This window comes from Arthrobacter sp. HLT1-20, from assembly GCF_054510895.1.
The window spans coordinates 55,630-99,162 of sequence record NZ_JBTNDR010000015.1 but is presented as its reverse complement, the minus strand read 5'-3'; the positions used below and the strand labels follow the sequence as shown (position 1 = coordinate 99,162).

General features: G+C 61.5%; 38 protein-coding genes and 1 riboswitch (1 of these 39 only partly in view). Of the genes, 14 read left to right on the top strand and 24 right to left on the bottom strand.

Translation table 11 applies throughout. From position 1 onward, the window contains the following. Window positions 1-96: 96 nt before the first annotated feature. The 3 genes from ACX80Q_RS10290 to ACX80Q_RS10280 all read left to right on the top strand — a co-directional run bounded on the left by ACX80Q_RS10290 (window position 97) and on the right by ACX80Q_RS10280 (window position 3,133). Entirely contained in the window at window positions 97-330 is a 234-nt protein-coding gene (locus tag ACX80Q_RS10290; protein ID WP_459330438.1) for a hypothetical protein, read from the top strand. Between the two features lie 1,216 nt (window positions 331-1,546). Then, window positions 1,547-1,720, top strand: a riboswitch (cyclic di-AMP (ydaO/yuaA leader). A 143-nt stretch (window positions 1,721-1,863) separates the two neighbouring features. Further along, window positions 1,864-2,556, top strand: a complete 693-nt coding sequence (locus ACX80Q_RS10285) for a M23 family metallopeptidase (protein WP_459330437.1) — start codon at window positions 1,864-1,866, stop codon at window positions 2,554-2,556. Window positions 2,557-2,887: 331 nt separating this feature from the next. Then, window positions 2,888-3,133, top strand: coding sequence for a hypothetical protein (locus ACX80Q_RS10280; protein ID WP_459330436.1), 246 nt, complete (start codon window positions 2,888-2,890; stop codon window positions 3,131-3,133). A 133-nt stretch (window positions 3,134-3,266) separates the two neighbouring features. Here the strand turns inward: ACX80Q_RS10280 and ACX80Q_RS10275 are convergent, their stop codons facing one another. The 9 genes from ACX80Q_RS10275 to ACX80Q_RS10235 form a co-directional block, all read right to left on the bottom strand. Next, window positions 3,267-3,902 (bottom strand): DUF3105 domain-containing protein, encoded by a 636-nt coding sequence (locus ACX80Q_RS10275; RefSeq protein ID WP_459330435.1) that lies wholly within the window; start codon window positions 3,900-3,902, stop codon window positions 3,267-3,269. Beyond that, window positions 3,899-4,813: a prolipoprotein diacylglyceryl transferase gene (lgt, locus tag ACX80Q_RS10270; protein WP_459330434.1), complete on the bottom strand. Its 915-nt coding sequence runs from the start codon at window positions 4,811-4,813 to the stop codon at window positions 3,899-3,901. Before lgt ends, ACX80Q_RS10275 begins: the two co-directional genes overlap by 4 nt. 10 nt (window positions 4,814-4,823) lie before the next feature. Next, window positions 4,824-6,350, bottom strand: coding sequence for a multicopper oxidase family protein (locus ACX80Q_RS10265; RefSeq protein WP_459330433.1), 1,527 nt, complete (start codon window positions 6,348-6,350; stop codon window positions 4,824-4,826). 26 nt (window positions 6,351-6,376) lie between these two features. After that, the gene (locus ACX80Q_RS10260) at window positions 6,377-7,126 is read right to left on the bottom strand and encodes a cytochrome c biogenesis CcdA family protein (RefSeq protein WP_459330432.1); all 750 of its coding nucleotides are present in this window, start codon (window positions 7,124-7,126) and stop codon (window positions 6,377-6,379) included. A 4-nt stretch (window positions 7,127-7,130) separates the two neighbouring features. After that, window positions 7,131-7,889, bottom strand: coding sequence for a F510_1955 family glycosylhydrolase (locus ACX80Q_RS10255; protein ID WP_459330440.1), 759 nt, complete (start codon window positions 7,887-7,889; stop codon window positions 7,131-7,133). 209 nt (window positions 7,890-8,098) lie between these two features. Next, the gene (locus ACX80Q_RS10250) at window positions 8,099-8,695 is read right to left on the bottom strand and encodes a DUF305 domain-containing protein (protein WP_459330431.1); all 597 of its coding nucleotides are present in this window, start codon (window positions 8,693-8,695) and stop codon (window positions 8,099-8,101) included. Between the two features lie 105 nt (window positions 8,696-8,800). Beyond that, entirely contained in the window at window positions 8,801-9,280 is a 480-nt protein-coding gene (locus ACX80Q_RS10245; protein WP_459330430.1) for a DUF6153 family protein, read from the bottom strand. Between the two features lie 87 nt (window positions 9,281-9,367). Further along, on the bottom strand, window positions 9,368-11,488 hold the full coding sequence (locus ACX80Q_RS10240; RefSeq protein WP_459330429.1) for a copper-translocating P-type ATPase: 2,121 nt from the start codon (window positions 11,486-11,488) through the stop codon (window positions 9,368-9,370). 34 nt (window positions 11,489-11,522) lie between these two features. Next, entirely contained in the window at window positions 11,523-11,837 is a 315-nt protein-coding gene (locus tag ACX80Q_RS10235; RefSeq protein WP_459330428.1) for a heavy-metal-associated domain-containing protein, read from the bottom strand. A 361-nt stretch (window positions 11,838-12,198) separates the two neighbouring features. On the opposite strand from ACX80Q_RS10235, the gene ACX80Q_RS10230 reads away from it, so the two are divergent. From ACX80Q_RS10230 to ACX80Q_RS10210, 5 genes are all read left to right on the top strand, one after another. Further along, window positions 12,199-12,561: an ArsR/SmtB family transcription factor gene (locus tag ACX80Q_RS10230; RefSeq protein WP_459330427.1), complete on the top strand. Its 363-nt coding sequence runs from the start codon at window positions 12,199-12,201 to the stop codon at window positions 12,559-12,561. Further along, window positions 12,558-13,670 carry a cation diffusion facilitator family transporter gene (locus tag ACX80Q_RS10225; RefSeq protein WP_459330426.1) on the top strand — a complete coding sequence of 371 codons (1,113 nt, stop codon included), beginning with the start codon at window positions 12,558-12,560 and terminating at the stop codon, window positions 13,668-13,670. Before ACX80Q_RS10230 ends, ACX80Q_RS10225 begins: the two co-directional genes overlap by 4 nt. Further along, complete coding sequence (locus ACX80Q_RS10220; protein WP_459330425.1) at window positions 13,663-14,154, top strand: peptidase; 492 nt, start codon at window positions 13,663-13,665, stop codon at window positions 14,152-14,154. The genes ACX80Q_RS10225 and ACX80Q_RS10220 overlap by 8 nt, the downstream gene beginning before the upstream one ends. An 844-nt stretch (window positions 14,155-14,998) precedes the next feature. Continuing rightward, window positions 14,999-15,448, top strand: coding sequence for a hypothetical protein (locus ACX80Q_RS10215; protein WP_459330424.1), 450 nt, complete (start codon window positions 14,999-15,001; stop codon window positions 15,446-15,448). A gap of 600 nt (window positions 15,449-16,048) precedes the next feature. Continuing rightward, window positions 16,049-16,549 (top strand): hypothetical protein, encoded by a 501-nt coding sequence (locus ACX80Q_RS10210; RefSeq protein ID WP_459330423.1) that lies wholly within the window; start codon window positions 16,049-16,051, stop codon window positions 16,547-16,549. Window positions 16,550-17,364: 815 nt separating this feature from the next. Here ACX80Q_RS10210 and ACX80Q_RS10205 read toward each other — a convergent pair. The 9 genes from ACX80Q_RS10205 to ACX80Q_RS10165 all read right to left on the bottom strand — a co-directional run bounded on the left by ACX80Q_RS10205 (window position 17,365) and on the right by ACX80Q_RS10165 (window position 24,929). Next, entirely contained in the window at window positions 17,365-17,784 is a 420-nt protein-coding gene (locus ACX80Q_RS10205; protein ID WP_459330422.1) for a COG4315 family predicted lipoprotein, read from the bottom strand. A 451-nt stretch (window positions 17,785-18,235) separates the two neighbouring features. Beyond that, the gene (locus ACX80Q_RS10200; RefSeq protein ID WP_459330421.1) at window positions 18,236-18,901 is read right to left on the bottom strand and encodes a GAP family protein; all 666 of its coding nucleotides are present in this window, start codon (window positions 18,899-18,901) and stop codon (window positions 18,236-18,238) included. Then, complete coding sequence (locus ACX80Q_RS10195; protein ID WP_459330420.1) at window positions 18,898-19,086, bottom strand: hypothetical protein; 189 nt, start codon at window positions 19,084-19,086, stop codon at window positions 18,898-18,900. Before ACX80Q_RS10195 ends, ACX80Q_RS10200 begins: the two co-directional genes overlap by 4 nt. A gap of 39 nt (window positions 19,087-19,125) precedes the next feature. After that, window positions 19,126-19,407, bottom strand: a complete 282-nt coding sequence (locus tag ACX80Q_RS10190; protein WP_459330419.1) for a TetR/AcrR family transcriptional regulator — start codon at window positions 19,405-19,407, stop codon at window positions 19,126-19,128. A 304-nt stretch (window positions 19,408-19,711) separates the two neighbouring features. Further along, a complete protein-coding gene (locus ACX80Q_RS10185; RefSeq protein ID WP_459330418.1) occupies window positions 19,712-19,873 on the bottom strand; it encodes a hypothetical protein in 162 nt (53 codons plus the stop codon). Next, a complete protein-coding gene (locus ACX80Q_RS10180; RefSeq protein ID WP_459330417.1) occupies window positions 19,870-20,049 on the bottom strand; it encodes a hypothetical protein in 180 nt (59 codons plus the stop codon). The genes ACX80Q_RS10185 and ACX80Q_RS10180 overlap by 4 nt, the downstream gene beginning before the upstream one ends. Before the next feature lie 13 nt (window positions 20,050-20,062). After that, window positions 20,063-20,773: a hypothetical protein gene (locus ACX80Q_RS10175; RefSeq protein WP_459330416.1), complete on the bottom strand. Its 711-nt coding sequence runs from the start codon at window positions 20,771-20,773 to the stop codon at window positions 20,063-20,065. Between the two features lie 814 nt (window positions 20,774-21,587). Continuing rightward, a complete protein-coding gene (ppsA, locus tag ACX80Q_RS10170) occupies window positions 21,588-23,972 on the bottom strand; it encodes a phosphoenolpyruvate synthase (protein WP_459330415.1) in 2,385 nt (794 codons plus the stop codon). A 141-nt stretch (window positions 23,973-24,113) separates the two neighbouring features. Then, window positions 24,114-24,929: a pyruvate, water dikinase regulatory protein gene (locus tag ACX80Q_RS10165; RefSeq protein ID WP_459330414.1), complete on the bottom strand. Its 816-nt coding sequence runs from the start codon at window positions 24,927-24,929 to the stop codon at window positions 24,114-24,116. 371 nt (window positions 24,930-25,300) lie between these two features. Here ACX80Q_RS10165 and ACX80Q_RS10160 point away from each other — a divergent pair, with 371 nt between their 5' ends. After that, window positions 25,301-26,497 (top strand): cation:proton antiporter, encoded by a 1,197-nt coding sequence (locus ACX80Q_RS10160; RefSeq protein ID WP_459330413.1) that lies wholly within the window; start codon window positions 25,301-25,303, stop codon window positions 26,495-26,497. Here the strand turns inward: ACX80Q_RS10160 and ACX80Q_RS10155 are convergent. Then, on the bottom strand, window positions 26,470-27,942 hold the full coding sequence (locus ACX80Q_RS10155) for a carboxylesterase/lipase family protein (RefSeq protein ID WP_459330412.1): 1,473 nt from the start codon (window positions 27,940-27,942) through the stop codon (window positions 26,470-26,472). The genes ACX80Q_RS10160 and ACX80Q_RS10155 overlap by 28 nt on opposite strands. After that, window positions 27,939-29,297: a glycoside hydrolase family 3 protein gene (locus ACX80Q_RS10150; RefSeq protein ID WP_459330411.1), complete on the bottom strand. Its 1,359-nt coding sequence runs from the start codon at window positions 29,295-29,297 to the stop codon at window positions 27,939-27,941. Before ACX80Q_RS10150 ends, ACX80Q_RS10155 begins: the two co-directional genes overlap by 4 nt. Before the next feature lie 96 nt (window positions 29,298-29,393). Here ACX80Q_RS10150 and ACX80Q_RS10145 point away from each other — a divergent pair, with 96 nt between their 5' ends. The 5 genes from ACX80Q_RS10145 (at window position 29,394) to ACX80Q_RS10125 (ending at window position 35,548) form a co-directional block, all read left to right on the top strand. Next, window positions 29,394-29,975: a TetR/AcrR family transcriptional regulator gene (locus ACX80Q_RS10145; RefSeq protein WP_459330410.1), complete on the top strand. Its 582-nt coding sequence runs from the start codon at window positions 29,394-29,396 to the stop codon at window positions 29,973-29,975. Window positions 29,976-30,430: 455 nt separating this feature from the next. Further along, window positions 30,431-31,702 (top strand): MFS transporter, encoded by a 1,272-nt coding sequence (locus ACX80Q_RS10140; RefSeq protein ID WP_459330409.1) that lies wholly within the window; start codon window positions 30,431-30,433, stop codon window positions 31,700-31,702. Between the two features lie 261 nt (window positions 31,703-31,963). Continuing rightward, window positions 31,964-32,320, top strand: coding sequence for a hypothetical protein (locus ACX80Q_RS10135; RefSeq protein WP_459330408.1), 357 nt, complete (start codon window positions 31,964-31,966; stop codon window positions 32,318-32,320). Continuing rightward, entirely contained in the window at window positions 32,253-34,190 is a 1,938-nt protein-coding gene (locus ACX80Q_RS10130; protein ID WP_459330407.1) for a glycoside hydrolase family 3 C-terminal domain-containing protein, read from the top strand. The genes ACX80Q_RS10135 and ACX80Q_RS10130 overlap by 68 nt, the downstream gene beginning before the upstream one ends. 80 nt (window positions 34,191-34,270) lie before the next feature. Then, entirely contained in the window at window positions 34,271-35,548 is a 1,278-nt protein-coding gene (locus tag ACX80Q_RS10125) for an ion channel protein (RefSeq protein WP_459330406.1), read from the top strand. A gap of 3 nt (window positions 35,549-35,551) precedes the next feature. Here the strand turns inward: ACX80Q_RS10125 and ACX80Q_RS10120 are convergent, their stop codons facing one another. The 4 genes from ACX80Q_RS10120 to ACX80Q_RS10105 all read right to left on the bottom strand — a co-directional run. After that, window positions 35,552-37,318: a BCCT family transporter gene (locus ACX80Q_RS10120; RefSeq protein ID WP_459330405.1), complete on the bottom strand. Its 1,767-nt coding sequence runs from the start codon at window positions 37,316-37,318 to the stop codon at window positions 35,552-35,554. A 217-nt stretch (window positions 37,319-37,535) separates the two neighbouring features. Beyond that, entirely contained in the window at window positions 37,536-38,219 is a 684-nt protein-coding gene (locus ACX80Q_RS10115) for a DUF998 domain-containing protein (protein ID WP_459330404.1), read from the bottom strand. A 62-nt stretch (window positions 38,220-38,281) separates the two neighbouring features. After that, window positions 38,282-42,007, bottom strand: a complete 3,726-nt coding sequence (locus tag ACX80Q_RS10110; protein WP_459330403.1) for a LamG-like jellyroll fold domain-containing protein — start codon at window positions 42,005-42,007, stop codon at window positions 38,282-38,284. 46 nt (window positions 42,008-42,053) lie between these two features. Continuing rightward, window positions 42,054-43,533: the 3' portion of an alkaline phosphatase family protein gene (locus ACX80Q_RS10105; protein WP_459330402.1), read on the bottom strand. It continues 692 nt past the right edge of the window; only the last 1,480 of its 2,172 coding nucleotides appear in the window; its start codon lies beyond the right edge, outside the window; the stop codon is at window positions 42,054-42,056.

The window sequence follows — 43,533 nt, the reverse complement described above, 5'->3', positions numbered from 1 at the left end:
ATCAAAGTCCTCAATCACGTCCGCAATATGTGCGCCCACCACGCTCGGGTCTGGAACCAGCCAGTGACCTTCCGGCTCCAACGAATACCAACCGGAATGTCACCTCTTCTAAACCCACTCAATAGGCTGACCGGAACGCCGAAGACCCGCATCTACTCAGTCCTGTATCTCTGCGCGTTCCTCCTTGACAGCCTTGGTGACAACAGCGATTGGACGAACAAGGCACAGGCTCTCCTGGCCTCCTTCCCTAACGTTCCCGGACCCACCATCAACGACATCGGCGCACCAGAGAACTGGCATACTCATGCAATCTGGGACACCCAAATCTGAGAACACCCGGCGGCGAGAATTCACAACTCAAGCTGGGGCCCGATCAAAGCGATGAGGAACCAGATTCGCACTTCATCGCGTCCGGCAGTCATTTTTATGTTCGCAATTTAACCCCGAGAAATGATCCCAATCCATACCGGAAAGGACGACAGATAAGACCCAAATTGCCCTTAAATCAGGGAAGTTGATGCTCCAATCGCCCAGTAAGAAGTCACCAAACCGTATCTCTGCAATGGCAATTAGCCATCTGTCGGACAGGAAGGAAACCGGGCCCTGAACAACACATGTCGTTGATGCACGACGGCCCGCTATCGACAACCGGTGACATGCCGTCGATGATGCCGATGAACCTGCAAACGGCCACCAAACAGCAGCTCCGGCGCTACGCTGCAGGACCTCATCACGTTTTACTCACGTTATTGAACGAAAACCCACGGCAATCCTTGGCATGTCAAAGGGGCCCTGTTGTTCCGCACTCCCCCGGAAACACACGGTTTTTGACGTGAAACGATCACTGTTGGCATGAGACTCCTGAGTTTCTCTTGGCCGCCGGTTCGAGTCCGGCCCGGGGCACCAAATGTGGCTCTGACCTGCGGTTTTACTTTTTTGGCCGGGTGCGTCGGGGGGCCGAATCACGTTTTACTCACGTTTTTGAACGAAAAGTTGGTCACGAAATTGGCTCCAACTCGGCCGATTCAGGTTCAATTTGCTCTCATATTTCCCGACCAGTGGACAGAAAATCCCCTAGATTCCGCGATTGTTCCTGGCTTGGACGATCGTGGAATGTGACTACCAAGAATTGGCCCTCCGTTCGCCGTAATCTCGGCATTGAGGACCGTCGCTTAGCCAAGAACTTCCCTTGAGACTGCAGCCAGCACGGCGCGGGAGATTCGATCTTCCGGCCCACGTAGTCGGGCAATTTTGCCGTGAACTACCAGCCCAACGGTGGGCTGCAGCAGGTCCATTCCATGACGATTGACTTCCAGCCAGCCGGACCCCCCAAATCGTCCCGAAAGGGGTTGCCGGGACGATTTGGAGGAGTGGCGTCTTGTGATCCGGATTGTCTGCAAATTGCGAAAGGTACTGACCTGAGGAGAGAAGGGCATCGGCATCCGAATGTAACGGAATTATAACTTTTGAAGCTTTTTGGTTAGGCTTGAATAAATACATGCCCCTTAAGGGTATGTTCGTGGCCGCTTCGCCAAACCCCGTCGGCGGATCACGACCGTTCATTTTCTAGACGGGGACGGAGGAACCACCGCCGGCGCCTTAGTGCGCCTTGGGGTGAAGCGCGCTCAACAATCCAAGCCTGTACGGCTATGCGTTGAGCGGGCCGGGCAGACCCCTCGCCCGAATCCGACAGCTAACTTCGTCGGCGTCGAGAGGACCTTATCTATGCCTGCCCGCCGCCAACACGGCCGCCGCCGTGCCACCGTCTCCAAGACTTCCCCGACCTTGCCTGGACGCCACTGGACGTCTCCAGTTGAAATCAAATCCAAACACGTCACGGGCCGAAAGCCACTGGCACTAGCTGTGGCAGCGGCAGGATTCATTGCCCTAACGGCACTTCCCGCCGCACATGCCGAAACCAACCACCTTTCCTCTGCGGTGACCGCCAGCGCCGCCACCTCGACAGCGCAACCGACAGTGACAGCGGACAAGGACGTCGTGCTGTCTTTCGCTCAGCCGTCTCTTGTCAGCAAACCGGCACCAACGACAGCCCCCGCAGGCGGACTGCAGCCAGCGGCTGCAGAAAAGACCCCTGTGCCGGTACAGGCCCCAACAGTACCCACACCACCCGCACCGGCACCAGAAGCTCCTACTGCTAACCCGTCCTCGGGACTGGTGCCTCCGTTGGCCTCACTGACGGTCACCTCACCCTTCGGGTATCGGACCAATCCGTTGAGCGGCGCTGGTGGAGAACTGCACAACGGGATCGATTTCGGGGCGGCTTGCGGCACTGCCGTCTTCGCTTCGGGGAGCGGGACCGTGACAGAGGCTGGCTGGAGCCAGTACGGAGGCGGAAACCGGATTGTGGTTGACCATGGTGGCGGGATCAAAACCACGTATAACCACCTAGACAGCATTGGCGTCAGCGTCGGCCAGCAAGTCAGTGCAGGCGCGCAGATTGCTGGGGTTGGGTCAACGGGTAATTCCACCGGATGCCACCTTCATTTCGAGGTCGTCGTCAATGGTCAAACGGTCGATCCGGCACCGTTCATCTGATCGAATCCCCTCCTTCTTGGAAGGCACCGGTGTAAAAAGTGACATGTGGGGGTCCTGGTGGCCTTCGGGCCACCGTGACCCCTCCCATTGGCCAGGCACGCAAGGGCGAATTCACTGATAAATCATTATTGAGCTCATCCAAGTAGCGTGCTGCATGCTAACGCCGGGTGGATAACGGGCTGCTCCGAGAGAACCTATGATCTCCTGTCCAAGACGATCGTGGTACCCAGAACCTGTAACAACAGAACAAACAATGGGTAGCCGGAGATCGGTGGAGCAACGCCCCAAGCAGACTATGACTGAAGGCTGAGGCGACTCTAGGATCAGGACCGTGAAACGTCGCGGTCCTCAATCGTTGAGCGCACTGGCGGGACCCATCAGGGGCAGTGTGGTTGCCTTCATGGGCCAGGTTCTCGCCTGCATGCCCAAGGGTGGCAAGTCAGCGCTTCTTGGGCGTGGCACGTCCAGCCACGATGGCACCTGCAAACAAGAGGGCGGTAGCTGTGGGGTATCCGATGAGGAGATCCTGCATGCCGGGCGGACCCCCGGTCACGGCGACGTGTGCGATCCAGTGTGAGAGTCCGACCAGAACACCCACGGCCATGATCACCTGGCCGCTCCTGACTAAAGGCGGTGACGACGGTAGCCCCTGTGGGCGTCATGACCGGGGAGACCATTATTCCTGTTCTGTCCTTTCTAGGGCGGGTTGCTTAGCCGTTAGTGCCACCAGAGCATGCAGCCCCGGGTTCTGGCGTCTGCGGGCCCATGGCGTAGGCCTTGACGAACACGGGAAGTCGGGAATCATCGGCATTCGGTACGGTGAGCTGAGTACCCCACGCGGAGGCAGTGATGGACGCTTGTTGGTCCGGATTGGGGCTGAGGAGGACGTAGGGTTTTCCCTTGACCAGGGCAGTCAAGGCACTGACGTCTTTCTGGGAAAGGTCTGGCTTGTAACTGATCCAGACCGCCCCGTGTTCGAGTGAGTGAACAGCCCGCTCCTCATCGACTGGGTCTGAATAGATACCGCAGTTCGTCCACGTTGCTGAATGGTCACCACCAACACCGGGGACGTGTGGGTAGCTCACGGGGGTTTGGACGTGGTTACGGGTAAGGTTCGGGTACGTCTGGACCCCAGTGATCGGGTTCTTGGCGGCCGCAGCCGTCTCCTCGCGGGCCTGCATAGACCCGGTAATGACGAATGCGACTATGGTGATGACGGCGACGGCCAGCAGGCCAAATCCGCCGTAGACGAAAAGGTTCCGTCGGCGTTGTTTCACTCGGTGCGTGGCGAACACGGCATCGATTTTTGCCTTGCGTTCGACTTGTCGGTCCTTGGCGTTACTCATTGCTGTCTCCTTGGAGTAGACGGGGTCGCGGATATATCGTCTGAGTTGGTGGTGCGTATGGGATCTACGGTTGAACGAGGTTTGCCTCGCCAAAACAGGAATGCGGTGGCACCGGCGAGCAGTAACAGGCCTGAAACCCAGGTATTCACCCGAAGTCCCAAGATGGTGTTGGCATAGTCGGAGCGCAGCAGCTCGAATACGAACCGACCTGAGGTGTACAAGACGACATAGAGGGCAAATACGGATCCGGCCCCGAGCCGGAATTTCTTGTCAAGGTAGAGCAACAATCCTGCGGCGGCTAGGCACCAGAGGGATTCGTAGAGGAACGTTGGTTGAAAATAGCCCAGAATGATAGGGGCTCCGTTGCTGTCCAGGTAGGCGCGGCCGGTGCTGAAGTCCATTTGGTGGATCTGTAGTTTCCAGGGCACTGTGGTCGTGTCGCCGTAGAGTTCGTTGTTGAACCAGTTCCCCCAACGTCCGAGGCCTTGGGCGATCAGTAGCCCGGGGGCTGCGGCGTCGATGAGGGCGGTGAAGGAGACTTGGTTGCGTCGGCACCCAATGTAGGCGCCGAGAAGTCCCAGTGTGACGGCACCCCAGATGCCCATTCCGCCATCCCATATCTTCAGGGCGTTCCAGGGATTCATCCCTGGCGCGAAGTACAGTTCTGGGCTGGTGATGACGTGGTAGATCCGTCCGCCGGCGATGCCGAAGGGGACGGCCCAGATTGTAATATCCAGGATTGTTCCGGGTTTGCCTCCGCGGGCGATTAATCGTCGTCCGGTAAGCCAGACGGCAATCACAATGCCTGCCAGGATGCACAGGGCGTAGAAACGGATGGCCAGTGGCCCCAGTTGCAGTGCACTGACCGTGGGTGAGGGGATGAGTAGGGGTGTGAGCGCGATTGGATTCATGGGGGCCGTCTTACTTGAGGTAGGAGAAGACGCCCATCATGCCGCGTTCGGCATGATAAGCGTTATGGCAGTGGAAGAGCCACTGCCCCGGATTATCGGCATCGAAATAGACGGTGACGGTCTCTTTGGGACGGACTATGACTGTGTCCTTGCGAGCCCCGGTGGCGCCGATTTGGAAGGTGTGACCGTGAATGTGCATGGGGTGCCACATTTCGGTGTCGTTGATGAACTTCACCTCCACCCGTTCCCCGACCTTGAGGTCAAAAGCCTTTTCGAAGGGTTTGGTCATGTCAAAGCGTTGGCCGTTGATACCCCAGTCGTAGTTCGCCATTCCGCCACTTAGGCGCAGCTCGTGGGTGCGATCCGGTGACTTGGACGGAAGGTTCAAAGCTGGGTCAGCGGTAAGCTGGCCACCGTCAACGACCTTGCCGCTCAGCGTTTTCGGGAGAGCCTCTTTCCCGGGTGCTGTTCCGCTTCCGGTGGTAACTAGGCCGTAAGTCATCTGGGCTTTCCCCTCGGCAAGGGCCAGCACGGGGGTGTAGCCGTCCTGGACGGTCAGGATCGCGTCGATGCGTTCGCCCATCCCCAGGACGACGGCGTCCACGTCGGTGTGCTGGACGGGGAATCCATCGGTGTGAGTCAGAGTCAGTTTCTGGCCCGGGACCCCAACCCGGTAGGCGGTGTCTCCTGCGGCATTGATGATACGTAGGCGTATCCTTTCCCCCGCCGTGGCCGTGAAAGTCTCCGGGTTCTCCGGCTCACGGCCGTTGAACAGGTGGAGTGGGAAGGCGACGTCCCCGGCGTCACCGCCGAGGAAGTCGCTGCTGGCGCCCATGAGCATGTGGCCCATCACCATTCCGCCGTCGCCTTCGCCGTGGTTCATGCCACCCATACCGGCCATACCCTTGGAGAGCTCTTTGATGACGTCCTCTGGGGTGCCGGTGACGCCGTCGAGCCAGTCATCCAGGATGATCACCCAGTCCTTGTCGTACTTCAAACTTTCTTGAGGGTCTTCGATGATCAAGGCACCGTAGAGAGCCCGTTCTCGTTGCATTTCCACGTGTGAGTGGTACCAGTAGGTTCCCGGGTGGGGCAGCTTGAAGCTGTAGGGGTAGTCCTTGCTGGCGCCAATCGCGGCCTGAGTGAGTCCAGGGACACCATCGGCATCATTACGTAGGGCGAGTCCGTGCCAGTGAATGCTGGTGGGCTCGCTGAGCTTATTGGTGACGGTGACCTTGAGTTGGTCACCGGCTGTGCCGCGCAGGGTCGGTGCGATGAGGGCGCCGTCATAACCCCATGTTGTGAGCGTCTTCCCCGCCAGGGTGGTGGAGAACAGGCCGGGGGTGAGGGCTTTGGTGACGGTCTTTTCGGTGGAATCCCGCCGAGTTTCATAGTCGTTGATGAGTGGGTCGGTAGGAAGGATTCGGTTGGTTTGTCCGGTTGCTGGCGGGGTGGGTGTGCAAGCTGCCAAGGCGGCCGCTGCGGTGGCCGCGACGGAGAGCCCCAGGAAGGAGCGTCGGTTTAATGTGTGGCTCATGAGGTGTTCCTTTGAAGAATGTGGGCCTAGACGACGGTGAGGTAGGTACCGGAGAGGTTTTGCAGCTGGTAGATCCACTGCATCCAGACTCCGGTGACCATCAAGACGCCGAGGACAATCAGCATGCTGGCTCCAGCGATGTTGACAATGCGGATGTGGCGACGGATGAAGCCCAGAATTTGGGTAACCCAGCCCAGGCCGAGGGCGACTAGGAGGAAGGGTATGCCCAAGCCGAGGCAGTAGATGAAAGCCAGTATTGCCCCGCGCCAGGCATTGCCGGAGGAGATGCTCAGGGTCAGAACGGCGCTAAGTGTCGGGCCCATGCAGGGTGTCCAGCCCAGGCCAAACACAATGCCCAGTAACGGTGCCCCGCCAAGTCCGGTGCGTCGAGTGAGCGTTAGTTTGCGGCTCTGTTGTAACCAAGAGAACTTCCCCAGCAACACCAGTCCCATGACGATCACGACAACGCCCAGGACGCGCATGAGAGGGTCCTGCCATCGGAAGAGCCAGGAGCCAACCATCCCGAAAGCAGCCCCGTAAAGGGTGAACACGGCACCGAATCCGAGGATAAACAGACCCACCCCTGCCACCACACGCCGGCGATTGCGCGCCTGGTTCGGATCGGTCAAACCAGAGACGTAGCCGAGGTAGCCAGGAACGAGGGGCCGAATGCATGGGGATAGAAACGAGACGATACCGGCAATCAGGGCCAGTCGTATGGCGACGAGGAGGGCGCCGGAGGTTACCGTCGTGGCGAAAAACTCTCCGGTACTCATGTTGCTAGGATGCAGCTGGCTGGAATGTTGCTCCGCCGTCGGTGGAAACTTGGACTCCATTGGTAGTGGCCGCCCAAATCCAGGGTTTGCCTGTGGTGCCGGCTAGGGCAGTGATGGCTTCGACTTGGCCCGTGATTTTTCCTCTCTCGGTCCATGTCAGTCCTGAATCGTTCGAGACGTAGACGCTCCCATCCGGAGCAACACCGACAGCTTCCGTCGGGGCTTTCATCTCTGAGTCAGCAAACGCGGCGAACTGAATGATGGGTCCCTTGGGTACGAGTTCCCAGGTTTGCCCGGCGTCGATTGAGCGTTGAATTCCCGCTTCGGTGGTCGCCAACACGACGGTCGAGGCGGGGTTTCCGGCCAAAACGGCAGGCGAGAACGTTGCGGGCGAGGTAGACCACGCTATTCCATCTGTGCTGGTGCGAAGTTGCCCGTCGAAAGCGACCAAGCTGCCGCCGCTAACGGTCAGGGCGTGGAAGTCTGACTGGCCGCCTCGGGAGACCTGTTGCCAGGTCTTTCCCTCATCAGTGGATTTCACCAGTCCGAGGGGGTTCGGCAATGAGGAATCCGGCCCGGGGTGACCGGACGCGTAGTAGGTTCCCGGCTCGGCAGAGGAGGTGAATCCCATGAGATCGATGGTATTTTCACTGATTTTTTTCCGCGTTGTCCCTGTTGCATCGAACAACCCATCGTGAGTGGCTAGAAGGACCTTGGTCGAGGAGGGGTCCACATAGATCCCGTGGACATGATCGCTGCCCACTGCCGCAACAGCTTGCGGATCCGGTGGTGTCGAACAACCAGCCAGCACGAGAAGCGTGAGCGTTGCCACGATCGCTGTAGTGCGGGCAGGCGAAAGGAAGAAGCGGGGTTTCACAAGAACTCCAAAACATGCTGATCGAAAAGATTGAAGGTGGTGGCGGTTCTAACGTCCACGAACCGCCACCGTTAGTTGTCAGCAGCAGTCAAGGACTACAGCGCCGCCAGTAAGTCCTTCATGTCTTTGATCTCGGATTCCTGTGAGGCGACGATGCTCTTCGCCAAAGTCACCGCGTTGGCGTTCTTGCCGCCGGTAACCTCGGACGTGGCCATTGCCACGGCGCCTTCATGATGGGCGATCATCTGGGTCAGAAACAGCTTGCTCGCCTCCGCCCCCTCGGCGGCCTTGAGCTTGTCCAAGTCGGCCGCCGACATCATGCCGCTCATGGAGTGATCGCCGGCCATGACCGTTGGCTCGGTCCAGCCGGTGAGCCAGGTGGTCATTTTTTTGATTTCCGGGTCCTGGGCGGCCTTGATGTCCGTGGCCAATGCGGTGATCTTCGCATCGAGGCCAGTCTTGGCGAGCATGATGTCGCTCATCTCCACCGCCTGGGTGTGGTGGGGGATCATCATTTGGGCAAACATTGTGTCTGCGGAATTGTGTTCGCCCACCGTAACCGGCGCTTGTGTCGTCGTGGAATCGCCATGGTTCATGCTTGGCATGGATCCGCCGTCGGTTCCGGTGGAGCATCCTGCCAGGGCGATCATGGCGGCAACAATGGTGGCTGAAACGGTCAATGATTTTTTCATAACAAACAGTCCTTCACTTAAACTTCTCGAATATCTAGCAGTTGCCCTAGCTTTAAGGGCACACGAATGAGGACCCGTGAGAGATACACGGGACTATTCATCGGTTTACGTTCTGCTGATCGAGAGTTGATTCAGTGACGGCGGATCGGGAACACGGCCAGAGGACTTGTGTCCAGCAAGCACCAGAAAAGCAGATTCGGTCGAAGGAAGCACAAGCGTTCCGGGCAGAGGCAAATTCACCACAGCTGTGGCGAGGCTTGGAATGCAACTCTGGTGCATGTCCATGGATGATTCACATCCAGTGGAGGAACAGCCGCAGCCCGTCAGCGCAGTCGATGGCGCATGAGCGGCGCTGCCAAGCATTGCGTGTCCTTCGGACACTGGGTGCTCCGACACCGGAGTGCTTTTGACACTGACTGTTTCGGTGGAGGCGTTCATCATACTGGGAGAAGCCATGGATGAAACGGCTGCTCCGCCCATAACATGCATCCCGAAGATCCCGCCGATGACAGCGAACGCAAGAGCGATCATCCCGCCCCAGCGCAGGAAGGATCCCAGCGTGGGCGTGTTACTTGGCAGGCCCATGGTGAAATCCTTTCTGTAGTTCCTCTGGAATCCAGCTAGTCGTTGTGAATTGTACTGACCCAAGCTGGGTGAGAGCTTCGAACAGTCCTATTGGACGTCGGTGGGGTTGAGTTTGAGGCGCCGGAGCAGTTGGGCGTTCAGTGCCACCACGATGGTGGATAGCGACATCAAAACTGCACCCGCGGCCGGTGAGAGGACGATGCCAGCAAAGGCCAACACACCGGCGGCCAAGGGGACCGAGATGACGTTGTAACCGGTGGCCCAGACCAGGTTCTGCCACATCTTGCGGTAGCTGGCATGGGAAAGGTCCACCATGGACAACACCGCCCGTGGGTCATTTCCGGCCAGGACTACTCCGGCGGATTCCATGGCGACGTCGGTGCCAGCGCCAATGGCAATGCCAACCTCGGCCCGGGCCAAGGCAGGGGCGTCGTTGACACCATCGCCGACCATCGCGACCTTCAACCCTCGAACCTGCAATTCGGCGACCTTCTGATCCTTATCCTGAGGCAGAACCTCAGCGAACACCTCATCGATATGCAGCTCAGTAGCCACGACTGTGGCGACTTGTCGGGCGTCTCCGGTGATCATGGCGACCTTGATGCCGCGGTTTTGCAGGGCTTGAATGGCTTGGCGGGACTCTTCGCGGATTTCATCTTCCAAGGCGACGGCACCAATGACGACGCCGTCCCGAATCACGTGCAGGATGGACGCACCACGATCCATCCATGCTGCGGTGGTGTCCGCGATGCCTGCGGGCTCAGATACTCCGAGTTCCGCGATCAGGGCGGGGCCACCCACTGCGGAACGAATCCCGTTGACGGTGGCTTGGACGCCGCGTCCGGTCAGGGACTGAAAATCCGACGCCGTCAAGGCTGGCATGCCGGTTTGTTTGGCGGCAGCGATGATCGCCCTGGCGACCGGGTGCTCGCTGTCCGATTCAACAGCGGCGGCGAGGGCCAGTAACTCTTCTGTTGTGACTCCGTCGGTCGCAACGACGCCCATGACAGAAGGTTCGCCCTTGGTGAGTGTGCCGGTCTTGTCGAAGAGGACGACGTCGATGGTACGCATCCGCTCCAATGCCATCCGGTTCTTAATCAGTACACCTGCCCGCGCGGCCCTTTCGGTGGAGATGGCGATCACCAAGGGGATGGCCAACCCCAAGGCGTGCGGGCAAGCAATAACCAACACTGTCACGGTGCGAGTCACCGCATCTGGAACACTGCCCAGCAGGGTCCAAACAATGAAGGTGATGACACCGGAACCGGCGGCGAAGTAAAACAGGAACGCTGCCGCCCGGTCAGCCAGCGCTTGGGCGCGGGAGGTTGACGCCTGTGCCTCGGCGACAAGCCGCTGAATCCCAGCCAAGGCAGTGTCGTTGCCGACTGCCGTGACTCTCACCCGTAGTGAGTTGTCGGTGGCGACGGTTCCGGCAACCACGGGGTCTCCGACAGTACGGGGGATGGCCTTGGACTCGCCCGTGATCATCGACTCATCGACGTCGGCGGATCCGTCGGTGATCACGCCGTCTGCTGGCATCCGAGCCCCGGAACGGACCAAAACAAGGTCGCCGGCACGTAGCTCGGAGACGCTGATGGTCTCCGATCCGCCCTCGAAGATGCGTTCTGCTTCGTCGGGGAGCAGGGCAGCCAGTGCGTCTAGGGCGCCGCGGGCTGAACCCAGGGCACGCATTTCAATCCAATGTCCCAGCAGCATGATGGCCACCAGCAAGGCCAGCTCCCACCAGAAGTCCAGGTCGAACCCACCCAAACCCAGGCTGGTCACCCAAGAGGCAATAAACGCCACAGTGATGGCCATAGAGATCAGAAGCATCATGCCCGGTTGCCGGGACTTGATTTCCTGCCACCCGCCCTTGAGGAATGGTTGGCCGCCGTAGAAAAAGATGAACGTGCCCAACACTGGCGGAATCCATGCCGCCCCAGGAAACTCCGGCGGGGTGTAGCCGAGCAGGTGTCCGAACATGGGGCTAAAGAACACGACCGGGATCGAGAGCACCAGGGTCAGCCAGAACCGGTTCTTGAACATTGCAGTGCTGTGACCGGCATGCTGGCCAGCGGAATGGACAGCATGATCGTCATGGTCCATGTCACTGTGCCCCATGGCTGCGTGATCCAAGTGAGGCCTCGGAGTATCATCGGCGCCGCTAATTATTGTCTGGTGACCGTGTCCGTTGTGGTGCTCTTTCATTCCTCGCTCCGTTCGGGTTGTTGAGGAGTGATTGCTAGCTTTCAGTAACGGTATATCCGGCAGTGGCTACGACAGAGCGAATGACCTCAGGGGCTGCAGGTCCTGAGACCGTCAGGGTAGAGATGCCGCCGGCGACAAGATCAACAGTGGCGGATTCCACGCCTTCAATCCCCTGGACGGCGGCCTCGACGCTTTGGACGCAGTGCCCGCAGGTCAGCCCTTCCAAGGAGTACGCGGTTCCGGACTCACCGGTCGACTTGGCCGCTGTTGTCTCGGTCGAGCAGCAGCGGCATGAGCTCTCGGTTGTCTGCGTCAGGTTGAGGTCTTTTAGAGTTTCAGTTCCGCACATTTGGGAAATTCCTTTGAAAAGGGGTCGGATGGTGTGCGTTGGGGTTGAATGGCCGTGGCATCCGCAAAGTTCAACGGTTGCGACAAACTAGTTCACTGACAACACCTCAAAGGATACCCCATAGGGGTATCCTTTTCAAGGAAAGTGTGTCACGATTCTCACGTCACCGGCGGGATATTCGTATTGGGGGGTGGCTTGTGAAACGTCAAATACTCGGCGCTATGGACAATCAAGCCCTGACGGACCACGGCTGGGATTGCTCCCGAATTCGCCTTTCGCATCCGCGGGAGTGAATCTGGTGCAGAAATGCTTTGCTCACAGTACCGAGCGGGGGGCAATGCTTTAATGACATAATGTGCGTATGAATGCAGATACTAGAGCTTGTTCATTGGATGTCGACAGCCAGTACGTGGAATTGGCAGTGGAGATCTTTTCCATGCTTGCCGATGCCACGCGGGTCCGGATCATCCTTGCCCTGCGTGAGGGCGAAATGGCGGTCGGTGCACTGGCTGAGGTGGCGGGCAAATCGCCGGCGGCGGTATCACAGCATCTGGCCAAGATGCGGCTGGCCCGGATGGTTTCCACGCGTCAGGACGGTACCAAGGTCATGTACCGGCTGGAGAATGAACACGCCCGGCAGCTGGTGGCCGACGCGATCTATCAGGCTGAACACGCACTCGGCGGGGTGCCCGCGCACCACCGAGCGGAACAGGCCCCGGCATGAGACTCATTGACCAGTCCGACCACCATCCCCACGGTGACCATGAGAATCACAGCCAACCCCACGAACCTCACTCGCCTGGTCATGACCATGACGAGCACCATGGCGGACACTCCCACAAGCACCACTCGGGCTTCAAAGTTTGGTTGTTTGAACTATTCGTCCCACACACCCACGACTCCTCCGATTCAATAGACAGTGCGCTGGAAGCGAGCAAGGAAGGCATCCGGGCACTGAAGATTAGCATGATAATCCTGCTGGCCACCACGGCGCTACAGGTCATCGTGGTGGCGATCAGCGGTTCCGTGGCACTGCTGGCAGATACCATTCACAACTTCTCCGATGCACTCACGGCCGTGCCGCTGTGGATTGCTTTTATTCTGGGCCGCAGGGTGGCCACGAAGCGTTACACCTACGGCTATGGGAGGGCCGAGGATCTAGCCGGGCTCTTCATCGTCGTGGTCATTGCCCTGTCTGCGGTCCTGGCCGCATGGCAGTCGATCGTGCGGCTGTTCAATCCGCAACCGCTCGAAAACCTGTGGTGGGTGCTCGCGGCCGGCGTGATCGGGTTCGCCGGCAATGAGATTGTGGCGGTGTACCGCATCCGGGTCGGACAAAAAATCGGTTCGGCCGCACTCGTCGCAGACGGCGTGCACGCCCGCACCGACGGATTCACCTCGCTCGCCGTGGTGTTCGGTGCTGTGGGCGTGATGCTCGGCTTCCCGCTGGCGGATCCGATTGTGGGCCTGCTGATCTCTGCCGCAATCATCGTCTTGTTGTGGGGCACAGTTAAGAGCATTGGCCGCCGACTCATGGACGGCATCGAACCTGACCTTGTATCCAGCGCACAAACCGCACTAGCTGGAACGCCCGGTGTTCTGGCCGTGCCACGGCTGCAATTGCGCTGGGTCGGGCACCGACTGCAAGGCGCAGCAACCGTCATAGTTGCTGACAACACCCTGTCAGCGGTCGAAGTGACCATCCGGGATGCCGAACATCGACTCGGGCATGCGCTCCCGAAACTCGACGACGTGGTGATCAAGGCCATCACTATCCCTGCGGACGAAAACAAGGCCGATGTCGAATTGTCCGCGCACGAGGCACATGGATGAGAAGGCCTGGCTGATGACGGACTCGACGGCCATCCAAAGCCTGTTGGCGAGCATCCCCGGTCATGGCAGCTTCACCGTGACCGGGGATGCGGTGGGCATGATCGAGGTGTTCGGCGGGCTGCTGCATTGCTATCAGGGAACCGGAGGCTGCCGCAAGCAGGGACTATACTTCTCGCGGACGGAACCAAAGAAACTCCTCCGATGCCTGCTCACTGACCCGGGACGGTCCGGGAGCGATTCGCTCGGCCAGTGGAACCGGCCGAACGCTGCAGGGGTCGCGATCAGCGTCAGCCATGAACTGGCAGTCAAACTCGACGGCGCAATCCTGGACTTCGGCGCGTACAACAAGATGCAACGCTTCGTGTGGCTGTCCATACCCGCCGTCAAAGGACCATCCTGCACCTGCCTGCGCTCCATCGGGCCAGCCGCAGGGAAACACTCGCCCTGCCTCGATGACCGCGGGATCGGCCTGAGCGACCGCTGAAGGTGACATCCGCCATGGCCACGAACGAGGTGGCAGGTGAAGTACGGGATGTGAAAGATTTTTTGGTGTCCGCGAACGATCGGTGGCGAGACACTCCGCGGACTGTTCAGTAGCTCGCGGAATCATGGACCGGATCAAGTAAGGCTTTCCTTGTACGCGCCAATGTAACGACTCCTTCCCTTTGCGTAACACCACGGGCCAAGAAGCAATGCCATCGCTTTGAGATGGGCCGTTGGGGAGACGGGGTCTGAGGATGATCGGTATGGAAATTCACGCTAATGAGTTTCACTGTGACCGAACCCACCCTGCTGCGAACATAGCCCGTGCCCATAGGCGGAACCATCGCTGGGGCGGTACAGGGGAGATAAAGAGCGCCGTCCAATTCCGGAGGGTCTTCCTACTGTCGGAGGCTAGTTGAGTTTTCCAAAGTGTCCGGCAGCGTCGGATGGAATCCGCTCTCGCCGTTCAGAAATGGACATGGCCAGAAGCACGATTCCAAAAGTCAGCACGAGAACAGCAACACCATGTAGGCCTTGATCATTTGGGGTGGCCGGGCAGCCCGCGGAGCTGTCATCAATCTCAGGTCAGCTCCTCCACGGCTGTACAAACATCGCAAAACCGCCTACTGCGCCTGTGAGAGTTAGTTGTATTCCCAACGTCGCGTCTACGGTCTTTCTGTACGCTCTCATGGTTCATCCGAACACGGCACCGCCACTCTCTTCATGCCCGTTACATAGGCGGAACCTGTAATGGACAGATCTTGGCGCATGCTCCTGAGTTTCATTTCAATTCCGATTTGACGAGTCTCCTCGACGGAGTTTTCGAGTAGGTGTAGGTTCATGACATGAGGGGAGATTCCCTGCTGGCACAAGCGTTCATCGTGTCCTCCGTACTCGTAACCGGCTGCAGCATTCTGCCAGGCAGCACTACCGAAACGTGTGTTGACTGGGTCCATTTTGAAACCCCTCAAGAACAATTTGATAACGCCGCCATGGTGCTCATTGGAAAACCAGCAGGTAGGGACGGGGAGACCAGTGCCTACGGGTACAAGGCACAGACCCATCTGGTCAACGTCGAGAAGATCCTCAAAGGCGATCCCGGCGTGGTTCCCGTCCGGATCTCCTCAATGCCTCAGACCTGCGGCAATGGCGAGTCTTACCCCCACGGCGATCCCCTTGACTCGAGTCGAAGAATGATCATCTTCGCCGCCAACCAAGGTGGTGAATGGTTCACCATGACGCCCGCCCAGGGCGTATTGCTCTATGACAAAGGCACTGAGCTTCCCTTTCACTAAGATTAGGTGCAGTGAAGGTGCCAACCCGAAAATTACACATGGACTCGGAAAGTATCCAAAGTCTGCATTCGGATACTCCCCGGCCCCGGCGGGGAATGATTGCCGCCGCAGGCCACTGTCTTGCCACAAGCTACCAAGACGCTTTCGGAAACCGTCCAACGTTCCATCACCGGCTTAGAAGGGCAATCTCTAGCCGGCGCTGATGATGTCGTTTTCGGGCGCTGACTCTACGCGTCGTATTCCACGTCAGCGAAGGCTCTGCCTTCTTCGCGAATTTGCTCGGCAATACTGGCACCCTCTACGTTCCAAGCAGTTTCTTTTTCAGGCGAACTCCAACAGCTGCCATAAATGTTCTCAACATCCCACGCGTCGTACGGGTCTCGGAATAAATGAGCGCCACGGTCGTTGAACTAGCCAGAAAGGCAACCACGCAGCACCCCGACGGCCTGCAATCCTAGAATTTGTCTCGTTCGTCGTTCCCCCGCGGGACGGATTCATGGGCTGGCTAATCCACGCCGCAGTCGATCGACACCTTGTGGCCCTCTAGCGATCCGCTGGGTTCCGGCATAGCGTGGCAGGATAACATCCCGAGAACGGTTCATGAAAGAAATCCCGCAGCCTGAAGCCATTGTTGACCTGGTTGAAGAGCTGACTCGGTACCCCTGGCCTAAGAGTAAGGCCGAACAGGAAGCCTTGTTCAAGCGTCTAGGTTGGAGCCGCGGCACACAGTCTCTGGGGCACGTTTCAGCCGATGCCGCGGTGCACTTTCGTATAGCAACGAGGGACGACGGCCCTCCAGTCATAGCCACTTCACGGGAAATTGACGGCGTCATAGAATCAGTCTTTTTAGATCTCCGACTGGATTCGGCATCGCCAGACCCCGAGGCAACTAAGTGCTTCGACGCCATTGTCAGTCAACTGACGAGCCTCCACGGCGAACCCATCATTCCATGGCACGGCCAGAGAGGCTCGCGGAAGATGTGGAACGTCAACGGCATAGACATTGATGTCACCTGGAATGACAGCCGCAGCTCCCTCACGATCGGAGTCCAGGACGAACGGGTTTTCGCTGAAGTAGAAGCATACGCCCGCGACAACTGAGGCGGCAGGGAATGTCGCATCCTCCAACTCCGCTCGCGCCCAGGTGCATGAAGTCGCCAACTGTCCCGCAACGGGTTCCGCTGCGGACACAAGAAGGCTGTGCAGGCGAGTAGTAAAATTTGTGCAGACGACTTCTGAAAACGACAGAAACATGCCGGGATTCCGCGTAACGTGACCATCCCAAAAGCTAGTGCCAAATACTGCTGCTGTCCGCGCGCAGGGCTAGATTTCGGTACGGTGCAAGCATGGATATTGGATGTGGACTTCGGCGCTCTATGTCGGCGTTCTGTGATCGCTCTGTGTCGTAGTTCTAGTTTCGCCTTCGTCCTGCATCTCATGCGCTGCGGATGGCTCATCAGATGCCACTCCCTCAGAAGTAATCCGCACGTCCCTCCTGTGCCCGTAAGGGGACCGGCCACGGCACGGTCCGCTAGGGGATCGGTCTACGGTGCGCCTCAGTCAGACACCAGCGACTCTGTCCATTCATTTGCTGGCAGCCTTTCTCGCAGCAAGGCGGATTAACCTGATCCAAGAATCATCTCGGTGTCGAGATGGGCTGGGTCGACTTGTCTGATGAGCTCGGGACAGCGTCCGCAGGGAGGTAAAAGCAGCGCAAGCCGTCACCGTCTCGCCAAACGGCGACGATCTTTGGCGAGCTGGCACTCGCCGCCGTGGGCTGGCCAAGTCTCACCCGCACCTGAACAGCCCTAGTGGCAGCACCGTCGAGTTTCACGAGGCGCCGACAGTCCCGGGTGGTGAGCTCACGCAGCGTAGCTGCAGGATGCGCCGTCGATTCGGCTCCGCCTGCACTGCAGCTATGGGGCTCGGATACCGTCCGGATCTAACACCCACCAGAGCCCCCCGTGAGTCGAGACGTTGTGGCACTTCACCTCGCCAGGCCCCTCGTGCGCGTAGAAGTAGAGCGGATGCCCGTTGTAGGTGACCTGGGTCGTGCCGTCCCGCCGCTTCGTCGTCCCCAGCAGCGCTGAGTCGACCTCGCCGCTAGCGGTCGGCGCTCCGTCGGTCAGTACGGGGGGCCACGCTTCAGCGCAGTCGTCGTAACACTCCGGCTTCATGTTCTCCTCACTCTCCCAGATATAGATGGCCTGCTTTTTGGCATCGAAGAGCATCTGGCCGAAGTCGCTCGCGGCTGTAGTGATCGTGGTGCCCGGCTCTCGCGCGCTGGATGGCTGACTCGGCGGGGGTTGCGGGCTCTCCGGTGTCACAGTGCTCACACTCGGAGGCGAAGTAGAGTCCGGGGCCTCGCTCGAGGTGCTGCTTGCGCAAGACGACGCGACGAGTGCAAGAACCACCGCAGCCGCTGCTCGCAGTCTGGGTCTGGACACGCTGTGCTCCTATCGGCAGGAGCGGGCGCCCCCGGCCAGGTCTTCGGGGTTGGTGCTGATGAGATGTGGGGCCGTTCGGTTCCCATTATCTCAGGCTTTGTCGAAAATCGACGGGCGGAAATGCGGATGGTGTAGTAGTCCGTTCCCGCACGGTTCATTAGCCGGAAGGTCCGGGTTTCCTTGCAGGCATCCGAAGTCGGGGGCACCTGGTGAACGGAAAAGATCATACGCTAAAGGTGATTTGAGCAAGGTAGCCACTGGACTACAGCTCGCCATTGGCAAGCTACCCACAGTCTGGCCGTAGCGGGATCCCGCGCCGCGCTCGTCTACCGCTGCGTGCTCAGGGCCAGAGAGCGATGGTGAGGACTGCGGTGGCGAGGGCGAGCATGGCTATAGCTGCTGGGATAGAGCGTTTGATGGTTCCCGTCGAGAACCGATCTAGCACCTTCCGTAAGCGCATCCTAACTTTGTCGCCGTGTGCCATGCCGAGGGCGAGCAGAAGAAGGCACGGGGTACAGTACACGAGAGCGTAGCCGGCAAGCACGAACAGGCCTATGGGGGTGTCGACATCCGCGGCGATCATCCGTTCGATGGCGATGAAGTAGGGGAACGCGTTCGGCAGATCAGCTCCGGTAATCAGGATGCCGAGCGGGAAAGCCGTCCATACCCCGAACCAGACCGGCAGTTCGATGCTTTTCCTTTCCCGGTCCTTGAAGCGGCGCATCCCGGCGACGGCGAGAGTGATGGCTGCGATGAGGAACACTCCCCGGCGAAGCCAGATGAGCCCTTCGCCTACGGCGTCCGCGGCAGCATTGGCTCCGAGGAAGATGACCATGCCGAGGGTGAAGACCGTGCTCATCGCACCCAGGACAAACATCAATGCTGAACCGACAGGCCGGTGGCTGACGGTGAGCAGGATCAAGGTAATGACGACGATGGTCGCTGGGTTCAGCGAATCAGCCAGGGCGAGGCCGGCGATGCCAGCGAGGAGGCCACCATCAATCACTTGGCGGGCCTGCGATCCAGCCACCTCAAGATCGAATCAACACTGGGTGCAGAGTCATCGTCCGTGATGCTGTTTAGCAGCATCCCATCACCGAGAAGCCGGATGACCAAGGCTGCCACCGGGTCTCCTGTTGCAACAGCGAAGAGCTTTTCCCACCGCTCGGTTGCCTCAGCTGCCTGCTGCACAAGCGTGTCGGTAATTGAGGTGTGATCGGTGAGCAGGATCTACATTGCCCGGTAGAGAGCAGCCTCTTCACGGGAAGTTGACATGCGCAACCAAGTCTCGACCACGCTACCGCGCCCAGCGGCCACGGTCAGTGCGTCATCCATATCCTGTATTGCCTGCACCGCCATGCCCTCCACCAGTGCAGCGCGTGACTTGAAGTGGTGCATCAGCCCACCCTTAGAGACCCCCGCCTGGTGAGCGATGGTATCCATCGACGGCACTGACCCGGTATCGATCGCTAGTCGTCGAACAGTCTGCAGAATGTGTTCCTTGGTGCCCATAAAATGACGATAACACAAAAACCAACCGACCGGTCGGGTTGGATCGAAAATTTGAAAGTCCTCTGCGCTGTCCCATACACCGGTCCACGACAGGTCCAACCACCATCAAAATTCCCCGGCACAACCATCCGCATGCCGCCGCGGTCACCGGATTCCCACATACACTGTTATCCCGATGTCGGCATAGACCCTGCCCGCAATTATGCCCGGTGATGCGGAGGGTATACGGGACGCCTCTTGACTTGGATTTCAGAAAAGTGGGCAGCGGTGCAAACTTATCCCGATCTACAGTGTTCAGCTACCGTCACCGTCTCGAGGAAGTCATCCCTTCGCCTTCGCGGTGATGTTTCTGTTCCCGCAGAAGGCAGCCACGATCCTCATCGAGCATGCGCTTCATATGCTCCTCCGCGGCCGCCGGGTCAACGGGGCGCTTCACCAACATCTCTTCAATAGCGGTTGCCATCATGAACCTCCCTCCATATCCTCAATCAGCGATAATTCCGTCACCATCCGAATCATTACCGAAAAATGTTCAAGTTCCACGAAGCCCTGACAACGCCCGCAAGCCAGCCCATCTTGCCTAATGTTGTTGACAAACTTGACGGGCTGCAAATCGAAGGTGGTGGACGTTGATTCAGTCACGATCGCCGTGCCATCAAGGTTTCGGGCGTGTCTTCAGGCTGGCGCCGATTTTCTCCACGGATGAGAACCAGGAGAGCAGGTCTTGGTCGATGGCGCCGATGACTGTCCTCATGTTGGCCAGCTGTGCAGCGATGCTGCTATTGATCAACGGTTCCAAATGCGCCACCCGATTTCTTAGCCGGTAGACGCCGTCGACTGCACGTTCAAGTTCGTGGACCGGTCGCCGAAGATGCGGAAATGCATGGTGGAGTGCTTCATCCCATGGCAGTTGCTTGCCCAGGTCCTTGCGCCCTGGGAGAAGGAAACGCCAGGTCCCCATGGACAAAGCGGCAAGAATGTCCGCATGCAGCGGGTCGCGTTGGGCTTTGGGCCTGGTCCTGGTTGAATGGCCGGCACGGTTCCTGGCCTCTGGTATGTCCCGGCCAACTATGCGTTCCAACAAGATCGAGGGATCCAGGAGCCAATCGCTGGAGTGCCGATCCCCCGTGGTTGGGTTGATTTGTCCCGCGTTCCAAACGCATAGTTGCTCGTCCAAGGCATTGCGCAAGACCACCTCGAAAATGTGTAGCGTCTCATATACCGCACCGGACAGCTCTACGTTCCACCGGTAGAGCCGCACAGCACCCTGCAGGCTCCCGGCCACATCCACGTACGGCGCCAACCTGGGTGGACTCAGCCGCCGGAGCAGCACCGCCTCCACACTTATTTGTTCGCGCCTGTTCACAGTAGTAAACTGTAGTAGAAGACAGGGGCAGGTTCCCTGTTATGGATTACTGAGGGTCCCGCAGCCAGGAGCTGCGGGGCCCTCAGCTTTTAACTTCGAGAATTCGCCCCCATCGTCATCACCCATACCCTCCCCGGCACGCCACCCGGGTATTCCATGACCTACCAACCGTTCGCAGTTCGGCTGACGAAATTGATCCAAATTCATGCCTGCCTGGACAGCAAAATCGGAAGCAAATGGCGTAAGGATTAGGGAAATTCATGCTCCACTTCCCCAACAAAAAATCATTAAATTGCATGTTTCGCACCGCAACTGGTCGCTTGGCCGGCCGGACCGAAACCACGCCCCGAACAACGAAGTACGTTGACACACGTCAGCCCTCCTTTCACAACCAGTGACATGTCGTCGACGATGTCGATGGACCTGCAAACGGCCATCAAACGGCAGCTCCGGCGCATGGCTGCAAAGCCTAGTCACGTTTTTGAAAGAAACCAACCACAAATAATGACATGCCAATGGACCCGCATTGACCCGCGCGCCCCCGGACACTAGCGGTTTTTGACTGTCGATGGAGGATGTTGGCATGAGAGTGGCGAGACTCTCTTGGCCGCCGGTTCAATTCCCGCCCGGGGCACAAAAGTGCCTCTGACCTGCGGTTTCATTCCGCGGGTCAGAGCCGTTTAGGGCCAAAAAGGGCCCAACTTACCATTCACTCCCCAACTCAGCAAAATCTTCTTCAGAAACTCCCTCCCAGCACGCCCAACACGACAGTGGCGGCCCCTACTTCAGAAAAGGGCCGCCGCTGTCAGGGAGTCTAGGACGCGGGCGCCATGGCGGCGAGCTGCAGCCAGGTATCCACCACGGTGTCAGGATTCAGTGAGATCGAATCGATTCCCTCGGCCACGAGCCACTGGGCAAAATCAAGGTGGTCGCTGGGCCCCTGTCCGCAAATGCCCACATACTTACCCTTTGCCTTGCACGCCCGAATGGCCATGCTGAGCAGTTTCTTGACCGCGGCGTTCCTTTCGTCAAAACTGGCCGCCACAATGGCAGAATCCCTGTCCAAGCCGAGGGTCAGCTGGGTCAGGTCGTTGGAACCGATCGAGAAGCCGTCAAAGATCTCCAGGAACTCGTCGGCCAAAAGGGCGTTGGAGGGGACCTCGCACATCATCACCACTTCCAAGCCGTTGTCTCCCCTGCGGAGCCCGTTTTCCGCCAGCAGTTCGATGACGCCGCGACCTTCATCAAGCGTCCGGACAAACGGGATCATGAGCTTGACATTGCTCAGGCCCATCTCGTTGCGCACATAGGCCAGGGCCTTGCATTCCAGATCAAAGCAGTCCCGAAAGGACGGTTCCAGGTAGCGCGATGCGCCCCGGAAGCCGAGCATCGGGTTCTCCTCGTGCGGTTCGTAGGCCGGTCCACCGATCAGGTTTGCATACTCGTTGGACTTGAAATCGGACATGCGCACTATCACCGGCTCGGGCGCGAACGCGGCAGCGAGCGTGGCAACTCCCTCCGCCAGGCGCTTGACGTAGTAGTCCAGCGGTCCGTCGTAGGCGGCAATCCGCTCGTGGATGATCTCCGCAACCTCGGCGGGCTGGTCCGCCAGGTTCAAAAGTGCCTTGGGGTGGATGCCGATCTGTCGGTTGATGATGAACTCAAGCCGGGCAAGCCCCACACCGTGGTTGGGCAATTGTGCGAAGGTAAACGCCTGCTCAGGGGTGCCGACATTCATCATGACCTTTACGGGGGCCACCGGCAGGCTGTCCAATTCGGTTTCTTCCACCCGGAAATCCAGCAAGCCGGCGTAGATGTAGCCGGCTTCGCCTTCGGCACAAGAAACTGTTACGTTGCTTCCCTCGGGCAGTGCCACGCTGGCGTCTCCGGTGCCCACCACGGCCGGAATGCCCAGTTCCCGGGCAATGATCGCGGCATGGCAGGTTCGTCCGCCGCGGTTGGTGACAATGGCGGAGGCGCGCTTCATGATCGGTTCCCAATCAGGATCCGTCATGTCCGCCACCAGTACGTCGCCTGTCTTAAATTCGGCCATCTGGTCGATGGACGCCAGGATGCGGACGGGCCCGGATCCAATGCGTTGGCCGATGGCACGGCCCTCCGCGAGCACCGGCCCTGTCCCCTCCAGCCGGTAGCGTGACAACGTGCCCGCGGATTTGCGAGACTCCACCGTTTCGGGCCGGGCCTGCAAGATGTACAGCTCACCATCCACGCCGTCCTTGCCCCACTCAATGTCCATGGGACGGCCATAGTGTTCCTCGATCGCCAGGGCATGCCTGGCCAGCTGCTGAACGTCGTCGTCCGTAATGCTGAAGCGGCCGCGCAGCGCAGGATCGGTGGCGACCAGTTCAATGGTGTGGCCAACTTCTTCGTTTGCCGTGTAGACCATGGTCAGCGCCTTCTCCCCCAAACCGCGTTTGAGGATGGCCGGGCGCCCGGCTTTGAGACCTTCCTTGTAGACGTAAAACTCGTCCGGGTTAACCGCCCCCTGGACCACGGCCTCCCCCAAACCGTAGGAGGACGTCACAAAAACCGCACCCTGGAAGCCGGACTCGGTGTCCATGGTGAACATGACTCCGGACGCGCCCACGTCCGAACGAACCATCCGTTGAATGCCCGCCGACAGGGCCACGTCCAGGTGCTCGAAACTGTGGTGCACCCTGTAGGCGATGGCGCGGTCGTTGTAGAGCGAGGCGAAAACATCCTTGACCGCGGCCAGGATGTTCTCGATGCCGCGGACATTGAGGAACGTCTCCTGCTGCCCCGCAAAGGAAGCGTCCGGCAGGTCTTCTGCGGTGGCACTGGAGCGAACCGCCCAGGACAGCTCTGCTGATCCGCCATGTTTTTCCACGAGCTGCTCATATGCCGCGCGCAATTGCGCCTCCAGGTCGACCGGAAACGGTGTCTGAACAATGGCGTGCCGGATGGCAGATCCGGCCTCGGCCAGTGCCCGGACGTCATCGGTGTCCAACCCGGCCAGAATTCCGGCGATCTTCTCCTCCACACCTGTCTCGCGCAGGAACCGCCGGTAGGCATCGGCTGTGGTTGCAAATCCGTCCGGAACTTTAACCCCGGCGCTGGTGAGGTTCGCGACCATTTCTCCGAGTGAGGCGTTCTTGCCGCCAACCCGGTCCAGGTCCTTGAGTCCAAGCTCGGAAAACCAGAGGATGTCTGTCGTCATTGTCAGTGCTCCTTGATGTCAGGTGATGGCTGTTGACCGCCATGTCAGTCCATCCTCGCAGGGATTGGCGCGGACTGACCGTGGGATTTATCACATTCCGGGTATCCTGCTCCGGCGGGTGGCGTGCGTTCGCGTCAGCTTCTAGTGCCGCAACTTCATGCGGTCAAGGATGACCGCTGAGATTTCCTCGACGGACATGCTGGCGGAATTCAGGTACGGGATGTCATGGGCGATGTACATGCGTTCGGCGCTGCGCAGTTCGATCCCGCATTGCCGCAGTGAGGCGTACTCCGAACCGGGGCGACGCTCGGTCCGCACCTGGCTCAAGCGCATGGGATTGGACGTCAGGCCGAAACATTTGGCTTGAAAAGGCTGCAGGGGTGCTGGCAGGGTGCCACGGGGAAAGTCTTCATCCACCAGGGGGAAGTTGGCCGCATAGACGCCATGCTGAAGAGCCAAGTACATGGTGCTGGGGGTCTTCCCGCACCGCGAAGGCGCGATAAGGATGACCTCGGCTTTTTCCAGTGCACGCAGGCTTTGGCCGTCGTCGTGCTCCATGGCGTACTCAACGGCCAGCATCCGCGATTGGTAGCGCAACGCGTTTCCCAGGCCATGGGCTTGGCCGGCTTGATGGCTGGCTTTGGTGTGAAGGGTCTCCTCCAGCAACTGCACGTGCGCACCAATGAGATCCACCACGATGCCGTTGCATTTGGCCAATTCGTTGCGGACCCCCTTGTCCACAGCGGTGGAGAAGACCAGCGGCGGTTCCCCTTGCAGGGCCAGCTGGTCAATCTCGCGAACTACCGACCGGGCTTTGGCCGGGGTCGATATGAACGGCACCGTGGTGCGGTAAAACTGGCTATGGGGGAACTGGGTCAACAGGGTACTGCCCAAAGTTTCGGCGGTGATTCCTGTCCCATCGGAAAGAAAGTACACATGGCGAAGAGAATCTGGCATATTCACGCTCCTCAGCGGACGCTTGTTGTCACATCCTAACCGTCCGGCGGATGTTGAGCATGCTCACAATGATTCGTGCCGGGCAGGATGGTGGTCAGCGAGGTTGATCCCGGATTTCCCCATGACGTCCCCTTGCCGCCCGTTCGGCAACGGTCTTCACCTTGCGGTACGGAGTGAGTGAGGGATCATGCGGATCGGTCCACAGCGAATCTTCGGTCATGGTTCCTGCGTTGCCTCTTTGATGATGTTGCCCATTGGTTCGTGGCGCCCCTCATAGGATCAGATCCAAATGTATCCAAACCTGCCATGGCGGAGGGGCCGCCGTCCTGCAAGACTGGGGCCACAACATCCCTTGAACTGGAGGAAGCCCCGTGGATGGTCTTTTGCTGAGCCTGATGGTCATCCCGCTGGTTGCCGCCGCCGCTCCCCTGCTGGCCGCCGCCGTCGGAAAAGTGGCCAAGGTCCCGCTGGTGGTGTTTGAGATCGCCCTGGGCATCATGATCGGCCCCAGCCTGCTGGGCTGGGCCGAACCCACCGAGTTTGTCACGGTGCTGGCCGATCTTGGCCTGGCCATGCTGTTTTTCATGGCCGGCAATGAGATCAACTTTGCCGCGATCAAGGGCCGCCCCCTCAACCGTGCCAGCCTCGCGTGGCTCATCTCCCTCGCCGGCGGGTTGCTGGTTGGCATCCTGATTGCACCCACCGTAGCCGCCGGCGTCTTCATCGCCGTGGCCCTCTCCTCGACGGCGCTCGGCACGCTCCTGCCAGTCCTGCGCGATGCCAAGGAACTGTCGACGCCGTTTGGCAAGGCTGTCACGGCGATAGGCACCGTGGGTGAATTTGGCCCGCTGTTGGCGATCTCGCTGTTCCTCAGCGGCCACAGCCTTGACCACTCGGTGGTGGTTCTGCTCGTCTTTGTGCTCATTTCCGGCCTCGCGATTTGGCTCACCGGGCGCGGCGAAAACAAGGTCATCCACCGCATGGTCAATGCCACGCTGCATTCCAGCGGACAGTTCGCCGTCCGCCTGGTGCTTCTCATCCTGGCCCTGCTGGTGGGGCTGAGCATGGCCTTTGGCCTGGACATGCTGCTCGGCGCCTTTGCCGCCGGAATCCTCTGGCGCGTCCTGATATCCGGCGCCACGCCACACGACCGGGAAGTGGTGGAGCACAAGCTCGACGCCGTCGCCTTCGGTTTCCTTGTCCCGGTGTTCTTCATCAACACGGGGGTTGCCTTCGATCTGGACGCCCTGCTGTCCGACCCGCTGACGCTGGCACTGGTGCCCCTGTTCCTGCTGCTTTTCCTGGTAGTCCGCGGCCTGCCCAATCTGCTGGCCGCGCCCGCTGGTGCCACGGCGCGGGACAAGCGCGCCATGGTCCTTTTCAGCGCCACCGGGCTACCCATCATCGTTGCCGTGACAGCCATTGGCTTGGAACGCGGCCTGTTGCCGTCGGGCATCGCCACCGCCCTGATTGGCGCGGGGATGCTCTCGGTCCTGCTCTTTCCCATGCTGGCACTGATCCACCGGCGCAGCGAGACGCCCTACAGCAGCGGCACCACCGAAGCGTAGCCGTTGTCCATGACAGTGCTGGGGTTGTCGAAGACCTTCGTGGCGCCGTTGGCGCCATAACGCGGCCAACCCGGATCACCGCCGGCCAGGAAACGTGAGGCTGCCGTGTGCAACTCGTTGGCCAGGGCCTGGGGCGGGTCCTCACCGGCGATGGTGGCAACGCCGTCCTTGACGATGTGGTCAAAGAAGAACGGCACCTCCAGGCAATGAAAGGCGCAGCCGTGCACGGGGGAACGCCAGGCGAAGCGGTACACCCAGGTGGGCGCACCGCCGCGGGCTTCCAGAAGCTGTGGGATGAAGGTGCGGAAGATGGAGTCGGTCAGGTACCTGCCCATGACAGCGGCCGTTCCGCGAGCCTTCACCTCCGCATTGGCTTGCAGGTAGGCGCGCCGTTTGGGACCGCGCAAGCCTATCCGTCCCAGCATGAAGCCGGCCGGGATCCATTTGAGCTTGTTCTTCGCATCGGAGAAGATCATGGAGAACTCGTCGTCGTTGGCGCCAATGACCAGCGGCTTGCCAGCACCCACACCGGACCTGATGGACTCAATGGTGGGCTGGACGATGAGTTCGCCGTCCATGACGGGACCCAGAATCAGCCCATCCTGCGCCAGCGACTGCAGAGCCTTCAGGGGCGGGCCTTCCGGCATCGCTGCCTTCTTCTGCAATTCCAGCAGTACTTCCTCGTCCACAGATTCAAAGCCGGCCCGGGTGGGTGGCACACCGGCGCGCTGTGCCAGCTTGGCCGCAAACCCCCGCGACTTCTCCACCGTGACGTCTGCCGCCACACCGGAGGAGCAGTACACGGCGCTGAAGAGATGCTGCGCGCTCGGGATGCCCAGCAGGGTGAGCACGGCACCACCTCCGGCGGACTGCCCGGCGATCGTGACGCGCTGCGGGTCACCGCCAAAGGCAGCCACATTCTGTTGGACCCATTCAAGGGCCAGCATCCAGTCCAAAACCCCGCGGTTGTTGGGTGCTCCTTCCACCGCACCAAAGCCCTCAAATCCCAGCCGGTAGGAAATCACCACCGTGACGGCGCCATCGCGGGCAAAGGAGGTGCCGTCATACCAGGTACTGGCCGGTGAACCCGAGGTGAAGCCGCCGCCATGGATGTACACCAGCACGGGGAGTCCGGCATCAATGCCGGGCGACGGCGTGAACACGTTAGCGTTCAGAGTGGAGGGGCCCGGGACCGACGGTTCAGGGATCAGTGTGATCCCGCCGTCGTTGCCGCGCTGCGGCGTTGCCCCCATCTCCAGCGCGTCCCGGACACCTTCCCAGGGACGGTGTGGCACCGGCGCGGCAAACCGCAACGGGCCCACGGGAGGCTCGGCAAAGGGCATGCCCAGGAAGACCGCACACTGGTTCTGCCAGGCACCCCGGACGTGTCCCGCCGTCGTACTTGCCTGCGCAAAAGCCTCAACCAGGGCATCGGCGGCGCTCACAGCGCGATCCCGTGGCCGAAGGGAAAGAGCGCATTGGCGGTATCGGAGGGCATGTCGGGTCTGCTTCCTGCAAGGGCTGTCATGGTGGAGGGGAGTTCAAAAGGCAGTGTGCCCCGGGCTTTGGCGGCGCCGAAAAGCACGTCCAGCACAGCGCCGTCGGCGGCACCAAAGTCAACCACGAGGGCCGCGGCCGCCGCCACAAACGGGGTGAGGATGGCCGGGCGGTCCAAATACACTTCCACGACGGTGAGCACCGTGGCACACAGCGCAGTGATCCGTTCGATGTCCGCCTCGGGGACGCCAGCGAACCCTGGTGGAAGAAGCTCTCCAAGATGCCCGGCCGCGTCGTCCGCGGCAAACCCTTCCACGTAAATCTTCAGCCCACCCTTCAGGGGCAGGGTGTTCGCGGCGTTGCGCAGAACTGTCAGTGCCTCCCGCTGGGCGGCCTCCCCCGCCGCCCGGAATTCGCTGTTGCCCACAATCCGGCCGGCAGCGTCCTCGTCTACAAAGGGTGCATCAAAGAGGCCAAGGGCGAATTTTTCGCGCAGCAGGCGGCGGGCGGATTCATCCAGGCGCGACTCGGCGATGCGGCCCTCGCGGACCAGGTCAACCAGGAGCTCGGGATTGTCTTCACCACCAAATTGGTCCACGCCGGCTTCGATCACCTTGACCATGCGATCGGCCACGGGCATGCCGTAGTACGGCATGAGCTGGCTCGTGCCGGGGCGGAACGCGGCCTCAAACGGCTTGAGGTGGCAGTCAAAGTTGTTGCCCGGGTAGACCTGCTCGCGGCCGTGCGCAAAGTGCGGATCCTCGCCGTCGCACTGGGGTCCACCGCCCGGGAAGTGCTTGCCCGTGAGTTCGGCATTCTCCTGGCGGGCGATGTCGGCAAACGTCTCAACGGTGTCTTCATCGCTCAGGGCTGCGAATCCCAGGGTTTCCGGCCTCTGCGAGAACGGCCCGGCCAGCATGGAGGTGCCCGGATTCATGGAAAAGTGGTGGCGCGGGTCCGTTGACAGCGTGACGGGAATCCCCAGACGGGTGCTGGCCGCCAGTTCCTGAAGCGAATTGTGCCAGGCGGCAAGGTCCTGCCCCGACGGTGCGGAGCCAAGCACATTGACGTGCGTCATGCCCTTGGTGAGCAGCAAGTCCCTGGCGTGCGGCAGCTCGAAGGGTGCGTTTTTCACATCAAGGCTCCCATTTTCACCCGGCATGACCATGGTGGGGAAGAACAGTCCGGCCTTTTCCTCAAGCGTCATTTGGTCCAGCAGGAACTCCACCCGCTCAGCAAGCGGTAGTGAGGCGTCCCGGAATCGCTTGTCGATCGACTGGCCCTGCGGATCAACGGTGTTCACACGTACTCCCTTGTAGTGGATTGATAAAAACAGTACCTAGCTCTGTTTTGGTGGTCAAGGGATTTGACCCACTTCGATGTGCCCTAAGCTGGCTGCATGGCTGCACGAGGATCCTACGCAAAAGGCATCGCCAAACGCGATGAAATCTTGACCACCGCCCTGCGGGTGATTGCCGAGCGGGGCTACCGCAAAACCTCCCTGCGTGAATTGGCTGCCGCTGTTGGCCTGAGCCAGACCGGGCTGCTGCACTACTTTGGCACCAAGGAGGACCTCTTCATCGAGGTGCTGCGCAAGCGCGACGACGTGGACATGGCCACCTACGGGAGTGAGGCCAACCAGACCGACGTCATCCAAGGCATCCTCAACGTTGTCCGGCACAACGCGGACGTCCCCGGACTGGTCCACCTATACACGCAGTTTTCCGCCGAGGCTTCCGAGGCCAGCCACCCCGCCCACGGCTACTTCCAGGAGCGCTCCGCCTACTTTCGCCAGATTGTTTCCGGCGCCATCAGGGAGCAGCAGGAGGCTGGCCAACTGCCGGCGACCCTTGACGCGGATTCCATCGCCCTGCTCCTGATGGCAGCCAGCGACGGCCTCCAGAGCCACTGGCTGCTGGACGGCGCCGTGGACATGGCCGGGCAGCTCGCCCAGCTTTGGGAAGCATTGACCCGCGCCTGATTCGGGAAATTATGCGTTGAACCCACAGTGGGTTTCACACATAATTTCACGGGGCCAAGCCGGGCCCGGTATTCATATACGGCTCCATGACGAGCCCCCCGCGAAGAGGGCCGTTGACAAGGACGACGGCGTTTCGCTAGTCATCGCTCAGCTCACCTTCGGTACGGCGCCGGGTCAGTTCGCGTTTCCCCTGAGCGCCTTGGCCCGGCACCCGATCCTTCGGAAAATTATGCGCTGAACTCACCGTGGGTTTCACGCACAAACACCTATGCGTTGAACCCAGGGTGGGTTCTACGCATAAGTTCACGGGGCCAAGCCGGGCCCGGTTTTCACGCAGAACTGAACCATCTCCGCCGTCGAACGTCATGGGCGGAAACCCTTGCGCTTTGAAACCGAGCGCTGTACGGTATTCGCAGATGGCTCAATGACGAGCCCCCGTGAAGAGGACCATCGACATGGCTATAACGTCTCAAAACACCGCCACCCTGCACGGCCTGGCGGATCCCCCGCCGCTCGTCAAGGGCAGCATCAAACGGCTTTTGGGCTGGATCATTCCGGCGAACATCAGTATTTTCATCATTTGGGGCGCGGTTCCCGGCATTCTGCTGCCGCTGCAGATCGAGGGCGTCGACCCGGCCAACAAGATCGCCAACCTGGGCCTGGTCTCCACGATCAGCTCCTTTGCCGCCATGCTGGCCCAACCCATTGCGAGGCTCATCTCCGACCGCACCCGCTCGAGGTTCGGGCGGCGCGCCCAGCTGATGGTTGCCGGCACCCTGGTGGGCGGCCTGGCACTCATCGGCATGGCCATGGCCAACTCGCTTCTGCAGATCGGCATTGCCTGGGTCATGGTGCAGATCGCCTACAACTTCACGCAGGGGCCGCTGAGCGCCATCCTGCCGGACAAGGTGCCCCGCGCAGCCCGCGGCACGTTCTCCGCCCTTGCCGGCCTGGGCATGATGCTTGGTGCAATCGGCGGCCAGATCGTTGGCTCCATGTTCGCCGCAAACATCCCGTTCGGCTACATGTTCTTTGCCGGCCTGGCTGTAGTGGTGATCACGCTGTTCGTGGTCTTCAACCCCGACCACTCAAGCAAGACCATGGAGCGCGGGCCGTTCTCCGCCACGGTGTTCCTGAAGACCTTCTGGGTGAATCCGGTTGCCCACCCCGATTTCTTCTGGGCGTTCACCGGACGCCTGCTGCTCTACACCGGCTACTTCGCCGTCACGGGGTACCAGCTGTACATCCTGGCGGACTACATCGGCCTGGGCAAGGGCGCCGCGGCGACCATCCCGCTGTTCGGCTTGGCCGGCCTCGCCGGCATCCTCACCGCAACCCTCATCGCCGGCCCGTTGTCAGATAAGATCGGGCGCCGCAAAATCTTCGTCTTCATCTCCTCGGTGCTGGTTGGCTTGGCCATGATCATCCCCATGGTCATGCCCACGTTCACCGGCTGGCTGCTGTTCACTGTCATCTCGGGCTTGGGTTTCGGCGCGTTCCAGGCCGTGGATCAGGCGCTCATGAGTGAGGTGCTGCCCTCCGCCGACTCCTTTGCCAAGGATTTGGGCGTGGTGAACATTGCAGCGACCCTGCCGCAGACGCTCGCCCCGGGCGTGGCGAGTTTCGCGATCCTCACCTTTGGCGGCTACGTGGCACTGTTCCCGATCGGCATTGCGCTGTCCATCCTGGGCGCCTTCGCCGTCTGGTTCATCAAGGCGGTGCGCTGATGGCTTCCTCCACCCAGCACGGACGACACCGGACACCCACCGCCTGGCGGGCTCGGGCCCCGGGCCGGAAACAGCGCTCCTGCCCATGTTCTTCCAGCAGCTCGGCCAGGGGCCGGGTGCCCTGGTGGCCTCCACCATGGTTGCGCAGCTGACCAAGAACCTGGTGGACCGGCCCTGCTGGAGCGGGACCGCGGGAAGCCCCTGCGCCGGAATATCATCCCCAAAAAACTCATCTCTGACCACCACCGAAATTGGAGCATCATGACCACCCCTGAAGAAATCATTGCGACCCTCACCCTCGAGCAGAAGGCGGGCCTGACCAGTGGCGCCGACTTCTGGACCACCAAGGACGCCCCCGGGGTCCCCTCCATCATGCTCACCGACGGCCCGCACGGCGTTCGCAAGCAGGACGCAGCATCGGACCATTTGGGCCTGGCCGGCAGCGTTCCCGCCACGTGCTTCCCGCCGGCCGTGGCCCTGGGTTCCAGTTTCGACGCCGAACTCCTCACCCGTGTGGGCGTCGCCTTAGGCGAGGAAGCACGCGCCGAAGGTGTTGGCGTACTTCTTGGCCCGGGCGTCAACATCAAACGCTCCCCCCCTGTGCGGGCGCAACTTTGAGTACCTGTCCGAGGACCCGCTGCTCTCAGGGGTGCTGGGCGCGGCACTAGTCAACGGCCTGCAGTCCCAAGGGATTGGCGGCTCGCTGAAACACTTCGCCGCCAACAACCAGGAAACCGACCGCATGCGAGTCTCGGCCGACATTGACGAGCGCCCCCTGCGGGAGATTTACCTGCGCGGCTTCCAGCATGTAGTGCAGAACGCGCAGCCGTGGACCGTCATGTGCTCCTACAACCGGATCAACGGCGTCTATGCCTCCCAGGATCCCTGGCTGCTGACCTCCGTGCTGCGCAACGAATGGGGCTTCACGGGCCTGGTGGTCTCAGACTGGGGTGCTGTGGTGGACCGCGTTGCCTCCCTGCAGGCGGGCCTTGACCTGGAGATGCCCTCCAGCAGCGGCCGCACTGACGCTGAACTGGTGGCAGCCGTGAAAGCCGGCACTTTGGATGCTGCCGTGCTTCACACTGCCGCTGCGCGGGTGGCGGAGCTGGTGGCGAAGGCCGTTGCTGGCGCGGACGCAACCGCCACATACGACGTCGAGGCGCACAACACCCTGGCGCGGGAGGCTGCCGCGGCCAGTATTGTCCTCTTGAAGAACGACGGCGTGCTGCCGCTCGCCTTGGCTGCCAAGGTGGCCGTGATTGGCCATGTGGCCCAGAACCCCCGCTACCAAGGCGCCGGCAGCTCACAGATCAACCCCACCAAACTGGAAAACGCACTGGCTGAGATCCGTGCCCTGAGCAGCGCAGAGATTCCCTTCGCGCCCGGCTACGGCGAGGACGGCTCCAGCACTGCCCAGCAGGTGGGCGAAGCCGTGGCCGCCGCGCAGGCTGCCGAAACAGTGCTGCTGTTCCTGGGCGTTCCCGCCTCGCAGGAGTCCGAGGGCTTTGACCGTGCGGACCTTGAACTGCCCACAGACCAACTCGAGCTGCTCGATGCCGTGGTGGCGGCCAACCCGCGCACCGTAGTGATCCTGTCCAACGGCGGAGTAGTCCGCTTATCAGCCTTTGCCGACCGGGTCCCCGCCATTGTGGAGGGCTGGTTGCTGGGCCAAGCCGGCGGCGGGGCCATGGCCCAGGTGCTGTACGGAGTGGTCAATCCCTCCGGCCGCCTGGCCGAGACCATCCCGGTTCGGCTGGCGGACACGGCATCGTACGGGAACTTCCCGGGCGAGCACGGTCATGTCCGCTACGGCGAGGGCCTCCTAGTGGGCTACCGCTGGTACGACGCCCGCGAAATGGCCGTCACCTTCCCCTTTGGTCACGGGCTCTCCTACACAACGTTTGACTACTCGGAAGCGAGTGCCGTGGCCGACGACGCCGGCATCACAGTGACGCTGACGGTCACCAACTCCGGCGGTTTCGCTGGTGCCGAAGTGGTCCAGGTGTACACGGGCCTGGCGGAATCTGCGGTTTCCCGCGCGCCGCGCGAGCTCAAGGACTTCGCCAAAGTGCGCCTTGCCGCCGGTGCGAGCCAACAGATTCATTTGCGGGTCCGCCGTGAGGATCTGGCGTATTGGGATACCAGAGTTTCGGCGTGGACTGTTGAAAGCGGCAGCTACACGGTTGAGGTTGGCGCATCCAGCCGCGACATTCGCGCAACGTTGTCCGTTGCCGTTGCAGGAGAGCCGATCCGGGTGCCGCTGACTGTCGATTCCAGTATTGGCGAGGTACTGGCACACCCGGTGGCAGGCCCCATCATTACAGCCGCCATGGGCGGCGGCAGCAATGCCGGCATGATGTCCGATCCATCCGTGCTGAAGATGCTGGCCTCGGCACCCATTGGGCGCATGATGGGGTTCCCGGGATCGGGGGTTGAGCCGGAGCAGTTGGAGCAGCTGCTCGCCGCTGCGAACGCAGACAAGGACTGACGCAACACTTTCCCGTCCTGATGGGAGCCATGGCCGGCATGCTGCCCGACCGGCGGGGCCGTTCGGGTAGCATGTGGACGGTGAACACCAACACCGAAAACGAGGCCCCTTCCGTCCGGACCCTGGTGCGGTTCTCGGTCCCGGCAATCATTGTTGGTGTGGTTTGCGCCCTGTGCCTGTTTCTGGTGGACGAGGCCGCCCACGTGGTTCAGGAATTCTTGTGGTTGCAACTGCCCCATGCGGTGAATGTCTCCCCCGATTCGGGCTGGTGGATTTTTGCCGTTCTCAGCAGCATCGGCTGTGCCATTGGCCTGGCCGTCACTCTGGTCCCCGGCCACGGCGGCACCGACTCGGCAACAGTTGAACTCATTGGCCCACCCATGGGCATCGCCGCCGTGCCGGGGATGGCGCTTGTCACCATCCTGGGTCTGGCAGGCGGTGTGAGCCTGGGCCCGGAATCGGCAATCATTGCCATCAACACAGCCATCATGGTGGCTGTGATCAACAGGCTGTGGCCACAGATCGGCATCGAATTGGTGGTGATGGTGTCCGCAGCCGGAACCATTGGCGCACTGTTTGGCACCCCGGTGGCTGCGATCCTAGTGCTGACAGGGGTGGTTGCGGCAGCCAAAACCGGAGGCCTGTTGTGGGACAGGCTTTTTCTGCCCCTACTCTCGGCCAGCACGGCCTCCATGACCCTGGCTTTTCTTGGCGGAGAGCAGCTCCGGGCACCCGCCCTGCCACTCACCGACGCCCCGTTGCTACAGCTGCTGCCCGCCGCTGTGGCCGTGGCCTGCGTTGCAGCCTTGGTGGGCCTGCTGGGCTCGGCAGTGTTCCAACCGCTACACACTGCTTTCCGGACCTTGAAGAGGCCCCTGCTCTTCACAACACTAGGCGGCATGCTTCTCGGTGCATTGGGGGCACTGGGTGGGCCCCTGACGCTTTTCAAGGGCAGCACCCAAATGGTTGAGCTGGTGGAGCAGGCCGGGACATTCACGCCGTGGCAGCTCGCGGGCATCGTGGGCGTGAAGCTGGCGGCACTGTTGATTGCCGCTGCCGCCGGCTTCCGTGGCGGGCGCATCTTCCCTGCGGTGTTCATTGGGGTGGCCGTTGGACTGCTGTGCCACGCCCTAGTCCCAGGCATTCCGCTGGGCCTGGGCCTCGCCGCCGGGGTCCTGGGCATGGTCCTGGCCGTGTCACGGGATGGCTGGATTGCCATCTTCATCGCCGTGGTGGTTTCCGGCGACGTACGGATCCTGCCGGTGCTTTGCTTTGCCGTCCTGCCCGTGTGGTTGCTGGTGGCCAGGGCACCTGAAATGATTGCCCACGCACCCGGCGGGCGCTCCGCCAAGGTGTAGCCGCTATTGGTCCGGCTTGGCGGGCTCATCCGCCGTCGGGGTTCCGGCCGTCGGGGTTCCGGCTGATGGGGTTCCGGCGGGGTCGTGGTGGCCGAACGGATCGATGCGCTGGCGCTTCTCCGGCGGAAGCCCCCTGCGCAGCCTTGCCGTCAGGGCCCGCAAATTCAGCAGCGGCGAGTCCTGGTTGGGGACCTCCACCTCCAATCCATAGAAGTCACCAATGTGGTCCACGAAGGCCAGCCGCTTGGCTTTGTCGTAGGCGCGGGCCTCGCGGGAAAACGCCCGGTAGGTTGACCAACAAATCAGGATCAAGACGAAACTAAAGGGCAGGGCGATGATGATTGCCGCTGTCTTGAGTGCTTCCAGGCCGCCGGAGAGCAGCAGTGCACTGGCCAGCAGGGACGTGGCCAAGGTGAAGAAGATGCGGATCCAGTTCTTGGGTTCCACATCTCCACCGCTGGCGATCATGCCCATGACCAGGGCGCCTGAATCGGCGGAGGTCACGAAGAAGATGACAATCATGATGATCGCCCCAATGGTGAGCACCGAGCCCGCAGGAAGTTGTGCCAGCGTGGCAAACAGCGCGCCGGCAGTATCAACCGTTCCGTCAGGGCCCACCAGTCCGCCCTTGCCGGAGAGCTCGGAGTAGAGGGCTGTTCCACCCAACACACTGAACCACAGCAGGGTGACCAGGGTGGGCACCAGGATGACCCCTGCCACGAATTGGCGTACTGTGCGGCCCTTGGAGATCCGGGCAATGAAGATGCCCACAAACGGGGCCCAGGAGATCCACCAGCCCCAGTAGAACGTGGTCCAGGTGGACTGCCAGGCCTCACCCTCGGCACCGGAGAAGGCGCTGACGTTGAAGGCCATGCCCACAAAATCCTGCAGGTAGTTGCCGGTGGACTGTACAAAGGTGCGCAGCAGGAACTGGGTGGGGCCCACCACCAGCAGGAAGACCACCATGATGCCGGCCAGGATTAGGTTGGTGTTGGAGAGCCACTTCATGCCCTTGCCCACACCCGAAAGCACCGAGAACAGCACAAAGCAGGTGATCACCACAATAATGACCAGATCAATGAACATGGAGGATTCGATCAGCCCGGCGCTTTCCAGGCCAGCACTGATCTGCAACACACCAAGCCCCAGCGAGGTGGCCACGCCGAAGATGGTGCCCACCAGGGCGATGACGTCAATCAGGTTGCCGAGCCCGCCGCGCACCCTCTTCCCCAGCAGCGGCTCCAGCGTCCAACGGATCGATACGGGCCGGCCTCGCCGGTGGATGGCGTAGGCCAGGGCCAGGCCGATCACTACGTAGATGGACCAGGCGTGGACGCCCCAATGCAGGAAAGTCTGTGACAGGGCTTGTTGGGCCAGCTCGCCGGGTGTGCCCGTGGTGCCGGGCTTCGGTGAGGCAAAGTGGCTCAGCGGTTCGCTGACACCGTAGAACACCAGGCCGATGCCCATGCCTGCGGCGAAGAGCAGCGAGAACCAGGAGCCGAGCGAGAACTCGGGTTCGTCGTCGTCCTTGCCCAGCTTGATGTCGCCGAACTTGCCGAAGCCCAGCCACAAGCAAAAAATCACCAGGGCGGTGGCCAGCAGCACGTAATACCAGTTGAAGTACCCCACAATGGTGCCTTGGATCCCGGAAAACAGGGCCTCGGCGGTGTCGGGGGCAATCATGGCAAACGATGCGAACACAAGGACTATCAAGGCCGCTGGCCAGAATACCCAGCGATGGACCGGTGGTTTGGCTTTTGTCATTGACATTTCCTCAGCATAGGCGCTTAGTCGGCGGAAAAGCCGGGCATTGGGCAACTATGGAAGGAGCGATACACCACGTTCATGCACTTGCTGTGCCTGACGATGGACAAAAAGTGAGGTGCCCATCGCGCTATTGACGGCCCAGCTCCGTGGCATGAATCGCCGCCCAAGGGTCGCGAAGGACCCCTCTGGTCCAGGAAAATGTCTTGGACCAACCCGAAAATTACAGCGCAGCCCTGATCCCCGCCCCGATGGAAACCGTTTTGCTTCGCCGTGGCAACCGCCTGATGGCCCTGCCCACCACCAACACCCAGCCTAGTATTCCGGCGAGGCAGATCCGCTCTGCAAGACCCAGCACATCCGGGCGGAGGGAGGCGGCAAGAACCAGCGAGGCGAGCCCGACGGCGGCAATTGTCGCGAGTGCAAATGCGGGCCGATGGGCCCTTGCCAGCTCCGGGACGCAGCGGATCCAGCGGGTCAGCAGGAGGGTACCCGCCAGCGCGGCCAGGAATCCAGCGCTGGCAACGTAGAGATGGACTGCACCCACCGTCGTCGCCACAGCCAGGCCGGATCCGGCATCAATGTCGGTGGGAAAGAACGCCAGCGCAGCCGAGCACAGGCCACCGGCTGCCAAGAGGGCCACCCCCGTCCGCCGGGGCCCGGAGGTCGGACCGGTTCGGTTGATGGCGGCGATGACACACCCGGTGGTGACGGCCCGGCCAAGAAAATTCAAGTTCATGATCCACCCAAAAGGACCTACCGCCAGGTTGCTTTCGGCGTCGCTGATCACGCTGTAGTGCGGGGGCAGACATTGCAGCACCACATCAACGAGGACGTACACGCCCACACCAGCCATGGCTGCGGTGGCACACCGTTCTCGGGTTTTATCGTGGGTCTGCGGCGTCATGACTCCAAGTTTTCCACACCAGGGCGGGTCCCGGCGGCTTGTGGCCCGCCGGGACCGGCAACTCAGTGGGACGCCCTGCGCCGAATGAGCATCAGGCGCGCCGTGAGCGCCAGGGCTCCCAGCAGCAGGAACAGTGCCGCCACGGTGAGGCGCAGCCCGGCATCAGAGCCCGTGCTGGCCAGGCCATCCCCGTGACGTTCCGCGCTGGGTGTGGCTGTCGGTGACGGCCGTGCAGTCGTGCCCGCCGTCGGCGTTGCGCTCGGCGTCGCCGTGGCGGTTGCGCTCGGCGTCGCACTGGCAGAGGCACTGGGTGAGGCGCTCGGCGATTCGGTGACCAGCGGCATAACCGTGATGGCCAGCGTTGCCGCCGCCGTGGCGGTGAAGCCGTCGTCGTCGGTGCCTGTCACGCTCACTGGATAGCTGCCACTGAGGCCCTGGACCACGGTGGTGAGGTCGATCGTCAGGGATCCCGGCCGGTTGAGTGAGGGTTGCGCGGCTGTTTCAACATCAGCCGCGGTGAGCACTTGCCCGCTGGCGAGTGTCAGGGCGGCCGCCGGGTGGGCCAAGGTGACGGTCAGGACGGGCACAATCTTCACCACAATGCCCACCGGCTGTGACACCTGGCCGGTGGCAGGGTCGGTGGCCGTCAGCTGCACCGGGTAGCTTCCGGTCTTGGTGAAGTCCAGTGCACTGGTGTCCGCGCTGAGGGTTGCACCTTCGGTGCTCGAGGAGGCTCCCACCAGGGTCAGGAGGTCTCCCGGCGTGGGTGTTGAGCCAAGTTGCAGGGCGATGTTGCTCTTGGTGACGGACACCGTGGGTGCCGGCTTGGGCGGCACGGGTTTTCCGAGGCTGAAGGTTGACACCACTGCGCGGTGGTTGCTGGTCCAGCTGTTCCCGGGGATGTTCTTGGCGGAGGGCCAGCCGGCAACTAGCGTATTGGAGCCGAGCACCTTGAGCGAGTCACCGGCGAAGTGGATGTAGTCGATCCGGTCCTGGGGTTCCGGCGTGCCCGTGGACGGGTTGGTGGTCACGATCGGGGACCAGGTGTTGCCCGGCGCCTTGGCCGCATCCGGATTGGCCACTCGGAACGAGTCCTGCAGGCCCGCAGCCGCCAGTTGCGCCGGGACGGGCCAGGCAACGGGTCCCACCCCGCAGTGCGCAGCCGAGGTGGCCGCCGTCCAGTCGGCAGCGGACGGGGACTGGAGATCGGCCAGCACAACCACCGGAGTGGTGCCGGCCTGGGGAACGTCCTGGACCACTGCGGCGGCCAGGTGCTGCGCTTGGGCGAAACGGTCCGTGCCCTGCTCTGCGGCGACCAATGCATCCGGGTCGGTGATGCCGCCCTGACACGCCGATTCGGGCCCATAGCCGGCGTTGCTCAGCCCTGCACTCCAGACCTTCACATCCTGGCCGAGGACATGGGCGGTGGCCCCGACGGCCGGTACCTTGCCGGCCGCCAGTGCAGCTGCGCCGGCATCCAGGGGGTAGGCCGAGACGATGCCTGTGCCGCCGTCGCCTTCCACAGCATGCCAGCCGAGCGCCGCTGCCAACTGGGCCGCTCCGGTGCCGCCGTCCTGCTGGACACCGATCACGTCCAGGCCGTTCTTAGCAATCACGGCCAGGTTTTTGAAGGTGGAATCGTTCACGTGCGCCCCGGCATCCCACAGGTTCCAGGTGGCTGTGGCGAGCTGTGGTGCGTCCTGGGCGCCGATGACCTCAATCTGGACGGTGATCGCCGAGGTGGTGGCGCCGTCGGACGCCTGCACAGTGATGGTGGCAGGATCCTGCTGTGCCTGCGCCGGGGCGGTTCCTGTGACGGTTCCATCGGCGGCAACCCTGAGCCAGTCATCGCCGGCAACCTTGGTGTAAGAGGTGACAGCCTTGCCATTCCACAAGCCGGAAACGGTCTGTGAGACGGCCCCGCCTGCCCGCACCTGGGGTGCGCGGAAGAGGCTGCTCACAAAGCCCGGCTCCAGGGTGGAGCCATTGTTGGTGGTTCCCATGCCGGCTTTTGCCGCTGCGTACTGGTTTTGAATCTGGGCCGCACTGACGGGCGCGTTGTAGAAATCAAAGTTGTCAATGGTGGCGTTGACAAAGCCGTCCAGGGTGTCCGTGCCCGAGCCCTCGGCGCCCACGGTGAAGGGAAATCCGCTCTTGAGGTTGAACGTGCTGGTCAGCGTGGTGCTCTGCACGGTCTGCTGGCCATCAAGGTACGTGGTCATGGTTCCCGCCGTCCTGTCAGCCACCACTGCCACCTGATGCCACGCGCCGATCACCGAACTGGTACTGACGTTGGCCAGGTAGTTCTGTGAGGTGGAGGTGCCGTTCTGCCCAAAACAGGCACGCAGTATGCCCGGGCTTCCCGCGGTGTTGTACAGCGTGGTGCCCTTGTTGTAGCAGTGGGCGAAGTCCTGGTTGGACACGATGGGCGAGCCCGAGCTGGTTGCCGCCTCATTGAGCCAGAAGACGTATGAGAAGCTCGAGGAGGCATCGGTCTGACCGGCAATCAATGGCAGCTTGAAGAAGTTCACGCCCTTGTTGCTGCCGCTGGGCGAATTGACGTAGGCGCCGTTGCCGCTGACACCTGTTGCGTACCCCGCTGTCCCGGACCAGGTGCCCGAGTTGTTGTTACCCGAGCTGTCCTCGATGGCGGCGCCGGAGTCTGCGGTGAAATCGTAGGAGACGATGGGTGCCACGGTGTCCCCGGCGGTGCGGTAGCGATTCCAGACGGCGTACAGGGCAACCGTTGCCCCGGGGGACGTGGACAGGTCGCTGACAGTTTGCCCGTCCGTGTACTCCACGGCGCCGGCGACCCTGGTGGACCAGCCCATGAACTTGTACCCTGCGCGGGTGTAGCCGTTGCGGGTCAGTGCCACCTGCTGACCGGCGGTCAGGCCCTGCGGCGCGGTGGTGCCGCCGTCGGATCCGTTGCCGTTAAAGGTGACTGTGTAGTTGACGGTGGTCGGCTTGCTGGCCGTGTAGTCCGCGGCCACCTGGGCGGCCGGAATGGCTGCGTTGAAGAAGTTGAAGTTGTCAATGGAGGCGTTGCTGTAGCCGTCGGCGGTGTCGTTCTCGCTGCCGCTCAGGCCGCCCACGTTGAACGCCAGTCCGCTGTTGAACGCCGTCGACGCCGTGATGGATCCGGCGGGCGAGCTTCCCTTCTGGACGCCGTCAACATAGAAGACCGCCGTGTTGGCGGTGCGGTCCACCACCACGGCTACGTGATGCCAGGCGTTGAGGAGGTTGCCGGAGAATCCTTTCACGTACTGCTTGGTTCCGCCGGAGGTCTGGCCCCAGCAGGCGTCGAGCACACCCGGGGTGGTCTGGTTGTACAGGGTCAGCCCCTTGTTGTTGCAGGCTTTGAAGTCCTGGTTGCTCACCAGCGGGCCGTAGCTGGTCCGGCTGCTCTCCGACATCCAAAATTCGTAGGAAAAGCTTCCACCGGCGTCCGTCTGCCCGGCCACGAGCGGCAGCTTCACATAGTTGGCCCCGCCGCTGACGGACGCCGCCTGTCCGGTCACCCCTGCCACATAGGCCGGGGTGCCCTTCCAGAGTGCGTTGTTGCCGCTGCCGGAGGAGTCGGCCACTGTGGTTCCGGAATCGGCGTCGAACGTGTAGGACGCCACGGGCTTGAGGGCATCCGCCGGATCCCAAGCGGGGGCGGCAGATGCCGTGTAGCCCAGAGCCGCAACACTGGCAAAGGCGATCACCGCAGTGGTTCCAGCGGCTAGGAGGCGGCGCATGCGGGTGCGCGGGACGGTGGTTTTGCTGCGAGGCTTAGCGGCCATGGGCTTCTCTTTACTGGCGAGGTGGGTCAACAAAGGGGGCTGGTGCTTAGGCTGAAATCTGGGCCACACGGCCGGCATAGCGGTGCCGCCAGCCGGTGCCGGTTTCCGCCGTGAGGACCACGTCGTAGTACCCCTCGGAGGTGGGCCAATCGATGGATTGGCTGGCACCGGGGTGGACCCAGACGCTGCGCGTGCCACCCAGGTAGTCGTTGGCGTTGAGCATGTAGCGCACGGGCTGCAGTCCGTCGTTGCGCAAGGTGATCTTAACCATCGGTTCCTTGCCAGCGGTCCCGGCCACCAGCGCCACGTCGACGCGCGGAACGGCTGCGTTGTTCTGGCCGGCGGGGACAACGGTTCCGGCATGCGAGCGCACAAAGCCGTCGGGGCCGTAGACGCTGAAGGCATACTTGCCGTCAAACGCCGCCGCGTCCCACTCGTAGGTGGCTGGTGTTGCTGCCGAGACGGTGTGCGGGGTGTTGGCGAAGGTGGCGTACTTGTCCGGGAACGCCTGCAGGCTCACTGCCTTCCCGTCCGGGCCGCCCGCCAGGGAGAGCTTGGCCGCGACGGTGCCGGTTTCCCTGTCCTCGGCGAAGGTGCCGTGCGGGTGGAAAGACAGCGGGCGGTGGCGCAGCGTTCCGCCGTCCCATTTGTCAGCCTCGGGCACCTGGGTGCCGATGGTGCCGCCAGCCCGGGCAATCTGCACCAGGGCCTCCGTGTCCGGTAGCGACGGGGTGTCAAAGACCGGATTGGCAAAGTCCATGGAGCTGGTCAGGTCCCCACTGATGGCGCGGCGCCACGGCGTGATAGTGGTGCTGCGTGCCGGTGTGCCGATGGCTGTGGTCCAGGTTTCCAGGAACTGGATGATGGAGGTGTGGTCGAAGGTTTCGCCGCTGACCCAGCCGCCACGGGTCCAGGGTGAGACCAGGATGGCGGGCACGCGGGGGCCATAGCCCAGCGGTGTGCTTCCGGAGTACTCCCCCGGTGTGCCGGGCTCGGCGAAGGGCGGCAGCACGTGGTCAAAGTAGCCGTCGTTCTCATCGAAGGTCATGATGAGCAGGGTGTTCTTCCACAGCTCCGGGTTGCTCTGCAGCGTGCTGATGACACGGTTGCTGAAGTGTGCGCCGTGCTCCGGGTTCGCCGAGGGGTGTTCGGACCAGCTGTAGGGGGCCACAATCCAGGAGACCTGCGGCAGCGGGTGCTCGGCATCCGGCTTACAGGCGGCGATGAAGTCCTTCAGGACGGCGTTGAGGTTGGCGTCGCTGTCATTGTTGGGTGCGCCGCTTGCCTTGTAAGGGCTGGATCCCGCCCGCCAGATCAGGCCCGTGCCGGGGGCATTTTTCTCGGCACTGGCCCTGTTGGCGGCATCGGTTGCTGTACTGCCCGACGTCGTAAAGGCTGAGAAGCCGCGGATGGGATTGTCGGTGTAGTCACCCACCCAGCTGCTGCCGTTGTTGGAGTTGTCAACGTAGATGCGCCAGGAGACTCCGGCGTTCTGCAGCACCTCGGGGTAAGTCTCCCATGCACGG

What these genes read in the sequence shown, in the direction of transcription:
- ACX80Q_RS10245 (WP_459330430.1), bottom strand. Translation starts at nt 9,280, where the DNA reads ATGGGCCTGCCAAGTAACACGCCCACGCTGGGATCCTTCCTGCGCTGG.
- ACX80Q_RS10250 (WP_459330431.1), bottom strand. Translation starts at nt 8,695, where the DNA reads ATGAAAAAATCATTGACCGTTTCAGCCACCATTGTTGCCGCCATGATC.
- ACX80Q_RS10235 (WP_459330428.1), bottom strand. Translation starts at nt 11,837, where the DNA reads ATGTGCGGAACTGAAACTCTAAAAGACCTCAACCTGACGCAGACAACC.
- ACX80Q_RS10115 (WP_459330404.1), bottom strand. Translation starts at nt 38,219, where the DNA reads ATGACGCCGCAGACCCACGATAAAACCCGAGAACGGTGTGCCACCGCA.
- ACX80Q_RS10110 (WP_459330403.1), bottom strand. Translation starts at nt 42,007, where the DNA reads ATGGCCGCTAAGCCTCGCAGCAAAACCACCGTCCCGCGCACCCGCATG.
- ACX80Q_RS10290 (WP_459330438.1), top strand. Translation starts at nt 97, where the DNA reads ATGTCACCTCTTCTAAACCCACTCAATAGGCTGACCGGAACGCCGAAG.
- ACX80Q_RS10220 (WP_459330425.1), top strand. Translation starts at nt 13,663, where the DNA reads ATGGATGAGAAGGCCTGGCTGATGACGGACTCGACGGCCATCCAAAGC.
- ACX80Q_RS10165 (WP_459330414.1), bottom strand. Translation starts at nt 24,929, where the DNA reads ATGCCAGATTCTCTTCGCCATGTGTACTTTCTTTCCGATGGGACAGGA.
- ACX80Q_RS10240 (WP_459330429.1), bottom strand. Translation starts at nt 11,488, where the DNA reads ATGAAAGAGCACCACAACGGACACGGTCACCAGACAATAATTAGCGGC.
- ACX80Q_RS10230 (WP_459330427.1), top strand. Translation starts at nt 12,199, where the DNA reads ATGAATGCAGATACTAGAGCTTGTTCATTGGATGTCGACAGCCAGTAC.
- ACX80Q_RS10145 (WP_459330410.1), top strand. Translation starts at nt 29,394, where the DNA reads ATGGCTGCACGAGGATCCTACGCAAAAGGCATCGCCAAACGCGATGAA.
- ACX80Q_RS10120 (WP_459330405.1), bottom strand. Translation starts at nt 37,318, where the DNA reads ATGTCAATGACAAAAGCCAAACCACCGGTCCATCGCTGGGTATTCTGG.
- ACX80Q_RS10265 (WP_459330433.1), bottom strand. Translation starts at nt 6,350, where the DNA reads ATGAGCCACACATTAAACCGACGCTCCTTCCTGGGGCTCTCCGTCGCG.
- ACX80Q_RS10190 (WP_459330419.1), bottom strand. Translation starts at nt 19,407, where the DNA reads ATGGGCACCAAGGAACACATTCTGCAGACTGTTCGACGACTAGCGATC.
- ACX80Q_RS10185 (WP_459330418.1), bottom strand. Translation starts at nt 19,873, where the DNA reads ATGATGGCAACCGCTATTGAAGAGATGTTGGTGAAGCGCCCCGTTGAC.
- ACX80Q_RS10275 (WP_459330435.1), bottom strand. Translation starts at nt 3,902, where the DNA reads ATGAGTAACGCCAAGGACCGACAAGTCGAACGCAAGGCAAAAATCGAT.
- ACX80Q_RS10215 (WP_459330424.1), top strand. Translation starts at nt 14,999, where the DNA reads ATGAGGGGAGATTCCCTGCTGGCACAAGCGTTCATCGTGTCCTCCGTA.
- ACX80Q_RS10135 (WP_459330408.1), top strand. Translation starts at nt 31,964, where the DNA reads ATGACCACCCCTGAAGAAATCATTGCGACCCTCACCCTCGAGCAGAAG.
- ACX80Q_RS10210 (WP_459330423.1), top strand. Translation starts at nt 16,049, where the DNA reads ATGAAAGAAATCCCGCAGCCTGAAGCCATTGTTGACCTGGTTGAAGAG.
- lgt (WP_459330434.1), bottom strand. Translation starts at nt 4,813, where the DNA reads ATGAATCCAATCGCGCTCACACCCCTACTCATCCCCTCACCCACGGTC.
- ACX80Q_RS10140 (WP_459330409.1), top strand. Translation starts at nt 30,431, where the DNA reads ATGGCTATAACGTCTCAAAACACCGCCACCCTGCACGGCCTGGCGGAT.
- ACX80Q_RS10225 (WP_459330426.1), top strand. Translation starts at nt 12,558, where the DNA reads ATGAGACTCATTGACCAGTCCGACCACCATCCCCACGGTGACCATGAG.
- ppsA (WP_459330415.1), bottom strand. Translation starts at nt 23,972, where the DNA reads ATGACGACAGACATCCTCTGGTTTTCCGAGCTTGGACTCAAGGACCTG.
- ACX80Q_RS10260 (WP_459330432.1), bottom strand. Translation starts at nt 7,126, where the DNA reads ATGAGTACCGGAGAGTTTTTCGCCACGACGGTAACCTCCGGCGCCCTC.